Origin of the sequence: Rhodococcus gannanensis, assembly GCF_042681175.1 — a bacterium.
GTDB classification, from domain to species: Bacteria; Actinomycetota; Actinomycetes; order Mycobacteriales; family Mycobacteriaceae; genus Rhodococcus_G; species Rhodococcus_G gannanensis.
Window position 1 is genome coordinate 58,114 of the sequence record NZ_JBHUFB010000007.1, and the last position, 57,671, is coordinate 115,784.

The following is a 57,671-nucleotide window of genomic DNA, read 5'->3' on the forward strand; positions in this document are numbered from 1 at the left end:
CGACGATCAAGCCGCGCAAGGAATCTCGGTAGCTGAAGTAGTCGCGCCAGACCGCGATCCTGCCGTCGCGCACCTCGAACGTGCCGCACACCCAGAACTCGACGGACAGCGGCCCGACCGCGATCAGATCGGTGCGTTCGGTCTGGACGACGTTTCCGGTCGCGGTGATGTTGTGCATGATCACGTCGAACTTGATCGAGGGGCGGGCGAGGCCACGCATCACCCCGACGGCGCGGGCGCCGCGCAGGGTGGGTAGCGAGACGTTCTGCCAGACGATGTCCTCGGTGGTGAGCGCGGTGGCAGCGTCCAGGTCGGCGTGGGCGAGCGCGGTGAGGAATTCTTCGACCACCGCGGCGGACGTCGTCGTGTCGGGAGAGGTCGGGGTCATGGTGTCTCCGGTCGGTCGGGCGGTCGAGGTTTGCGCCGATCCTGCCAGCGGGAACACGCCGAGTACATCCCAGCGTTTGACCGGGACGCCACCACCGGTCACGATGTGGTGTGCGGAATGTGATGTCAGTCATATTTTCGACCGTTGTCGCGACGGTACTCGCCCTGCTGTGCGCTCCCATCGCCGCAGCCCAGGGGCCGTGGTTCGCCGACCAGGTCGGATCCGCAACCCAGGTCGTCGCCGTCAACGGAACCTCCGGGTCCGGCGCGACGCTCGAGGCCTGGCAGCGTTCGCCGGTCGGATGGCACCGGGTCTCCCCGTCGCTGCCGGCTCTGGTGGGGGAGTCGGGCTTCACGGACCGCGCCCGCGACGGCTTCCCGGCGACCCCGATCGGCGTGTTCAGTCTCGACGAGGCATTCGGTACCGCGCCGTCGCCGGGCGGCGGCCTGCCCTACCGCACCGTCGGTCCCGACGACTGGTGGGACGGCGACCCGGCCAGCCCGACGTTCAACACCCACCAGGTCTGTGCACCGGGAACGTGCGCCTTCGACGAGGACTCCGCGGAGCAGTTGCAGATCCCCGAGTACCGCTACGCGGTGACGATGGGCGTCAACAAGGCTCGGGTCCCCGGCGACGGCGGAGCGTTCTTCCTCCACGTCACGAACGGCGAACCCACTCTCGGGTGCGTCGCCATCGACGAGTCCTCCCTCGTGTGGCTGATCCGCTGGCTGCAGCCCGGCGCGGTCATCGCGATCGAGCGCTGACCCGCCGAATCCGTACCCGCCCGCTCAGCGGGCGGTGAGCGCCTTCCTCAGTTCCTTGCGGCTGGTCTTGCCGACGCCGGTTTCGGGGAAGGCGTCGAGCACCTGCACCTTGTCGGGGATCTTCCACGCCGCGAGCCCGCGCTCGCGGACGAACGCGCGGATCTGGCCCGTCTTGGGCGGGTTGTCCTCGTCGGCGGCGAGGACGAACGCGCAGGTGCGCTCTCCGAGGTACTCGTCGGCGATGGCGACGACCACCACGTCCCGGATCGACGGATGCGCCAGCAGGTGTTCCTCGACCTCTTCGGCGGACACCTTCTCGCCGCCCCGGTTGATCCGGTCGACGGCGCGGCCGCACACGGTGATGTTGCCGCCGGGGTCGACGCGGACGACGTCGCCGGTGCGGTACCAGCCGTCGGCGGTGAAGGAGCGTGCGTTGGCGTCGGCGTTGTTGTAGTAGCCGCGGATCGTGTACGGCCCGTGGGTCAGGAGTGCGCCTTCGGTTCCCGCCGGGACGTCGGCGTCGTTCTCGTCGACGACGCGAATTTCGTCCAGCGGAGACATCGGCCGGCCCTGGGTGGTGTTCACGATCTCGTCAGGGTCGTCGAGTCGGGTGTAGCAGACGAGACCTTCGGCCATCCCGAACACCTGCTGCAGTCGTGCGCCGAGCGCGGGCCCGATGCGGGCGGCGAGTTCGTCGGGGCAGCGGGCCCCGCCGACCTGGACGGTGGCGAGGCTGGAGATGTCGTGGGTGGTGCCGCGCTCGGCGGCTTCCGTCCACAGCCGGGCCAGTGGGGGGACGAGTCCGGTCATGGTGACGCGGGCTCGTTCGATCATCGCAAACGCGGTGGTCGGCGCCGGGGACGGGGTGAGGGCGATCGTGCCGCCCGCGGCGACCGCGCCGAGGATGCCCGGGGAGCTCATCGGAAAGTTGTGGGAGACAGGGAGAGTCGCCATGTAGACGGTGTCCTCGGTGACGCCGCACAGTTCGTTGCTGCGGACCACGCTGTACAGGTAGTCGTCGTGAGTGCGGGGAATCAGCTTGGGGACGCCGGTGCTGCCTCCCGACAGTTGGAGGAACGCGACCTCGGAAGGGTCGGCAGCGGGGAACTCTCGGGTGTCGCCGCGCACGTCGCCGAATGCGACAGTTCCCGCGGGGGCGTCGGCGCCCGCGTCGGGGATGCAGATCACGGTGCGCAGTGTCGGGACGGCGGCGGAGACCTCGGTGGCGAGGGCGGCGTGGTCGAAGCCCTCGTGGTGATGCGCGACGACGATCGCGACGGCCTCGGACGCCGCGGCGAGGGCGGTGAGCTCGGCGGCGCGGTGCGCGGGCAGGCAGAAGACCGGTAGGGCGTCGATGCGGAACAGCGCGAAGACGGTGGCGACGTACTCGGCCCGGTTCGGCAGCTGAATCATCACCCGCTGCCGCGCCTCGATGCCGAGATCGAGCAGTCCGGCGGCGAGTGCGTCGACTCGGGCGTCGAGGTCGGCGTACGTCCACGAGGTGTCGGCGTCGACGACGGCGACGGCGTCCGGGCGTCGGGCCACCGTGTCGCGCAGGACGCGGTCGAACGTCGTTCCCGCCCAGACGCCCTCGCGTCGGTAGTCCGCGGCGTCGGCCTCGGGCCACCGGGTGAATTCGACAGGTCCGCTCGACTGCTCGGGCACCGCATCCCTTTCGCTTCGGGTGTGCCCTGGGGCGCCACCACCAAATCCGTAAGGGTAGCCTACGCTTATGGCTGTGGAAGGTGTGACCGGGCGTTCCGTACTCGTAACCGGTGCCGCAGGCGGCATCGGCGACGCGTGCGCCCGCGTGCTCGAATCCGTCGGTGCCACCGTGGCCCGGTGGGACCTGGCCGGCGACGTCGGCGCGGACCTCGAATCGGGCGGCACGCTCGCGGTGGACGTCACCGACGCGGGCGCCGTCGCCGCGGCCTGGGATCGCACGGAACGGGCTGTCGGCCCGATCTCCGTCCTCGTCCACACCGCCGGGGTCCTGCGGACCGGCTCCGCGATGGATCTCGGCGACGACTGGGAGATCTGCATGGCGGTCAACGGGACCGGGACCCGGAACGTCGCGGGCGAGGCCGGCCGCCGGTTCGTCGCGGCCACCGCGGCGGGGGCGGAACTCGGTGTGATCGTGGGGGTCTCCTCGAATGCGGCCGCGACGCCGCGGACGTCGATGGCGGCGTACGGCGCGTCGAAGGCCGCCGCGACGGCGTACCTGCGCAGCCTCGGTCTGGAACTGGCGCCGCACGGCATTCGCTGCAACATCGTCTCCCCGGGCTCCACGGACACCCCCATGCTGCGCGGCATGTGGTCCGCGGGGGACGAGTCGGCGGCCGTCGTGGCCGGCGACTCGGCGTCGTTCCGCCTCGGCATTCCGCTGGGACGCATCGCCCGGCCGGAGGACGTCGCGCAGACGGTGCTGTTCCTGTGTTCGGACGCCGCCCGGCACGTCACGCTGCACGACCTACGTGTCGACGGTGGAGCAACGCTCGACATGTGAATCAGCACACCAGAACTCGATCGAATCAATCCCCGACAGACAAGGAGTGACCGGATGGCAATCCCGCCCATCGCGCCGTACGACCTGCCGAGCCGCGACGAGGTGTCCGCCGACCGGGTCGACTGGACGCTGGACTCGTCGCGCTGCGCGCTGCTGATCCACGACATGCAGAAGTACTTCATCGACGCGTACGCGCCGGGCACCGAACCGATCTCCTCGGTCCTTGCGAACATCGCCGCCATCCGGGACGCGTGTACGCGCGCCGGGATTCCGGTGATCTACACGATGCAGCCGGGTGATCAGCATCCGTCGCGGCGTGGGATCCTCGCCGACTTCTGGGGCGTCGGCATGACCACCGGCCGCGACACCGAGGTGGTGGAGGAGCTCGAGCCTCGCCGATCGGACATCCAGGTCACCAAGTGGCGCTACTCGGCGTTCCAGCGCACCGACCTCCGGCAGCTCCTCGGGCACTTCGGCCGCGACCAGCTGATCGTCACCGGCGTCTACGCGCACATGGGCTGCATGCTCAGTGCCAGCGAGGCGTTCATGAGCGATGTCGCGCCGTTCATGGTCGTCGACGCGACCGCGGACTTCACCCGGGACGAGCACGTGATGGCGCTGGAGTACGTCGCGAAGCGGGCCGGTGTGGTGCCGACGACGGCCGACGTCGTCGCGGCGATCGAGGCGACCGCGGCCGAGGAGCGACGTACCGCCTGAGGCCGACGCCCGCTGGGGGTCAGTCCATGACCCCCAGCGCCGCCATGATCGTGCCGAATTTCGTTGTGGTCTCGTCGAGTTCGCTGTCCGGTTCGGATGCGGCGACGATGCCGCCGCCCGCATGTGCGAGGACGCCGAGCCCGTCCGCCGCGATCCGGGCGCAGCGAATCGTCACCATCCACTCGCCGTCGCCGGACGCGTCGGTCCAGCCGACGGCGCCCGCGTAGAAGCCGCGTCCGCCCTCGACGGCGAGGATGGTGCGCATCGCCTCGTCCGTGGGGGTTCCGCAGACGGCCGGCGTCGGATGCACGGCAAGCGCCAATTCCAGTGCCGAGACGTGGGGGTCGCGGAGGGTCGCACGGAGCGGGGTGCCCAGGTGCCACAGCTGCGGAGTGGTCGTGAGGACCGGTCCGGGCGGCACCTCGATGTCGGAGCACAGCGGCGCGAGCGATTCCTTGAGCGACTCGACCACATACGAGTGCTCGGTGAGGTCCTTGGTCGATTCGGCGAGCGCGCGCCCGAGGGCGGCGTCCCGGTCGGGATCGGAATCGCGCGGAGCGGACCCGGCAAGTGGGTGGCAGGTGACCGTGGCACCCTGCCTGCGGATCAGCACCTCCGGACTCGAACCGACGAGGCGCACACCGCGGTGATCGTCGCCCGCGGCGCCGAGATCCACGGAGTAGCCGTTTCCGTTCGGGTCGGCCGCCACGAGGCGGGCGAGCACAGCGCGATGGTCCAGCGGCTCCGTCGCGTCCAGTTCGACCGCGCGCGCGAGAACGACCTTGCGCAGCGACGTCTCCCGCAGTCGGGTGACCGCGTCGGTGACGCGGCGGGTGTGTTCGGCCGGCGCGGGCAGGTACCTGCGGACGGTGACGGCGGGTACTTCGGGCCGAGCTGTGACCGGAAGCGGGGCGGAGGTGATCTCGAGTCGTCCGGGGACGGTGAGCGCAGCGGGTTCGCGGACGTCGAACGGCAGTGCCCCGGCGATCGCCTCGCCTGCGCGTACCCGGGCCACGGCCTCGGTGGGGTCGGAGATCGTGCCGGTGACCCCGTGTGCGGTGACCGTGCCGTGCGGACGGGACAGGACGAAGTGGGGCCCTGCGCAGTCTGTCGGCTGGTTCGGTGTGGCCGCGTTCGGGGCCGTGCCGGTCGTCATCCTTCGTCCTTGCCGGGGTCGTGGTTCGGGACCTACCCCTGTCGCACTCTTCTTCGCTTAGGCTAACCTACGCCTCGTGAATCGCATCATGCTGTCCGGGAAGATCCATCGTGCCACCGTCACGCAGGCAGATCTGCACTACGTCGGATCGGTGACCATCGACGAGGACCTGATGGATGCCGCAGATCTGCTCGAAGGCGAGCAGGTGCACATCGTCGACATCGACAACGGTGCGCGGCTCGAGACCTATGCGATCGCCGGCGCCCGGGGGACGGGCGTGATCGGTATCAACGGTGCTGCGGCGCACCTGATCTCGCCGGGTGACCTGGTGATCATCATGGCGTACCGGCACGTGGACACCCGCGAGGCCGCGGACTTCGTTCCCCGTGTCGTGCACGTCGACTCGCGCAACGCGATCGTCGAACTCGGCACCGATCCGGCCGAACCGGTGCCCGGCGCGGCGGATCAGCTCGCCACGCGCTGACGCACCGACCCGCCGTTCCGGGAGGCACCCCTCAGTGGTGCTCCCGGCGACGGTGCTCCATCGACTCGACGGCCTGGTCACGCAGCGCCCGAACGCGGGCGAACGCGCCACTGACCGGGACCCGCCAGTAGCCCGACGCATCCAGCTGGTCCTTCGGAATGCCGCGTTCCTTGGCCACCGCCCGGAGTTCCCGCACGATCGTGGCCTCGCCCGCGATCCACATCCATCCGTCCCCCGACTGCGGGACGACGCGCCGCACGGCATTTGCGAGGAGCGTGGCGTCCGCTGCTCCGGGCTGTCGGTGCACCCAGGTGACGCCGGTCAGGTCGCGCTGTTCCTCGGCGGGCCCGTCCACCAGGACCACCGCGTGCAGTGACGCCGGATCGTCGTGCGACTCCACGTACCGGCCGATCGCGGGCAGTGCCGTCTCGTCGCCGGCCAGGAGCCACCAGTCCGCGCCGACCGGCGGAATCGTCGAGACCTTCGGTCCCGCGAGGTGCAGGACGTCGCCGGGCTTCGCGTCGCGGGCCCAGTTGCCTCCGACGCCGTGGCCGTGCACCACGAAGTCCAGGTCGAGTTCGCCGGTGGCGGCGTCGAATCGGCGCACCGTGTACGCCCGGGCGACGGGTGCGGGCTTGCGCGGCCAGTGCAGGTGGCCGTCGTGCTGCTCGGGCAGCACCGGCTCGGTCTCGCCCTCCTCGGGCAGGAACACCTTGACGTAGTCGTCGGCGCCCTCGGTGCGGAAGGGAGTGACGTCGAGTTCGCCGCTACGGAACGATCTCAGCTGGTCGCCGCCGACGGTGATCCGCCGCATCCGGGGGGTGACCTCGGTGGTGCGGATGACCGTGAGTTCACGCAGGACGATCGGGAGGTCGAGCCGCTGGGACGGGGTGGTCACCGGCATACGCGTGGTCCTTTCCAGAACGAGATAGGTCATCCTAACTTCAGCGGTCGTGCCCATCTTCGATCGGGGCGGTGGATACCGCAAGGGTCGTCACGGCCTCATCTCCGGCGATGACATCCAACCGATCGTCACACCCCACGGGTAGGCCCGGGGAAACTACTGTCGACGGGCGAAACTACAACCACCCCAACGAAAGGCATTGCCTGCATGCTCCGCGTCACTGGACTGGTCGCCGGACTCGTCGCAGCCGCCCTTGTCGTCACGTCGGCGACGGTCGCGCACGCCGTACCCGCGGACCCGGGGGTCGTGGTGGGCAGCCCGCTGACCGATCCGGCACTCGGCGTCGAGGGGGCCTCGCAGGTGCTGGTGTTCACCTATCGGACCGCGGGCGCGGACGGGCTGTCGACCGCGCAGGTCCTCGTCCCGGAAGGCACTGCACCCGATGGCGGCTGGCCGATCGTGGCGTGGGCGCACGGCACGGTGGGCATGGCCGACACGGACGCGCCCACCAGGTCCGGTGTGGTGTACGACCTCTACCGCACCTTGTTCTCGGATTGGCTGGGACGGGGGTTCATGATCGTCGCCACCGACTATGCGGGCCTGGGCACACCCGGTGTGCATCCCTACCTCAACGCCGACGTCGCCGCCCGCAATGTCGTCGACTCGGTGCGCGCGGCTCGTGAGCTGGTGCCGGGCACGTCCGAGCGCTGGGTGGCGGCCGGCCAGTCGCAGGGCGGCCACGCGGCGCTCGCGACAGCCCTGAGAGCCGAATCGCTCGCCCCCGAGTTGGACTACCGGGGCACGTTCGCCAGCGGTGCCCCGACAAATCTCGACCGGCTCGTCGGACTCGCCGGTCCCGACTTTCCCGACCTGCGACTGGACGGGCTGACGCTCTACATGGCGTACATCGCGTCCGGTCTGCGGGAGTCGAGGCCCGATCTCGACGTGAACGGATACCTGACCCCGGCAGGCCGTGAACTAGTCGATGCGGCCGACACCACCCCACTCGCGGAGTTCAAGCCGATGGCGAACCGGATGCCGGTGAGCGACCTGTTCGGTCGCCCACTGGCGGGGACGCCCCTGCCGCAGGCCGTCACCGAGTACCTCGGGGTACCGGCCACCGGGTTCGAGCAACCGCTGATGCTCGTGCAGGGCCTGGCGGACCAGACGGTTCCGCCTGCTCTGTCCCTGTGGTTCGCTGCCGACCTGACACTGGCGGGTGAGCAGTTCGCCCTGCGTCTGCCCAGTGGCGGCCATACGGAGGGGTTGGGACAGTCGGTGTCGGAGGCCGGGGCATTTCTCGAGCGGGTCCTGCGCTGATTCGAGCGGCGGGTGCCTACCTGTCGAACGCATAGAATAGGCTACCCTTACCAACTTGCTGTTCGTTCGCGGTCCGGGCGGGCACGTCGAGAGTGTGGTGAGGAGTAGTCGGTGGAGTCGAGTGCGCAGCTGAACCTGTCTTCCGCGCAGGCGGGAATGTGGTTCGCACAGCAACTCGACCCGGACAATCCTGCATTCGTCACCGGTCAGTGCATCGAGATCACCGGTCCGGTCGACGCGGCGACGCTCGCGCGTGCCGTCGACCTGGTGGTCGCGCAGTCGCCGGAACTGCGTACCCGCGTCACCGTCGAGAACGGAACCGTCCGCCAGGTCCCGGGCGCGGCGGCGCTGCCGCCGACCGCGGTCGTCGCCGCCGACGGAACGGACGCGGCCCTCGCCGACATGCGCGCTCGTCTGCGGGAGCCGATCGACCTGACCTCGCAGCCCGGCTACGGCGCCGCCGTGTACGTCCTCGGCACCGACCGACTGGCCCTCTTCCACCGCGCCCACCACGCAGTCCTCGACGTCTACGGGTACAGCCTGCTCGGCCGCCGGATCGCCGCCGTGCACAACGCGCTGGCAGCCGGGGCCGAGCCCCCCGCTCCCCGCTTCGACCCCGTCGAGAAGGTGCTCGACGAGAACCGCTCCTACGAAGAGTCCGGTGCCGCGGACGCGGACCGCGACTTCTGGCTCACCGAGCTGCGCGGCGCTCCGGACGCGATCAGCCCGGCGTCGACACCCGCGCCTCCCGCGTCGGCTGTCGCTCGGGACCTGTGCAGCCGGACGGTCACCGTCGGCGCCGGCACCGCCGACCGACTCGACGAGATCGGTCGTTCCGCAGGCGGCGGCTGGGGCGACGCGACCACCGCCGTCCTCGCCGGGCACCTCGCACGTGTGACCGGGGAACTCGATGTGACGCTGGGCTTCCCGGCGATGAACCGGATGGGGACCGCGGCCGCGAAGGTGCTGACCACCGCGGTCAACGTCGTCCCCCTCCGGGTGTCGGTCGATCCCGGCGCCGACATCCGGGCGATGACCTCCGCAGTCCGGGCCGCCGTTGGCCGGATCACCCCGCACGCCCGGTACCGCGCCGAGGACATCCACCGCGCGCTGCGGCTCCCGGCCGCCGCGGCCGGACCGGTGGGCCCGACCGTCAACATCAAGCCGTTCGGCGACACCCTGCGCTTCACCGGCGCGACCGCGACGGTGCACTCGCTCGCGCGCGGGCCCGTCCGCGACATCACGTTCGTGGTGCGCCGACTCGACGACACCCGCGAGATCGAGATCCAGATCGACGCCGACGCCGCCCGCTACACCGAGGCAGACCTGGACCGGCACGTGACGGGGCTGACCCGACTGCTGGACGCGACGGTGGTCGGCGGCCAGGTTCTGGCACGGGTGGATCTGACGAGCGACGATGTTCTGCGGGACCTGACGGCGTGGTCCGGGACGATCGCCGTCGACGAGAGCCGAGACGTGCCGGCCCGATTCGGCGACCAGGTCGCGGCGCGACCCGACGCTCTCGCACTCGTCGCGGGCGCAGACCGGTTGACGTACCGCGAACTCGCGGACCGAGTCGACGTCCTGGCCGCCGAGCTGGCATCCCGCGGTGCGTCGCCGGAATCCCTGGTCGCGCTGGCGTTGCCGCGTACCGCGGACGTGGTGGTCGCACTGCTCGCCGTGCTGCGCACCGGCGCGGGATACGTTCCCCTGGACCCGCAGTTCCCGACGTCGCGGCTCGACTACATGCTGGCCGACGCTCGACCCGCCGTGCTGCTGACGACGGTGGGCTTCACGGACCGGGTCACGGTGCCGGCCGGTACCTCGGTCGCGACCCTCTCGGGCGGGGCGATCACGTGGATCGGGTCGGTCGAGACCGGACCCGCCGAGACCGCTGTCGCGGACCCCGCGAGCACCGCCTACGTCATCTACACCTCCGGTTCCACGGGAAACCCGAAGGGCGTCGTCCTCGACCGCCGCGCGCTGTCCCGGTTCGTCGAGGCCGCCGCCGAGGTGGCGCGGATCGGCTCCGCGACAAGGCTGCTCGCGGTCACCACGCTGTCCTTCGACATCGCGGTCCTGGAGCTGTTCGTCCCGCTGTGCCAGGGCGGCACGGTCGTGCTGGCCGACGAGGACGCGGCCCGCGACCCGGCCGCGCTGGCGGCGCTGATCGCGTCGGAGTCCGTCACCGCGATGCAGGCGACCCCGTCGCTGTGGAGCGCGGTGCTCGACCACCCGGCGGTGAACCTGACGTCGGTTGCCGTCCTCGTCGGCGGCGAGGCGCTGCCCGCGCCGGTCGCGACCGACCTCTCGAACCGGGCGCCGTCCGTGACGAACATGTACGGGCCCACCGAGGCGACGGTCTGGTGCACCTCCGCGCCGGTGCCCGCCGGCCGCGACTGGTCCGGCTCCATCGGTGGCCCGTTCCCCGGGACGGCCGCCGTCGTGCTCGACCGCTTCCTGCAGCCGGCGGCGGCGGGTGTCGTCGGCGAGCTGTACGTCGCCGGGCCGCAGCTGGCGCGCGGCTACCGGGGTCGCCCCGATCTCACTGCCGCACGGTTCGTCGCGGACCCGGCCGGGCGCGGGCGCCTGTACCGCACGGGCGACCTCGCACGCTGGACCGCCGACGGCACCCTCGAATACCTCGGCCGCGGCGACGACCAGGTGAAGGTGCGCGGGCACCGGATCGAGCTCGGTGAGATCGACACCGTCGCTGCCGGGTTCGCCGCCGTGTCCGCCTCGGTCACCGTGGCGCACCCCGACGCCACCGGCGCCCTGCGGCTCGTCTGCTACGTCGTCGCGGCCGACGGCATCGTCATCGACACGGCCGCGCTCCGGGTGCACCTCGCGGACGCGTTGCCCGGCTACATGGTTCCGTCGGCGCTGGTGGTGCTGGACGAGTTCCCGCTGACACCGAACCTGAAGGTGGACCGGAAGGCGCTGCCCGCACCCGATTTCGGGGACGTCGAGACGGGCCGCCGGGCCGACACACCCTCCGAGCGCGCCATCGCGGCGGCGTTCGCGGACCTCCTCGGGATCGCCGATCCGGGGGTCGACGCGGACTTCTTCACCCTCGGCGGCACATCGCTGTCGGCGACTCGACTGCTGGCGCGTATCGCCGACGCACTCGGGGCGAGTCTGACCCTGCGGGACGTCTTCGACACCCCGACCGTGGCGGGCCTCGCCGCCGTCGCCGACTCGGCGTCCCCCGCGCTGCCCGCGGTGACGCCGGTGCCGCGCGCCGCGACGATGCCGCTGTCGTCGGCGCAGCAGCGGCTGTGGTTTCTGCACCGCGCCAACGGCCCCTCGGCGACCTACAACGTTCCCTTCGTGCTGCGGATCTCGGGCCGCGTCGACGAGGACGCCCTGCGCCGCGCTCTCGCAGCGGTCGTCGCACGGCACGAGGTGTTGCGTTCCGTCGTGGTCGACGTCGACGGTGTCGGCGCCGCGCGCATCCTGCCCGCCGACACCGCCGTCCCCACCGTCGTCGCCGACCTGGCCGAAGGCGATCTGGATGCGGCGTTGCGGGACGCGGCTCGGACGCCGTTCGACCTGACCTCCGAGATCCCGATCCGGGCGCACCTGCTGCGGACGGCCCCCGACGCGGCCGTGCTGCTGCTGGTGATCCATCACCTCGCCGGTGACGAGTGGTCGGCGGGCCCGGTGCTCGGCGACCTGGCGGCGGCGTACTCGGGCGGCGATCTGCCCGAGGGCGACGACCGGATCCAGTACGCCGACTACGCCGCCTGGCAGGAGTCGAACGCGGAACCCGCGGCCGCACTGGACTTCTGGAGAACGGCGCTCGCCGGCGCGCCGGAGGAGGCCGCGCTCCCACGCGACCGCTCCCGCCCGGCGGTCCCGTCACAGCGCGGCGACGACGTCTGGCTGCACCTCGGGGCCGAGGTGATCGACGGGCTGCGGTCGCGTACGGCCGCGACGGGCACCTCGATGTTCATGGCGGTCCAGGCCGCCGTCGCGATCCTGTTCGCCCGGCTCGGCGCAGGCGACGACATCGTTCTCGGCGCACCCGTCGCGGGGCGTGGTGCGGGTGGTGTGGAGGACGTCGTCGGGTTGTTCGTCGACACCCTCGCCCTGCGCGTCGACCTGTCGGGCGACCCGACCGTCTGCGAGGTGCTCGACCGGGTGCGCCGCGCGGACCTCGACGCGTTCGCCCACCAGGCCGCGCAGTTCGAGGACGTCGTCGACGCGGCGGGCGTGACGCGGTCGCTGTCGCGGCATCCGCTCTTCCAGACCCTCGTGCAGCACCGCACCCCGCACGTCGCGCCCGCGTTCGCAGGTCTGGAGGTGGAGCCGTCGTACCTGTCCACCGGGACCGCGAAGTTCGACCTCACCTTCGAATTCGTCGAGTTGCCGGACGGTCTCGACGTCCGCGTCGAATACGCCGTCGACCTGTTCGACCGTGAGACCGCGGAGGCACTCGCGCAGCGGCTCCGCTCGGTCCTCGTCGTGGTGGCCGGGGTGGACGACCCGTCGGCGCACGCCGTCGACGTGCTGGTGCCCGCCGAACAGGCGGCGCTGCAGGCACCGCCGGCACCGGTCGACGACACGTTGTTGCCGGACCTGCTCGCCGCGGCGGACAGGGACTTCGCCGACCGCGTCGCGCTGGTCGCGGACGGCGCCGAACTCACCTACGGCGTCCTCGCCGCCCGTGTGAACAGGCTGGCGCGGACCCTGATCGACCGTGGCGTCGGCCCGGACACCGTCGTCGCGATCGCCGTCACCCGCACCGCCGGTGCCGTCGTCGCGTTGCGCGCGGTGGTCGCCGCTGGCGCCGCCTACCTGCCCGTCGACCCTGCCTACCCGGCCGCTCGCATCGAGCACATGCTCATCGACGCCGCGCCGACGCTGGTCCTGACCGACGCGCAGACCTCGGCTCTCGTCGCGAGCCTGGCTCCGGCGGCGACAATCGCGACGGTCGCCGACCTCGAAGCAGAGGCGGAGGGGCGGTCGCCGGACGCCGTCGCCGACGCCGAACGGATCGGCGCGCTGCGTGGCGCGAATCTCGCCTACGTCGTCTACACCTCGGGCTCCACGGGCACCCCGAAGGGCGTCCCGGGAACCGTTGCGGCACTGACGAACCGGCTGTCCTGGCAGCGTGACCTGCCGATCGCCGGCGACGTCCGCCTCGCGAAGTCCTCGCTGAGCTTCATCGACGGATCCACCGAACTGCTCGCCGGACTGCTCGCCGGAGCGTGCCTGGTGCTCGCCGACGACGCCGCATCGAAGGATCCCGGTGCGCTGACCGCGCTCGTCGCGGCGCACGAGGTCACCCAGGTCACGGCCGTCCCCAGCCTGGCCGCCGCCCTCGCCGACGCGGGCGCCCGCGTGCCCACCTGGTTCCTCAGTGGCGAGCCCCTCGAACCGCGCGTGATCGCCGAACTCACCGACGCCGCGGACACCGAGGTGACGGTCTACAACTCGTACGGCTCCTCCGAGGTCGCCGGCGACGTGAACGTCTGGGCCGCATCGCCCGGATCGCCCGTGCTGATCGGCGCCGCGGTGCCCGGCGTCGCGGAGTACGTCCTCGATGCGCACCTACGGCCCGTCCCGGACGGCGTCGTCGGCGAACTCCACGTCGGCGGAGTGCAACTCGCCCGCGGCTACCTCGGCCGTCCCGGCCTCACCGTCGGCCGGTTCGTCGCCAACCCGTTCGGCGACGGCCGCCTGTTCCGCACCGGCGACCTCGTGCGCCGCACCCGCACCGGCGACCTCGCGTTCGTCTCCCGCGCCGACAACCAGATGAGCCTGCACGGGTTCCGCATCGAACCGGGCGAGGTGGAGGCGGCGCTGACCACGTACCCGGGTGTCGACCGGGCGCTGGTCACGGTCCGGACCGGGGCGTCCGGCACCGATCAGCTCGTCGGCTACGTGACCGGTGGCGCGGTGCTCACCGGCGACGACCTTCGGATGCACCTGCGGGACCTGCTGCCGGACTACATGATTCCCGCCGCGTTCGTCGCGCTCGACGAGTTCCCGATGTTGCCCAACGGGAAGGTCGACCGGGACGCGCTGCCCGCGCCGGCCCGGGACGCGGCGCGCCGCGAACCGGCCACCGACACCGAACGCGTGATCTGCGGCGCCGTCGCGGACCTTCTCGGACTCGAGTCGGTCGGTCCCGACGAGGACTTCTTCGCCCTCGGCGGGAACTCGCTGCTCGCCACCCGACTGTCGTTCGCGCTCGATTCCCGGCTGGGCCGTGAGATCGGCATCCGCGAGATCTTCGACCTGCGGACCCCGGCCCGCCTCGCGCTCGTGTCGGGCGAAGCCGGGACCCGTGTGCCGTTGGTGCGCGGCGTCCATCCGGATCGGGTTCCGATGTCGGCGGCGCAGGGCCGGTTGTGGTTCCTGTTCCAGCTCGAAGGACCGAGCCCGACCTACAACATCCCGTTCACCATGCGGCTGCGCGGCCGGGTGGACGTGGACGCGCTGCGCGGCGCGCTGGCGCACCTGCTCGGCATGCACGAGAGCCTGCGCACCGTGTTCGAGTCGGGTGAGGGGCACATCGGGTTCCAGCGGGTCCTCGGTGCCCAGGACTGCGAGGTCCCGCTCACCGTTGTCGATCTCACCGCTGCGGACCTCGACGAGCGGCTCGTCGCGGAGACGGGGTACGCGTTCGACATCGCCTCCGAGCTGCCGCTGCGCGCCACGCTGCTCCGCACCGCGGATGACGACGCGCACCTGATGCTGCTGGTTCACCACATCGCCGCCGACGAGTGGTCGGCCCGCCCGCTGATCGCCGATCTGGCCGCCGCGTACTCGCATCTGACGGGTGCGAAGGTGGCACTGCCGCAGCCGCTTCCGGTGCAGTACCGGGACTTCAGCGTGTGGCAGCCGCGGGTGCTCGGCGACCCCACCGAGCCCTGCTCCCCGGTGTCCACCCAACTCGACCACTGGGCCACGGTGCTCGCCGGCCAGCCGGAGGAGCTGACCCTGCCGCGGGACCGGCCGCGTCCGGCCGTCGCCGGCTACCGGGGATCGGCGGTCGGGTTCACCCTCGGCTCGAGCACCGCCCGGGCGTTGGGCGCGGTCGCCGCCGACTCCGGCGCCACCATGTTCATGCTCACCCACACCGCTGTCGCGGTGCTGCTGCGCGAACTCGGCGCCGGCGACGACGTCGTCGTCGGGTCGCCGGTCGCCGGGCGGTCCGCCGCCGCGCTGGAGCGGGTGGTCGGATTCTTCGTCAACACCCTGGTCCTGCGCACCGATCTGAGCGGTGACCCCACATTCGCCGAGCTGCTGCGCCGGGTGCGGAACACCGATCTGGATGCCTATGCGCACCAGGACGTTCCGTTCGAGTTGCTGGTCGATCGGATGGCGCCCGCGCGGTCGTTGTCCCGGCAGCCGCTGTTCCAGGTGCTCGTGCAGTACCGGGATCCGATCGACCCGGTCGCGATGACCGGACTGGACGTGACGCCGGTGTTCGTCGAGACCGGGACCTCGAAGTTCGACCTGACCTTCGAACTCGCCGCGGCCGACGACGGTGGAATCCGCGGCCGCATCGAGTACGCGAGCGACCTGTTCGACCACGCGACAGTCGAGGCCTTCGCGGGCCGGCTGATCACGCTGCTCGAGCAGATCGCCGCGCGACCGGAATCGGCGCTGTCCGCCCTGGACCCGCTGACTGCCGCCGACCGCGCCGCGCTCGCCGCCGCCGAGTCGGGCTCCGCGGTCGCGGTCGACGCGACGACGCTGCCGGAGCTGTTCGCCCGCCAGGCCGCGGTGACACCCGATGCCCTCGCTCTCGTCGTCGACGAGACCGGGCAGGAGTGGAGCTACGCCCGGCTCGACCGTGCCGTCGACGCGCTGGCGGCGCACCTGCACGACGCGGCGGGTGGAGTGGTGGCGGTCGCGGTCCGTCGCAGCGCCGCACTGGTGGTCGCGCTGCTGGCGATCCACCGGGCGGGTGCGGCGTACCTGCCGCTCGACGACAGCTACCCCGCCGACCGCCTGGCGTACATGGTCGACGACGCGCAGCCCGCCGTGCTGCTGCTCGGCCCGGACGTCGCGCGGGTCGAGACCGATGCCACCGTGATCGACATCGATTCCGACGGAGCCGTCCTCGACGCGGCGAACCCGCCCGCACAGGTCGTGCCCACCCACCCCGACTCGGCCGCGTACCTGCTCTACACCTCCGGGTCGACCGGCCGGCCCAAGGGCGTGGTCGTCAGCCACCGCGCGATCGTGAACCGACTCGCGTGGATGCAGGACGAGTACGGGCTGACCGCGGCGGACCGGGTGTTGCAGAAGACGCCGTCCGGGTTCGACGTGTCGGTGTGGGAGTTCTTCTGGCCCTTGATCACCGGTGCCACGCTGGTGGTGGCGCGGCCGGACGGCCACCGCGACCCGCTGTACCTGCGCGAGGTGATGTCCCGGCGCGCGATCACGACGGCGCACTTCGTGCCGTCCATGCTCGCCGCGTTCCTCGACGGTGTCGCCGACGACGGCGTACGCCCGGCTCTCGACCGGGTGCTGTGCAGTGGTGAGGCGCTGACGACCGAGCACCGCGACCGGTTCCACGCGCTCGTCGACGGACCCCTGTTCAACCTGTACGGGCCCACCGAGGCTGCGGTCGACGTGACCGCGACCCCGATCACCGAGTGGGCGGGCGACGGTCCCGGCTGGGTCCCGATCGGTGCTCCCGTGTGGAACACCCGGGTGCTCGTCCTCGACGAGCAGCTGCGTCGGGTGCCGCCGGGAGTGGTGGGCGAGTTGTACCTCGGCGGCGTTCAGCTCGCCCGCGGGTACCACGGCCGGGCCGCGCTGACCGCCGACCGGTTCGTGGCCGATCCACACGGAGAACCGGGGGAGCGGCTGTACCGGACAGGCGATCTGGTGCGCTGGCGCTCCGTCACTCCGGACGGCGCGGACGGCCTCGCGCTGGACTACCTCGGCCGCGCCGACGGTCAGGTGAAACTGCGCGGGCAGCGCGTCGAACTCGGGGAGATCGAGTCGGTCCTCGCCGGCCATCCGTCGGTCGCACAGTCCGCGGCGCTCGTCCGGTCGGGCAGGGTCGACGCCTACGTCGTTCCCGCCCCCGGACGGACGATCGAGATCCCCGACCTGCTGGCCTTCGCCGCACAGACGCTGCCGGAACACATGCTGCCCACGGCGGTCGTGGTGCTGGACGCCTTCCCGCTGTCGGCCAACGGGAAGCTGGACCGGAAGGCGCTGCCGGAGCCCGCGCCGCCGGAGGCGGAGCAGCGACGGGCGCCGGACGGACCCCGCGAGACCGCGCTGTGCGAGCTGTTCGCCGAGGCGCTGCGCGTCGACGAGGTCGGCGCCGACGACGACTTCTTCCTCCTCGGTGGCGACAGCATCGTCTCCATCCAGGTGGTCAACGCCGCCTCGCGGCGCGGAATCACCTTCGGGCCGAAGGAGATCTTCCAGTGGCGCACACCGGCCGCGATCGCGCGCGTCGCCGAGTTCGCCGCCACGGCGGCCACCGGTGCCGCCGACGACGGTCCGGCGGACCCGGCAGCGTCGGGCTCGCTTCCGCTGACCGCGATGGTGCACCGCGCCCGGGAGTCGGGTCGCGAGCCCGCAGGCATCGGTGCTGCGGTCACTGTCGACACCGCGCCGGGCGCGACCCTCGCGCAGGTGCAGGGGGCGGTCGACGGCCTGGTTGCCACACACGATGCGCTGCGACTGCGGTTGACTCGGGTGGCGTCGGTGCTGTGGTCGCTGGACGTCCTCGCGGTGTCGGAAGTGTCGGTCGACCGCGTCGAGGCGAATGACGATCGGGCGCAACAGCACTCCGATGTCGAGTGTGCGGCGACCGCGTCGCTCGACCCCGAGGCCGGCTCTGTGGTGGCGGCGACGTGGATCGACGGCGGTGACGGTCCCGGCACGCTCGTCGTGGCGGTGCACGCGTTCGCCGCGGACAGCAGGTCGCTCGCGGTGCTCGCGGAGGACCTGCGGGAGCTGCTGCGCGGCAACACCCCGAAGCGCCCCGCCGCGACGGCGCACGGGCTCGCGCACCGACTGAACGATCGGGCGCAGGATCCGGCACTCATGGCCGAGTTGGCGCACTGGTCGCAGGTGCTCGCTCCGGGAGCCTCGCTGCGGGTGGGTGTGCCCGCACTGCCTGCGCTCGTACCCGATCGTGGAGTGGTCGAGGTCGATGGCGTGATCGACGATCCCGGCGCCGACAGGGAGTCCGTCGTGGTGGCGGCGGTCGCGCAGGCCGTCGGTGGATGGCGCGGCGTGTCGGCGGATCTCGCCGTCGAGGTGCGGTGTGCCGGATCCGGTGCCGTGGATGGCGACCCGGACGACGCCCGAACGGTCGGTCCGTTCGAAGCGGGTGTCCCCGTCCGGGTCGGTGACGGCGAGGTGGCGACGGCGCGTGCGGCGCTCGCGGCGGCACCGTCACACTCGGGCTACGGCATGCTCCGTTACCTGGGTGCGCAGACGGCGCCCGTTTTCGCGGCGCTGCCGCGTCCGGAGGTGAGTGTGCGAGCGGTGGAGGAGGGCACGCCGCAGCAGACGGCGATCGATCCACGTCCGCTCGACGTGACGATTGCCTTCGGCGACGGTGTCGCGAATGTCCGGGTCGATCACGATGCCTCGCAGGTCGCCGAGTCGGACGCCCGCGAGATCGCCGAGGGGATCTCGGCCGCGCTGGCGGCGTTGGACCGGGCGGGATTGAGTCGGACATAGAGGTTTGGTTAGGCTAACCAGAACTTGCCGGTCGTTCGCCCGGCGCGGCCGAGACGGTGGAGTGGAAGACAGTGCAGTTGGCGTTCCCGGTGACCGCTGCCCAGCGCAGCATCTACTTCGGTCATCAGCTCGACCCGGTCGGTCACCTCTACAACACCGGCATGTACACCGAGACCCTCGGTGACGTCGACTTCGACCGCGTCGTGGCGGCGTGCAAATCTGTCCTCGACCAGGCCGAGACCCTGCACGTGAACTTCGACGTCGATGCAGACGGTGAACTCGTGCAGACGCCCCGGGCCGGGCGCGACTACGAGATCCCCGTCCTCGACTTCCGCGGCGAAGCCGATCCCGAGGCGGCCTCCCTCGCGTGGATGCGGGAGCGCATGAGCACCCGTGTCGACCTCGCCACCGATCTGCTGGTCGAGTTCGCGGTCCACCGCGTCGGGGACGAGCAGATGCGGATCTACCAGCAGTACCACCACATCGTCAACGACGGCTACGGGTTCTCGCTGGTTCTGAACAAGGTGATGCGGGCGTACGTCGACGGCACCGCTCCGGACATGGCGAAGGAATGGTCCCTCGCCCGGTTCGTCGACGCCGACCTGGAGTACACCGGTGGCGATCAGATCGCCGTCGACCGGGAGCACTGGCTCACCGAACTCGCCGACCTGCCCTCCGTGCCTCGGCTCATCCCGGTCGACCACCCGCCCGCGCCCGGTGTCATCCACACGACCGTGACCATCGACGCCGAGCGGCGGGCACGTCTCGATGCGTACGGCAAGGAACACGGACTGCGGCTGCCGATGATCGTGATCGGTCTCCTGAGTGCCTACGTCGCCCGGGCCACCGACACCTCGGACATGGTGCTCGCGTTGCCCACGACCGCCCGCGGCACCCGCGAACTGCGAACCACGCCCGGCATGGTCGCGAGTGTGCTGCCCATACGTTTCGACGTCGGACCCGATGCTCGCGTCGCCGACGTCGCGAGTGCCGCCGACAAGAAGATGTGGGCCCTGCTCAAGCACGGCAGGTACCGAGGCGAGGCGATCGGCCAGGAACTCACGGCGCGGGATCCGAACTGGCGGCCGCCGGCCGTCGGCATCAACGTCATGCCGGCGTCGACGTCCCGGGTTCAGATCGGCCGGGAGTCCGACGCACACATGCTCGCCTCCGGCCCGGTCGGTGAACTCGAGTTCATCGTGCTGCTGCACAAGGCGTGGCAGCCGATCGAGATCGGGCTCCGCAGCCACCCGGGCAATGCGGACCGCTGCCTCGAGATCGCCGACGACCTGGCCGAATTCGTCGACGCCTTCCTTGCCGACACCGACACGGCCGTGTGGGCCCTGCCCGCGGCCGCCCCGACCGTCGCCGACCCGGACCGCGTCCACGACGAGGACGGCACCGGCCCGCTCGCCGTGCCGCCCGCGCTCGCCGCGCGCCGCGACGCGCAGCTCCCGGTCGACGCCACCCTCCGCAGCCTGCGGATCCCCGCACCCGAGGGCCTCACGCGGGACCAGCTCGCCGCCGCCGTCGACGCCCTCGTCACCCACCACCACGCGTTGCGCGCCACCCTGACCGCGCCCGCGCCGATCCTGTGGCTCCTCACCGTGGCCGAGACGGTGGACGCGGCGTCTCTGGTCCACGTGCTCGAACCGGGCGTGGACGTCACGGACCCGGCCCAGACGACCGGGGTGTCGCCAGACATCGCAGCGGGTCGCCCGCTGAGTGTCGTGTGGACAGGCGGAGACTCGGGGGAATTGACCCTGCTCGCGCCTGCGGGGCTCGTCGACGAACGGTCCTGGGCCGTGGTCGCCGAGGACTTCGCCACCGCGTTGCGAGGTGTTCGTCGTGGTCGCGTCGTCGCTCTGCCTGCGGTGCCCGTCTCCCTCAAGACGCACGCGCAGCGGTTCACGGCGGAGGCCGCACAGCCCGCCCGTCTAGCCGAACTGGTGACGTGGATGTCGGTGCTGGCGCCCGGCGCAGAGCTGGTCGCGCCCACGGACCAGTCCGGCCCCGCCGCCGGGGTCGAGGTGGTGCTGTCATCGCGCGAGTACACCGATGCGAGCACCGCCGTCCCCGCGCTCGTCAAGGGCGACGCCGGCGACGTGTGGGCCGCCGTAACCGCACTCGCCGTCTCCCGGTGGCGCGGAAACGGTGACGCCGCAGGCGAACTCCTCGTCGACCTGTGGCGCGACGGTCGCGAGGACGGCGAAACCGATCGCACCGTGGGACCGCTCGGCTGGTCGGCGCCCGCCCGGCTGATGCTGGGCGACGACGCGCTCTCCGCGCTGCGGTCCGCGAAGGAGCGAATCCGGTCCGCGGGCAGCATCGGCTTCCCGATGCTGCGGTACGCGAACGTGCAGGCCGGTCCCGCCCTCGCTGCGCTTCCTGCCCCGCAGGTGTCCGTGCGCGCAGGAGGCGACCGCATCGGACGCCGCGCTCTCGACGTCTGTGTCGACTCCGACGACAACGGCGGGGCCACCGTTCGGTTCGAGTCCGACCACGGACTCGGCGACGAGGCTCTCGCCGAGCTCGCGGTGCTGTGGCGACAGTCGCTGGCCGAGCTCGTGGAGCTCGCGGGCAGCGCCTCCGGATCGGCGCGGCTGACTCCGTCCGACCTGCGGCACATCGAGCTGACCCAGGAGGAGATCGACCGCGTCGAGGCCGTCGCGCCGGTGGTGGTCGAGGACATCTGGCCGCTGTCCCCGTTGCAGCGTGGACTGTTCTTCCAGTCCGTGTTCGACGACGCCCGCGACATCTACACCGCGCAGTTCTCCCTCGACTTCGGGCACCGCGTCGACATCGCCCGACTGCGAGCAGCGGCGGCGGCACTGCTCCACGAGAACCCCACGGTCCGTGCCGGTTTCACCAACGACGGACTGGCGGACCCGGTGCAGTTCATCGGCAGCGGCATCGAGGTCCCGTTCACCGAGGTCGACCTCTCTGGCCTGCCCGCCGACGGTCAGGAGGCGCGGGCGCAGGAGCTGATGGCAGCAGATCGCGCCAAGCCCTTCGACCTCACCTCCCCGCCCCTGTGGCGGATGCTGTTGCTGCACCTCGGCGACGGTGTGGACCGGCTCGTCGTGAACCGTGAGTTCATCCTGTGGGACGGCTGGTCCGGCGCGTTGTTCGTCGACCAGCTGCTCGCCCGCTACGCCGGTGAACCGGTCGCCGCGCCGGAGGCCGGCTTCACCGACTACCTGACCTGGCTCGCCGACCGAGACCCCGAGGCCGCGGCCTCGGCCTGGCGCGACGCCTACGCGGGCTTCGACACCCCCACCCTCGTCGCCGGCCCGAACAAGGGTGGCGTCCCCGTCGTCCCGACCCGCATCGAGTCGAACATCGACGCCGAACTCACCTCCGCGCTGCGCGAACGGGCGCGGACCAGCGGCGTCACGCTGAACGCGCTGATGAACGCGGTCATGGGTCTGCTGCTGTCCGCCGAATCCGGCCGCACCGACGTGGTGTTCGGCTCGACCGTGGCCGGACGGCCCACCGAGATCGTCGGCCTCGACCGGGTTCTCGGCATGTTCCTCAACACCGTGCCGGTCCGGGTGACCCTCGACCCGACCGAGACGGTCGGCGCGCTGCTGCGCCGGATGCAGAACGAGTACGTCGAGCGCATGGAGCACGAGTACCTCGGCCTCGGTGAGATCCAGCGTGCCACCGGCCACGCTCAGCTCTTCGACACCCTGTTCGTGCTGCAGAACTTCAAGAACGCCGCCGAGATGGAGGCGCAGTCCGCGAAGCACGACATCGTCGGCGAGGACAGCCTCGACCACACGCACTACCCGCTCGCCGTCGTCGTCTCGCCGGGCGAGACGCTCCACGTCAAGATCGACTACCGCGCCGACCTCGTCGCGGCGGGCCGCGCCCACGGCCTGCACGACCGGTTCGTGGACCTGCTCGCGACCGTCGCCCACGACGCCGACCGCCTGGTCGGCCAGGTGCCGGCGCTGAACGTGGCAGAGCTCGCCGCCGCTCGCGAGCAGTGGGCGCAGCCGCTCCCGGTCGTCGAGGACGCGACCATCGCCGAGATGCTCATCGCCAAGTCGGCGGAGATCCCCGACGAGATCGCGCTCGTCTTCGAGGCCGAGCGCGTCACCTACGGGGAACTCGCCGCCCGCGTCGAAGGGCTCGCGCGGCATCTGATCGAGTGCGGTGCGGGTCCGGAAACCGTGGTCGCGCTGGGCCTTCCGCGCACCGTGGACATGGTCGTCGCGCTGTTCGCGGTGCTGCGCGTCGGTGCCGCCTACCTGCCGCTGGAACTCGACCAGCCCGACGAGCGCCTCAAGGTGATCCTGGCGGACGCACTGCCCGTGCTCGCCGTGACCACCACCGCCGTGGAAACCCGACTGGGCCTCGACCCGCAGCGGTCTGTCCGGCTCGACGAGAAGCGCGACCGGGACGGCTCGCCGCTCACCGCCACCGAACTGGGCGGCTTCGCGCCCGGCACCCCGCATCGGCTCGACCACCCGGCGTACGTCATCTACACATCAGGGTCGACGGGCAAGCCGAAGGGCGTCGTCACGCCCTACCGCGGCCTGACCAACATGCAGCGCAACCACCAGGACGAGATCTTCGATCCGGTGGTCGCCGGTGAGACCGGCCGCCGGATGCGGGTGGCACACACGGTGTCGTTCGCGTTCGACATGTCGTGGGAGGAACTGCTCTGGCTCGTCGAGGGCCACGAGGTGCACATCTGCGACGAGGACCTGCGGCGTGATGCGCAGGCGCTGGTGCAGTACTGCGACCGGGCGGGCATCGACGTCGTCAACGTCACCCCCACCTACGCCACCGCGTTGATCTCGGAGGGCCTGCTCGACGAGGGCACCCGCCCCGACGGCACCGTCGCACACCGTCCGCCACTGGTGCTCCTCGGCGGCGAAGCCGTCCCGGATTCGGTGTGGAACCGGCTGCGGGACACCGATGGAACGCTCGGCTACAACCTGTACGGGCCCACCGAGTACACCATCAACACCCTCGGTGCGGGCACCGACGACAGCGACACTCCCACCGTCGGCACCCCGATCCGGGCGACCCGCGGCCACATCCTCGACCCGTGGCTGCGACCCGTCGTCGACGGTGTCGCAGGTGAGCTCTACATCGCGGGCGCCGGACTGGCCCGGGGCTACCTCGGCCGGGTCGACATCACCGCCGATCGCTTCGTCGCGAACCCGTTCGAGCCGGGGACGCGGATGTACCGCACCGGCGACTTCGTCCGTCGCCGTCCGGGCGTGGCCGAGGACTCCGTGGACGGGATCATCGACTACCTCGGCCGCATCGACGACCAGGTGAAGATCCGCGGCTACCGCGTCGAGCTGCACGAGATCGAGTCCGTCATCGAGGCGCATCCCGCCTCCGCGTCGGCCGCCGTCGTCGCGGTCGACGATCCCCTGGTGCCGGGCATGAAACGCCTTGCCGCGTACCTGGTTCCGGCCGACGGCGCCGGTGACGACGCCGTCGCCGCGGTGCTCGACCACCTGCGGGCGCAGCTTCCCGACTACATGGTGCCGTCGAGCCTGCAGGTCATCGACGCGATCCCGATGACGGTGAACGGCAAGCTGGACGTGAAGGCACTGCCGGCACCCGAGATGCGCGCGACCGCGGGCAGCCGTGAGCCGGCCACCGAGGCCGAGCGGGTGCTGTGCGACCTGTTCGCGGACCTGCTCGGACTCGAGAGTGTCGGCGCCGACGACGACTTCTTCGAACTCGGCGGCCATTCGATGATCGCCATGCGGGTCGTCAGCCGGATTCGTGCGGAGTTCGACGTCCAGCTGACCATCCGGGACCTGTTCGACGCCCGGACCCCGGCCGAACTCGCGCGCCTGCTGCCTGCCGCGGCGAGCGCGCTGCCGCCCATCGTCGCGGGTCCGCGGCCAGACTGCATCCCGCTGTCCGCCGCGCAGGAGCGGCTGTGGCTGCTCGCGGAAATGTCCGAGGACAGTCTCGGCTACCACTACGCACATGTCGCGCGCCTCGACGGGCCGGTCGACGTCATTGCGCTCGCTGCGGCGGTTCGTGACGTCACCACCAGGCACGAGAGCCTGCGCACGGTGGTCGAATCCGCCGACGGTGACGCCTACCAGGTGATCCTGCCCGCGGGCGGTGAACTCGAGGTCGTCGACAGCGACCCGGAGTCCACGGAGACGCGGGTGATCGAGCGGTTGACCGCGAACTTCGACCTGCGCACCGACGTGCCGTTGCGCGTCAGCCTGATCCGGGAGTCCCCCGATCGGCACGTCGTCGTGGTGGTGTTGCACCACATTGCGACCGACGAGTGGTCCGATGCGCCGCTGCTCGGCGACCTGACCCGTGCCTACCTGTCCCGGCTCGCCGGCGCCGAGCCGGACTGGGCGCCGCTTCCGGTGCAGTACGCCGACTATGCACTCTGGCAGCGGGACGTACTGGGCGAGAACGGAATCGAGGGGCAGCTCGACCACTGGCGCGGCGCACTCGCGGGCCTGCCCGAGGAGATGCCGCTGCCCACCACCAGGCCGAGGCCGGTCGCCCCGACCTACCGCGCGGGCAACGCGCAGGCCGTCATCGACGCCGACGTCGCCCGCGGACTGCGTCAGGTGGCCGACGCCCACGGCGGCACCATGTTCATGGCGCTGCACGCCGTCACCGCGGCGGTGCTGTCGCGGCTCGGCGCCGGCGACGACGTGGTGATCGGCAGCCCGGTCTCGGGCCGGTCCGACAGCGCCCTCGACGACCTCGTCGGGTTCTTCGTCGGCACCGTGGTCCTGCGCACCGACCTGTCCGGCGATCCGGCGTTCGGCGATCTCGTGGACCGCGTCCGCGAGGCGGACCTCGCGGCGATGTCCAACCAGGACGTGCCCTTCCAGCGTCTCGTCGAGGAGCTGGCGCCGGTTCGCGTCGAGGGCCGCAACCCGCTGTTCCAGGTGATGGTCAGCTACCTGCAGCGCCCCGCGGTGCTGCCCGACCTGCTCGGCGTCTCCACCCGCTGGGAGCAGCTGACCAACATTCGCGCGAAGTTCGACCTGAATGTCACCTTCGTGGAGGCCCCGGACACCGGGGACGTCACCGTCGTCGCCGAGTACGCCGCCGACCTGTTCGACCACGAGGCGGTGGAGACCGTCCTCGCGGCACTGCTGCGCGTCGCCGCCGCGGTCGCGGCCGATCCGTCGGTCCGGCTCGGTGACCTCGCACTCCTCGACGACGAGGAACGCTCGCGTCAGCTGACCGTCGGCGTCGGGCCGGTTGCGGAGTACGACGACGTCACCGTCGCGGAGATGCTCGCGCGGCGCGCCGCCCTCGACCCGTCGGCCCTCGCTGTGGTGGCCGGTACCGACACCCTGACGTCCGCCGACCTCGACGGCCGCTCGAACGCGCTGGCGCGCATGCTGATCGCCGACGGCGCAGGCCCCGGCGACCTCGTCGCGGTCGCGGTGCCGCGGTCGGTGGACCAGCTCGTCGCGATCCATGCCGTCGTCAAGTCCGGCGCGGCCTACCTGCCGATCGACACCGGGCTGCCCGCCGCGCGCATCGAGTACCTGTTCGCCGACGCGAAGCCGGTCCGGGTGCTGTCCACCTCCGCGACGGCGCTCCCGGACACGGCACCGCGCACCGACCTGGACGCGGCCGCGGTCCGTGAGCGTCTCGCCGGGCTGTCGTCGGAGCCGGTGACCGACGCCGATCGCCGCGAGGCACTCACGCCCGCGCACCCGATCTACGTCATCTACACCTCCGGTTCCACGGGAAACCCGAAGGGCGTGGTGGTCGCGCACCGCGCTGTCGTGAACCGGCTGAACTGGGTGCAGGACCGGATCCCGGTGACCACCGCGGATCGGGTGGCGCTCAAGACGCCCGCGACCTTCGACGTGTCGGTGTGGGAACTGTTCTGGCCGAACGTCAACGGTGCTGCCGTCGTGGTCGCCGGCCCGGACGACCACCGCGATCCCGACGCCGTCCTCTCCCTGCTCCGCGACGGCGGGGTGACCATCGCGCACTTCGTGCCGTCGATGCTCGAGGAGATGCTCGGCCTACCCGGGATCGATCTCCCGGCCCTGCGCCGGGTGGTGTGCTCGGGCGAGGCGCTGCAGTTCCGGACCGCCGCCCGATTCGCCGCCGCCGTTCCCGGGGCCGCGCTCGACAACCTGTACGGACCCACGGAGGCGGCCGTCGAGGTGACCCTCGCGTCCGACCTGGAGGTCGACGCGGCCGAGCGCACCGGTGCCACCCCCATCGGTGGACCCGGCACCAATGTGGCGCTCTACGTTCTCGATTCCCGGATGCGTCCGGTGCCTGCCGGGGTGTCGGGTGAGCTGTACCTCGGTGGTGTGCAGGTGGCCGACGGCTACCTCGGCAAGCCCGCGCTGACCGCCGGTCGATTCGTCGCCGATCCCCACGGTGCACCGGGCGCGCGGCTGTACCGGACGGGCGACCTCGTGCGCTGGGACAGCAGTCTCGCGCTGGAGTTCCTCGGGCGCATCGACGACCAGGTCAAGATCCGCGGCCTGCGGATCGAACTCGGTGAGGTCGAGACCGCGTTGGAGGGGTTGCCCTCGGTGGCCCGCGCCGTCGCGTCGGTGGCCCGGAACGCGGAGGGCGAACCGGTCCTCGTCGGCTACGTCGTCGCGGAGTCCGACGCGGCCGGCGACATCGAGCCGGCGACGGTACGGTCCGCGCTCTCGGGTGTGGTCCCGGATCACCTGATTCCCGCGATCGTCATGCCGATCGACTCGGTCCCCGTCAACTTCAACGGCAAACTGGACCGCAAGGCGTTGCCGCAGCCCGACTTCGGTTCGCAGGCGGAGTCGAGGGCCCCGCGGGACGAGTTCGAGGCCCGGATGTGCGCGGCCTTCGCCGAGGCGCTCGGCGTGGAGTCCGTCGGCATCGACGACGACTTCTTCGCCCTCGGTGGGCATTCGCTCACCGCGATCCGCCTCGTGAACGCTCTGCGGGCCGACCTCGGTGTCGACGTCGCGGTGCGCGCAGTTTTCGAGGCTCCAACCGTGGCGCAGCTCGCGCCGATCGCGCAGCGTGCGCAGGACACCGGTCGGCCCGAACTCGTTCCCGCTGCTCGCCCGGACACGTTGCCCCTGTCCTTCGCGCAGCAGCGCATGTGGATCCTGGACCGACTCGGTGCCGACGGCGGCGCGTACAACGTCCCGATCTCCTGGCGCGTGAACGGCTCCGTCGACGTCGTCGCGCTCGCGGAATCGGTGCGGGACCTGATGGTCCGTCACGAGGCGCTGCGCACCGTGTTCCCCGAGGTGGACGGAGCACCGCAGCAGGTGATCCTGCCCGCCGACGCAGTGGAAGTGAACCTCGACCGTCGCACGGTGCGACCCGAGGACGTGACCGCGGCCGCTGCAGAGGCAGCCGCTCACGGCTTCGACCTGTCGGCCGAGGCACCTGTCCGTGTCACCGTCCTCGAGGCAGACGAGGACACCGTCGTCGTGCTCGTGATCCACCACATCGCCACCGACGAATGGTCCACCCGGGCCCTGCTGACCGACCTCCTGGGCGCCTACGCCCAGCGCCAGGCAGGCAGTGCCCCGCAGTGGGAACCACTGCCGGTCCAGTACGCGGACTTCACCCTGTGGCAGCGGGAACTGCTCGGCGACGCATCCGATTCCGGAAGCCTCGCCGCACGGCAGGCCGACTTCTGGCGCGACACGCTCGGCGGACTGCCCGAGGAACTGTCGCTGCCCACCGACCGCACCCGCCCCGCACGGTTCAGCTACCGCGGCGGAGCCGTGTACCTGGCGCTCGACGCCGACGTGGTCGCCGGGCTGCGTGAGGTCGCCCGCACCAGCGGAACCAGCATGTTCATGGTGGTGCAGGCGGCGGTGGCGGTCCTGCTGCACAAGTCCGGTGCCGGCGTGGACATTCCGATCGGCACCCCGGTGTCCGGTCGCGGGGAACGCGCGCTCGAGGATCTCGTCGGGTTCTTCCTCAACACCCTCGTGCTGCGCACCGACCTGTCCGGAGACCCCACCGTCGCCGAACTGTTGCAGCGGGTCCGTGACACCGACCTGGCCGCCTTCGAGAACCGGGACCTGCCGTTCGAGCAGGTCGTGGACGCGGTTCTCGGGGCGGGAGCCCGGTCCCGCTCGGTGCATCCGCTCTTCCAGACGATGGTGGTGTACCTGACCGAACCGAGTCCGTCCGACGGCTTCGGGGGAGCGGCCGGTCTGACGCCCGAGCCGATCGCACCGACCACCGCGAAGTTCGACCTGTCCTTCGACTTCGTCGAGTACGCGGGCACGGACACGGTCGTCGGGATGATCGAGTACAGCTCCGACCTGTTCGATCACGAGACTGTCGAGCGTCTCGCGGCCGGCCTGACGACGGTCCTGCGGGGCATCGCCACCGGCGCGGCCGATCTCCGGCTGTCCGCTCTCGACGCGATCCCCGCCGCGGACCGCATCGACCTGACCCGGCGGTGGAACGTCAATCCGATCGACGTCCCGGACACCACCGTCGCGGCGCTGTTCGCCGACGCGGCGCAGCGGCATCGCCACGAGCCGGCGCTGATCGCCGGCCCCGTGGAATGGACGTTCGGCGAACTCGCGGAACGGGTCACCAGGCTGGCCCGCCTGCTGATCGAGGAGGGTGTCGGGCCGGAAGTGCCGGTGGCGCTGATGCTTCCGCGGACCGCGGACGCGATCACGGCCATCCTGGCGGTGCTGACCGCGGGCGGCGCGTACATCGCGTGCGACCCGCAGGCACCCGCGGCACGGACCGCCGCGGCCCTGGAGACGACGGCGCCGACAGTGGTCGTGACGACTCGCGAACTCACCGACCGGCTTCCCTCGGGAGCTGCCGCGGTCGTGGCGCTCGACGACCCGGTGATCACGGCGCGGCTCGCGGGCCAGAGCACGGCTCCCGTCGGAGACCGGGATCGGATCGTGCCGCTGCGCCCGGAGCATCCCGCGTACGTGGTGCACACCTCCGGATCGACCGGCGTGCCCAAGGCAGTCGTCGCCGTGCACCGCGGCCTGGTCACGCTGTTCCACAGTCACCGCGCCGATCTGTATCGGCCCACTCAGCAGCGCTCGGGCAGGGCCCGTCTCCGGGTCGGTCACGCCTGGTCGTTCGCATTCGACGCGTCCTGGCAGCCGCAGCTGTGGCTGCTCGACGGGCACGCCCTGTGCTTGGTGGACGAGGAGGTCCAGCGTGATCCGCGCAAGACGGTGCTGCAGGCGCAGACCCAGGAATGGGACTTCGTCGAGGTCACGCCGTCGCACCTGGTGCAGTTGATCGACGCCGGTCTCCTCGACGGCGAGCGGGTGCCCGCGTCGCTCGGGTTCGGCGGCGAGGCCGTCGCACCGCCGCTGTGGCAGCGCCTGCGGGACCTGCCCGGAACCGACTCGTACAACCTGTACGGCCCGAGCGAGAGCACTGTCGACGCGCTCGTCGCTCGCACCTCCGACAGCGAGGCACCCGTGACCGGTCGCCCGGTCGGGAACACCCGCGCATTCGTCCTCGACGAGTGGATGCGACCGGCGCCCGTCGGTGTCGAAGGCGAGCTGTACCTCGCCGGGGACGGGCTCGCGCGTGGCTACGGCGGCGAATCCGGCCGGACCGCAGAACGTTTCGTCGCCGACCCGTTCGGTGCGCCGGGCGCCCGCATGTACCGCACCGGTGACCGCGCCCGCTGGAACAGGGACGGCCGGATCCAGTACCGGGGCCGCTCCGACGACCAGGTGAAGGTCCGCGGTCATCGGATCGAGCCGGCGGAGGTCGCGGCGGCACTGCTCGCCGACACCGAGGTCGCGGATGCCGTCGTGCAGCCGCGCAGCGACAGAGGCGTTGTCCAACTGGTTGCGTACGTCGTGCCGGCCGGAGGCACGCTGGAGACGGATGCGGTGCGTCCCCTCGACACCGACGCGCTGCGTCGTCGCCTGCGGACGGTGCTGCCCGACTACATGGTTCCGGCGGCGGTCGTCGTCCTGGACGCGTTGCCGACGCTGCCGAACGGAAAACTCGACCGGGCTGCCCTGCCCCGACCGCAGATCCGCGCGGCGGGGGAGTACCGGGCACCGACCACCGCGACGGAGGCCCTGCTGTGCGGGGCCGTCGCCGATCAGTTCGGCCTGGACCGGGTGGGCGTCGACGACGACCTGTTCGAGTTGGGCTGCGACAGCATCGGAGTGATGGCCCTGTTGAGCAGGCTGCGGGCGTCGGGCGTCGATATCGATGCCGCGCACGTGTTCGCGACCGGGTCGATCGGCGAGCTTGCCGCAGTGATTGACGAGACCGGAATCCGGTCATGACACACGAGAACCGCACGACGAACAACAGACCGCACGAAGGGGAACAGATGAACGCTCGTTGGACCAGGCGGCTCGGCGCCGCCGTCGCCGCCGCCACGGTGCTGTTGGGTGTGGCCGCGTGCGGCTCGGACTCCGACTCCGCCGACACCACGTCCGGTACCTCCGTCGTCGCCGACGCCGGACAGTTCCCGGTGACGGTGTCCGGCAAGTTCGGCGACTCGACGATCGAGGCGGCCCCCACCCGCGCCGTCCCGCTCTCGCCGCAGGACGCCGACATTCTGTTGTCCCTCGGCGTCACCCCGGTCGCCTTCCCCGTGGACGCCCAGAACCGCGCCGCCACCGGTGGCACCGGCATCTGGCCGTGGCAGCAGGACGCGCTGGGTGACACCACCGCCGTCGAAACCCTCGACATGGACACGGGTGCCGACTCCATCGCCGAGAAGATCGCCGTGCTCGAGCCCGACGTCATCGTCTCCACCGGCTTCTGGGGTCTCGACCAGTCCACCTTCGACCAGCTGAACTCGCAGGTCCCGGTCGTGCACTTCGACACCAAGGCCAACGGTGAGCCGTGGCAGGACTCGACCCGCAAGGTGGCTGCTGCGCTCGGAATTCCGGAGAAGGCGGAGGAGGTGATCTCGGAGGCCGAGTCGAACCTGCAGGCCGCCAAGGACGCCAATCCGACCATTGCGGGCAAGACCTACAACGCGATCATCGGTGACACCGGCGGTCAGCTGTCGGTGCTCGCGTCCGACGAGCGCGGCATCGGGCAGTTCCTCACCTCGCTCGGACTCGTCCTCAGCCCGTACGCGACCGCGCTCCCCGTCGATGCCGACGGCCGCGGCATCCTGTCCTACGAGAACATCAGCGAGATGAACGCCGACGTCGAGTTCGTCGTGTCGCCGACCGGCGACCTGGGCTACCTGACGAAGTTCGAGGCGTGGAACGCGCTGCCCGCAGTACAGAAGGGCGCCGTCGTGTCCCTCGCCCGGAACACGGGTCTGCCGAACGCGATCGGGTTCCCCTCGGCGATCTCCCTCGCATGGGCGACCGACCAGGTGATGCCGCTCATCACCGACGCCGTCTCCAAGAGCAACGCGGGCTGACCATGACCGACAGTGGCGTCTTCCTCGACGTGCGGCCGCTGCGCGAGAGCGCGGCGTTCCGGCGGGTGTTCATCGCCCGCACCATCTCGATCTTCGGTATCGGATTGCTGATGGTGGGTGTGCCGATCCAGATGTACGCCCTCACCGGGTCGTCCTTCCTGGTCGGTCTGGTCGCCGCCGTGGAAGGCGCCGCGTCCATGGGCGGCATGCTGATCGGCGGCACCCTCGCCGACCGCTACGACCGCAAGAAGCTGATCCTGTTCGCGCGCACCGTGTCCGGTCTCACCTTCGTCGGGCTCGCCGTCAACGCGATGCTCGCCGACCCGTCGTGGGTGGCGATCCTGGTGCTGTCGTTGCTCAACGGTCTGATCGGATCCATCAGCATCGCCGCGTTGTTCGCGGTCGTGCCGACACTCGTGCCGAAGGAACAGCTGGTCGGTGTCGGCGCGCTCAACGTGCTCAGCGCCCGCGCCGGTGCGGTCGTCTCCCCGGCACTCGGTGGCGTCGTCATCGCCGCGTTCTCGGTGTCCTGGAACTACTGGGTCGCCGCGATCGGTACCGCGATCACCATCGCCCTGCTCGCCGGACTCCCACCCCTGCCGGCGCCCACACATGCCGAGACCGCGCCGGGCGACCCGGGACAGGCTCCCGCCGAGCAGGATTCCGTGCCTGCCTTCATCCTCGGTCACCGCGTGATCGGCGGCGTGATGATCGCCGGCGTCGTCGCCATGCTCGGCAGCGGACTCCTCGTACTCGTGCCCGGCTTCGTCGACGAGCGATTCGGCAACGACTCCCGCGCCGCCGGGGTGCTGTACGCCGCGACCGCCGTCGGCGCCGTCGTCGCAACCGTCACCAGTGGCTGGCTCGGCAGGCTCACCCGTCCCGGCCTCGTGCTGCTGCTGGCACTGGCCGCGGGCTTCGCCGCGCAGGCCGTCGTCGGCTTCGCCGGTGCACTGATCGTCGCGGCACTCCTGCTGGTCGTCGCGGGCGCGATCACATCCGTCCAGGAAGTGCTGCGCTACTCGCTGATCCAGACCCACACGCCCGGACACATGCTCGGTCGGGTGAACGGCCTGTGGGCTGCGCAGGAGGTCGCGGGGGTGTCCGTCGGCGCCCTCGTCGCGGGCGCGGTCGGCGGCCTCGTCGCACCCTCGACGGCGATCGTCGCGTACAGCGCGGCGCTGTGCGGCGTCGCGCTGGTCCTGCTGGTGGTGCTCGGCACGCTGCGGCGAGCGGTCGCCACGCCCGCCGCCGACGAACCCTCCGTCGTCGTCTGACCACGACACCGTCGGACAACCCCCTCCACTTCGAAAGGCATCACCATGAGCTCGACCCTGACCCGAGACCGGATGCGCACCGACCTGGCCGCCATGCTCGAACTTCCCACCGACGAACTCACCGAGGAGTCGAACCTGCTCGATCTCGGGCTCGACTCGGTGCGGCTGATGTCGCTCGTGGAGCGGTGGCGCTCGGAGGGCGCCGTCGTCGACTTCGTCGACCTCGCGTCCGACCCGCAGCTCGGCGCCTGGTACGAGGTTCTCGGTGCGAACTGAGCACCGCCGATGACGCCGCGTGGCATTGGACGCCGCGCGGTGTACTGGTGTGCCGTGTGTGCGATCGCGGTTGCCGCGCTCGCCGCGGTGGCGCACGTCGTCGGACCCGAGAGCAACAAACTCATCATCCTGTCGTCGTTCGTCCCGCTGCTGCTCGTGATCGGCATCGTCGGGCTGGTCGCGCTGGCGGCGGTCCGTGCCTGGCGAACCCTGGTGGTCGGCGTCGTCGTCGTCCTGGCCGGGGTGTCGATGCAGGTGCCGCTGTACGTGCGCGACGCCCCCGAGGCGGTGACGGGGGGCGGGTCGATTCGACTGTTGCAGGCGAACATCCGGCTCGGCGAGGCCGACCTGGACGCCCTCGTCGACCTCGTGCGGTCCCGGTCCGTCGACGTGCTGACCGTCGAGGAACTGACCGACTCCGCGGTGGACGGTCTCCGGATCGCGGGCCTCGACGACCTGCTCCCGGAGACCTACCTCGTCCCGAAGGGCTCCGGCGGCGGTGGTACCGGCATCTACAGTCGTTTCCCGCTCCGGGACGCCGAACTGCTCGGTGACTTCTCGATGGCGAATCTCGTCACCAAGATGGACGTCGGTGACGGCCGCACGGTGACCCTCGCCGCCGTCCACCCGATGCCGCCCTACCCGTCCCCGTCGTGGATGTGGGCCACGGAGATGGAGAAGCTACGCACCCTGCTGCACGAGCGGGCCGCCGACGGCGACCCGGTCGTCGTCAGCGGCGACTTCAACTCCACCTATTCGCACAGTCGATATCGCGACATCCTCACCGACGGGTTCGCCGACGCGGGTGAACAGGCGGGCGCGGGTCTCGTAGCGACCTATCCGGCGGACCGGTGGTATCCGCCGGTGATCGCGATCGACCGGATCGTCCTCAAGGACGCCGTGGTGGGGGAGTACGAACGCGTGGAGCTGCCCGGATCCGACCACTACGGCATCTTCGCCACCGTCACACCGGAGTTCGCATCACGGGAGGTCGCCCCGTGAACCGCGTGAGCGTGGTGGTGCCGGTGTACCGCTGCCTCCCGTACGTCGAGGGCTGCCTGCGCTCGGTGCTCGCTCAGACCCGGCCGGTGGACGAGATCGTGCTCGTCGACGACCGCGGCGGCGACGAGTCGATGGCCGTGGCGGAGGCGCTTCTGCGCAGCCGGGATGCCGAGTTCCGCACCGTCACGCACGAGCGCAACCTCGGACTCGGCCGCGCCCGCAACTCGGGACTCGCTGCCGCGGCCGGCGATCTGATCTGGTTCCTCGACAGCGACGACGAAGCCGATCCACGCTTCGTCCAACACCTGACCCGGGCACTCGACGACACGTCGGCGGACTTCGCGTGCACCCGAACACAGCGCGTCGACGACGCCGGTCGCGTCCTACAGATCGACGAGGCGCCCTACGAGGCGACGGTGATGTCGGGAACCGAGTTCGCGCACCTGCTCGTCACAGGGAGGGCCAAGGCGTACGCGTGCACGAAGCTGTTCCGGCGCGAACTACTGGGCGACCGGCCCTGGGACGAGAACCAGGGCTACGAGGACATGGGGCCGTCCCTGCGGATGTCGTTGGCGTCCACCCGGGTCGCGCTCGTCGACGAGCCGCTGTACCGCTACCTCTACCGTGAGGGGTCCATCAGCACGTCGTTGAACCGCCGCACCTTCGACCTGTTCAAGGTCGAGCGTGACGTCCGCTCCGCCGTGTCCGGGGCGGGTCTCGGCGACCGGTGGGCGTCCGAGGTGCTCGGATTCCGCTACCGGGAGGTGCTGCGGTCCGTCGCGCACGTCGCGATGCGGGCCGACCACGCCGCCGCGTCCCGTCCTGAGTTGTACGACGAGGCGATCGCCCGCGTCCGCGGCGAGGTGTCCGTGCGTGACGTGGTCCCGTTGCTGCGTGCCGGCCACCGCCGCGAGGCCGTCTTCGCCGCGATACTCCGCGTCTCGCCCGGCCTCTATTCGACGATCCTGAGGTACCGATGAACACGCCCCTGGTCACCGTGCTGGTGCCGGCGTACAACGCCGCGTCGTACCTGCGGGAATCGATCGACACGATTCTCGCGCAGGACTTTCGGGACTTCGAGTTGCTCGTCGTCGACGACGGTTCCACCGACGACACCCCGGCTGTGCTCGCCTCGGTGGACGATCCTCGACTGCGGGTCGTGCGGCAGGACAACACCGGACTGGTCGGCGCGCTCAATCGCGGACTCGACGAGGCGCGCGGTGAGTTCGTCGCGCGAATGGACGCCGACGACCCGATGCCGGCCGGCCGACTCTCCGCGCAGATGCGCGCCATGCACGACGACCCGGGCCTGATCGTCTGCGGGACCGCCTACGAGCTGTTCGGTGCGATCACCGGTCGGGTCCGAATGCCGTTGAGCGACAACGCGTGCAGGCAGCGGATGCTGATGGGGAGTCCGCACTGCGGCGCGTCGGTGATGATCCGGTCCTCCGTCCTCGACCGCACCGGACTGCGGTTCCGGCCCGAGTTCGCGCACGCCGAGGACTACCGGATGTGGACCGAACTGTCGGAGCACGGGCGTCTGGGCAACCTGCCGATGGTGGGCTACCTGTACCGCATCCACGAATCCCAGGTGAGTTCACTGCATTCGGACGAGCAACGGCAGGCACACCTGCGCATCGCCCGCGAGCACGCGCTGGCGGTCGGTGTCCGTCCGTTGTCCGACGAGGCACTGACGGCCCTGCTGTGGTCGCCTGCGCCGAGTGGTCCGCGGCCGGTCGCTCTTGCTCGGGCTCTCACCAACATTGCCGGCCCCGCGGCCGCTGCGATCGTCCGGAGGCCGGGCGTCGAGACCGTCCGGTTCACCGGGCGCAAGGTTGTCGAGACGGTTGCCCGTGTCCGGTCCGCGCACGACACAGCCTGACCGAAACGTCCGAATTCTCCGAAATATCCTTCCTGTCAACGCCTTTCGTCAATCGACGCTCACTTGCGTGCTGCCTACATATGTTAGCCTCCCCTAACGCTCGACGATCGGGAGCCTGATGGTGAGGCCGATCGGATCGACCGGCGCGGGACGGGTCCCCGCGCGGACGTCCGCGTCCGAGCGCACCCACACTCGCTGCTCAGGAAATCTCGGAGGTATCTCGTGAAGGTCTGTGTCGTCGGAGCAGGACCCTGCGGGCTGACAACCGTCAAGCAACTCCTCGACGAGGGGCACGACGTCGTCTGTTACGACAAGAACGCCGACGTCGGCGGCATCTGGCTGCGCGACGAGGACGACGACGGGAAGATGAAGGCGTACGACAACCTTCACCTCACCATCTCCATGAAGCTGATGGCCTACTCGGATCACCCGTTCGCCGGTGACCGGGTGTTCTACACGCGGAAGCAGTACTTCGACTACCTGCGGGAGTACTCGGATCGCTTCCGCCTGAGCGAGAGCATCCGGTTCGACTCCGAGGTGACGAACATCGAGCGGCGGTCGAGTTCGTGGACGGTGACGGTTCGTAGTGGCGGCGTCGAATTCGCCGAGGAGTTCGATGCCGTCGCTGTGTGCTCGGGTCCGTTCAAGACTCCGAACCGGAACATTCGCGAGCTCGAGGGTTTCACCGGGGAGGTCGTGCATTCCTCGGAGTACCGGAACAACGAGCGTTTCCGTGGCAAGCGCGTCCTGGTGGTCGGGCTGGCCGAATCCGGCGCGGACATCGTCCGCGAGATCGGTGACGTCGCCGAGGCGTGCACCCTGTCGATCCGGTCCTACAACTACATCTTGCCGCGAGTCTTCAACGGCACCAGGACAACCGACCACGGTACGGTGCGATCGCACCACCACGAGATGCTTCGCCGGGCAACGGACCAGCCCTTCCCCTTCGACACGTTCTGGGGCCGCAGTCGCGTGGCGAAGGCAGCCTTCCTTGCCACGTCCGTGGTGCTCGGGGTGGTCACGACGGCGCTGGGTGCCCTCCGGGTTCTCCGGGACAGGCTGATTCCGTCGATGCGCCCGGCCAGGCCCGCGGTAGGTCCGATGGGCGAGCCCGCCGATCCGCCGAAGCTGGACATCGGGACGGTGCACAACGACGCGAACTGGCAGTTCATCCGCGACTGGAACCGCAAGTCCCACCCGGACGGAAGCTGGACCCAGAAGACCATCTTCTGCAAGAACGCCAGCTTCGTTCCGGGCATCGTCGAGGGCCGGGTGCAGCTGAACGACGCGGGGATCGACAAGGCAGAGGGCGCGCTCGTCACCTTCAAGGATGCGGCCACCGCCGAATTCGACACCGTCGTGCTCTGCACGGGCTTCAGCACCGACGAGCTCTCCATCGGTGACCTCCAGGTCAAGGAGGGCAACGTCCGCAACCTCTACAAGCACTTCCTCCACCCCGAACACCAGGGGACCGCGGCCTTCATCGGCTTCGTCCGCCCCTTCTCCGGCGGAATTCCGATCGTCGCCGAGATGCAGGCTCGCTACTTCGCCCGAGTGCTCAGCGGTGCGCTGACTCTGCCCCGGAACATCGACGAGATCATCGGCCGGGAGAAGGAATGGGAGGAGCACTTCACGGAGCTGAGCCCGCGGCACACCGAGTCGATCCCGTCGCAGGTGATCTACCTCGACTCGCTCGCGAAGGAGATCGGCTGCCTTGTTCCGATGCGGAAGATGATGCTCAACCCGAAGCTGTTCATCCAGCTCTGGTTCGGCAGCTTCAACCAGGCCGGCTATCGCATCGTCGGCCCGCACAACATGGGTGCGGCCGCCGTCGACGACCTCTTCTCGGAGTTCGTGGACAACCGCAGGGAGATGGCGCTCCGGATGTCACTGCTCCAGCTGATGCCGTCGTCCGTGCACCCGAAGCACATGATGTAGCGCGGTCAGGTACCGATCGTCAGCATGTCGCCCGACACGGCGACGGTGCGCGACGGGAGCGGCTCCTGGGCCGGTCCGACGAGGACGGCACCGTCCTCGATCGCGAACTGGCTTCCGTGGCACCGGCAGACGATCCGGCTTTGGTTGACGGCGGACACCAGGCAACTCTGGTGTGTGCACACCGCCGAGAAGGCTTGGAAGACACCAGGTTCCGGCTGGGTCACCACCACTCGTCCGGGTCGCAGGATCACGCCACCGCCGACGGGAACGTCCCCGACCGGGATCTGGACGGGACCCGTCTGTTCGGATTCGGGTTCGCCGCCGCCGGCGCAGCCGGCGACGGCCAGACAGCCGACCGCGCACGCCCCGGCGACGAATGCGCGACGGGACACCGTGACATCCGCTGGGCTCATACCAGGCGCCGGACGTGGTTGGTGATCATGGTTCGGCAGTGTATCCGTCGGTACTTTTCCGTACGACACGCGTGGGCGATTCGGTTGAGTTGTCCGATTTGCGATCTATCCTCCTGTCGTGGACAGACGGTTGTTTCTCGTCATGCTCGCCGCCGGTACCGCGATGGCCGCCGGGTGCGCCACCACCGCGGCGGTCGAACCGGTCCCACCCCGGCCGGATCCGCTCGGCGCCCCGTCGTCCGTGTCCCCGACGACGACGCTGCCGGGCCCTCCGCCGACCGCGGACCGGGTGGCAGTGCCTCCGGGTCCGCTCACGGGAATCCCGGGACCGGGATCCAACCTCGCACTGACCGTCGACGACGGAGCCGACGCCGAGGTGATCCGTGCGTACGTCGACTTCGCCAGGGACACCGGTGCGCGATTCACCTTCTTCGTCACCGCCGCTTTCCCCGGGTGGACGGAACACCGACGGATCCTGCAACCACTCGTCGACACGGGTCAGATCCAGCTCGCGAATCACACCTGGGACCACCCCGCGCTGACGTCGTTGTCGACGCCAGCGGTCGCCGAGCAGTTCGCACGCAGCAAGGCGTTTCTGCAGTCGACGTTCGGTGTCGACGGGACGCCCTTCTATCGACCACCCTTCGGGTATCGCAATGCCACCGTCGACGCGATCGCCGCGGACCACGGTTACACCGTCCCGACCCTGTGGTACGGCTCGTTGTCGGACTCGGGGTTGATCACCGAGGACTATCTGCTCGAATGTGCCAGGAAGTACTTCACCGCCCAGTCGATCGTCATCGGCCATGCCAACCATCTGCCCGTCACCCGGGTCTACGGACAGCTCCTCGACATCATCAGGGAACGCGACCTGTCGATGGTCACGCTCGACGACGTCTTCGTTCGAACCGTCTGACGCGAGGTGGGTGAGCCGGCTACGCGGGTGACAGTGCGGCGGTCGCAACAACTTCCAGGTGATGCTCGACGGTCCCGAACAACAATTCGTCGGCTTTCGCGCGTCGGAAGTACCGATGCAGTGGGTGTTCCCACGTGAATCCGATACCGCCGTGCACCTGGATCGATTCCTCGGCCGCGAAGGTGAATGCCCGCGAGGCCAGGACGCGGGCGATGCTGACCGCTTCGGTGAGGTCGTCGAGGTCTCGATCTTCCTCCCGCACCGCGTCCAACACCGCGGCACGAGCCAACTCGATCGCGACGAGCATGTCCGCGAGACGATGCTTGATCGACTGGAACGAACCGATCGGGCGTCCGAACTGTTCTCGAGTTCGCGCGTGGTCGACCGACATCTCCAGGCAGCGTTCGGCTGCGCCTACCTGTTCCGCTGCGAGAAGGGCCAGGGCGCACGCCTGCGCGCGGCGCAGCCCGGCGACCGGATCGGGTCCGCTCACCAATTGTGCCGTTGCCGCGCGGAACTCGACGCGGCCGAGAGGGCGGCTCGAATCGAGCGACGGGAGCGGTGTCGTCGTGACACCGGGAGAGGCGGCGTCGATCACCGCGAGCTGGGGCGCGTCGCCGACACGGACCACCACGACCAGCGTGTCCGCGGTGGCGCCGTCCACGACGAAATCCTGCGTCCCTGTGAGCAGAACGCGGTCCGCGGATCTCCCGCCCGTGATCGCGGTGTCCGTGAACGGATATCCCGTCACGAGGGCCGCAGTGCGGTCGCCCGATGCGATCGCAGGTAGGTGATCGGTGCGCCCGGCGTCGGATGCAGAGTGCGACAACACCAGTCCGGCGAGGCAGATCGACGAGAAGTAGGGGACAGCGGCGAGCGTCCGTCCGAGCTCGTACGCCACGACCGCGGTGTCGGCGACCGAGCAGCCGGCACCGCCGAATGGCTCCGGAAAGGGCATCTCGGTTGCCCCCAGTGCGATCAGGCCGTGCCAGGATTCGTCGTCGCCGGATCGCCTGGACAGGTAGCCACGCACACTGTCGCGCAGTTGACGTTGTTCGGGAGTGAGGTCGAGGGCCATGGTGAAGGGTTCCTATCGGGGTTCTCTGGGCAGCCCGAGGCCGCGTTCGCCGATGATGTTGCGTTGAATCTCGTCCGAGCCGCCGGCGATGCGGTAGCCCGGGGCGCCGAGAAGGTGCTCGGCCCACGCGTAGGTGTTCGGTTCGCCCGTGTCGGCGAGGATGCGCGGTCCCAGGAATCGCGCCGCGGCATCGCCGACACGTTTCAGGTTCTGCGTCCAGACCAGCTTGGCCAGTGACCCCTCGATCCCGGGAACATGGCCGGCCAGCTCACGTTCGGCGTGCAGAGCGTTCAGCAGCGCGGTGGCGCGCTCGTGGGCGACGACGTCGCCGACGGTCCTGCGCACCTCCGGGTCGTCGGCGATGCCGAGTTGCTGCGCCAGCCGCACGAGATCCGCCGCGTTGCCGCCCGCGGAGACGATCCCGCCGCTCGAGCTGCGCTCGAAGCCCAGGGTCGTAAGCGCAACCGACCAGCCGTCGCCGACCTCGCCGAGTCGAAGCGAGTCCGGCAGCTCCACGTCGGTGAGGAACACCTCGTTGAACGTCGATCCTCCCGACATCTGGCGGATCGGCCTGGTCTCCACCCCCGGTGCATCCATCGGAACGAGAAACGCCGTCATCCCGCGATGTTTCGGCGCGGCCGGATCGCTTCGAGCAATGAGCAGCCCCCACTCCGAGAACTGCGCGCCCGAACTCCAGACCTTCTGGCCCGACACGGTCCAGCCGGTGTCGGTGCGGGTGGCGCGTGTGGACAGGCCCGCCAGGTCGGAGCCGGCACCCGGCTCGGAGAACAGTTGGCAGCACAATTCGTCGGCGCGGAGGAAGGGCCGCACGAATCGTTCCCGCTGCTGCTCGGTGCCGAGCAGGTGCACGGTCGGCGCGATCAGTTCGACGGTCACCAGGATGGTCTCGTGCCGTTCGGGCGCCCGGTATCGACGTTCCAGCTCCACGTACCCCCGCTCGTGGGTCGCGGTCAGCCCCGGTCCGCCCCACTCCTCACCCCAGGTGATCGCTCCGAACCCGGCGTCCACCCTCGCTGCCTGCCATGCGCGGCCGCGCGCGAGGAGTTCCCGTTCCTCGGCGTCGGTGTGATCGTGGAAGACGGCGTAGGACCGCTCGGCTCGGCCGTCCGACATGTCGGGGTCGTCATCGGCGGCGAGCCGCGCAGACAGCCAGTCGCGCGCACGGGAGACGTACGCGTCGACGGATTCCGACGTGGTCGGTTCGGTGGATGCGATGGTCATCGGCTGTTCCTCTCGGCCAGTTCGGCCATGCGTGCCTCGACTGCGGTCTTGGAGTCGGGGTGGTCCGACAGGCGAACCGTGAACGTCTGCTCGTACTCGTACCCGCGTTTGAGATCGAGTGGTTCGCAGCCGTTGAGTGATTGTTTCGCGAGTACCAGTGCGTGCCTGCTCTTCTCGGCGATGATGCGGGCCCGCGACAGGGCGGCGTCGAGCAGAGTGGTGTGGGGGACCACCTCGATCGGCGCTCCCCACCGTTCCAGGGTCCTGGCCTCGGCGGGCTCTGCGGTGAAGAACATCCGGCGCATGGCCTGCTGCGGGAGCATTCGGGAGGTGAACCGACCGCCGCCGAGTACACCGACGTTCAGTTCGGGAAGTCCGAATGTCGCTCTCTCCGAGGCGATCACCAGATCGCACGAGGCGGTCAGCCCGAAGCCGCTGCCGAGCGCGGCTCCGTTGACCGCGGCGATCACGGGAACGGAGCAGTCGACGAGAGTGAACATCGCGCGTCGTACCGTGCGCATCTGTACCTCCGCGGCAGCGGAGTCCATGGTGCGGAACTCGTCGAGGTCGTTCCCGGCGCAGAACACGTGTCCTCGCCCGGTCAAGACCGCCACCTTGACGCTGTGGTCGTCCGACACGGCGTCGAAGGTCGCGGCGATCTCTTCGTAGGTCGATTTGTCGAGGGCGTTCACCTTGCCCCGGGCGAGTTCGACCAGGGCGATCCCCGGCTCGGGGTGGGTAACCAGAACGTTCCTTGTCATCGTGCGCTCATCTCTCGTACGAGGCACGAACGCTGACGCCGGCCATCTGCTGCGGAATCGTGTTCCGGTCTTGCGTCCAGTCGCGCAGCGCGAACTTCTGGATCTTGCCGCTGGCGGTCTTGGGCAGGGAATCGACGACGAAGATGCTCTCCGGGATCTTCTGTGTGGCGACCTCGTGGGCGGTGAGGAACCGCCGGACGTCGTCGAGCGTGAGGGTCTCGCTGTCGGTGGTGACGACGAAGGCGCATCCCCTTTCGCCTGTGGTCGGATCCGGTCCGGCGACGACCGCGACCTCCGCGACCGCAGGGTGCTCGCTGAGCAGGTTCTCCACCTCGTGGGTGCTGATCTTCTCCCCGGACCGGTTGATGATGTCCTTGATCCTGCCTTCGATGTGGATGGCTCCTGCACCGTCGAAGCGGGCGAGATCTCCGGTGCGGAAGTAGCCGTCGGCGGTGAAGGCAGCGTCGTTGAGTGCCGGGTCGAGGTAGCCGAGGAATGTGTCGGGTCCGCGCCAGAGGACCTCGCCGACGACATCGGTGCCCGCGGTGTTGCCGGATCCGTCGACCACGATCACCTCGGTGGGGTCGAGGATCCGCCCGTCGCTGCGCAGCCGGACGTCCTCGGTGTCCGCGAGGGTGCCACAGGTGACGGACGGCCCTTCCGTTGCGCCGTACATGCGGGTCACGGTTCCGAGCCGCCGCGTGGCGCGGCGCGTCAACTCGTCGGGGATGTCGGCGCCGCCGCAGACGATGTACCGGATCGACGGAGTCTGCCGATCCGTCGACTCCGCGGCATCGAGCAGCCCCTGGAGGAACGGTGTGGAGAAGATCATGAAGCTGGCGCGCGTCGCCGTGATCCGGTCGAGCGCCTCGAATGGTTCCCAGACACCTTGCAGCACAACGGGTATTCCCAGTACGAACGGGAGGGTGAGCGCGCAGTTGACGCCCGTGACATGAGTGACCGGGGACGGATTGAAGATGACGTCGTTCTCACCCAGGTCGAACAGCTGGATCATCGAGTTGTTCTCGAAGACGAGGCTGTTGTGCGTGTGCAGGGCGCCCTTCGGGTCGGCCGTGGTACCGGACGTGTACAGCAGGAGGCAGACGTCGTCGGGGTCCGGTTCGGGCAGTGCGCCCACGATCGCCGCCGCGTCCGGGCTCGCCCCGTCGATGAGCGCCGACCACGTGGTGAACCTGTCCGATTGTGTCGGGGACCCCTCGTCGACGACGACAACCCGACGCAGATCCGGTAGGTCGTCCAGGAGGTCTGCGTACATCGCCGGGTAGTCGAATCCGCGATAGGTGCCGGGTATCAGGACCGCGCGCGAGCGCGCCTGCCGGAGAATGAACCTCAGCTCGCGTCCGCGGTAGATCGGCACGATGGGGTTCGCCACCGCGCCGAGCTTCATGACCGCCTGGTAGGCGATCACGGCCTCGGCGCTGTTCGGCAGTTGGAACGACACGACATCGCCGGCGGCGACACCGTCCTCGTGCAGGGCTGCCGCAAGCCGGGTCGCGGCCCGGTCGACCTCGGCGAACGTGAATCGGCGGTCGCCGTCGACGACCGCGACGCCGCCGGGACGTCGTTGTCGCAGATCGGCGAGGTGGGATCCGACCGTGCGGTCGAGCCAGTGGCCCGCTTCGCGATACCGCGTCGCCAGGTCGGGCGCAGGCGGGTGGGTGGGCAGCATCGTGTACCTCCGTCGAGCTACGAGAGCGTGATGGCGGCCACGCTAACCGAAAACTCAAAATATGTACAGAATTAGTGTTGGGTCGTGACGGGAGTGGGTAGGGTTCCTGATCATGGCTGCCGCACTGAAGACCAGCGACGAGAACGAGCGACCCAACGTCGTGGAGTCGGGGCGCGGACGTGCCCCGAAGATGTCGAGGCAGATCGCGAACAGGATCGCGGAACAGATTCTGCGCGGGGACATCCAGGTGGGGGAGAGGCTGCCCACCGAGAAGGAGATGGTCGCCGAGTTCGGCGTTGCGCGAACCACTGTGCGGGAGGCGCTTCGACTGCTGGAGAGCCAGGGGCTGGTGACCATTCGGGCAGGTGTCGGTGGCGGGCCGGTCGCCTGCCGGCCGCAGTTCGCCGCACTGGGCAACACGATGAAGCTCTTTCTTCAGCTCGAGAATGCGAACCTCGCGGACGTCATCGACACCCGGCTGACGCTGGAGCCGGTCGTCGCCCGGCAGGCGACGCCCCGCATCGCCGACGGCCGGCTCGACGAGCTGCAGGAGGCGCTCGACAGCATTCGTGCGGACCCCGACGACTACGAGAACTTCGTGCAGAAGAACGCGCTCTTCCACACGATCATCTACACCGCCGCAGGCAATCCCGTGCTGCGGATCGTGATGGAGACGCTCCTGCTCCTGGTGTCCGAGGTGGAACCGGCGTCCGGGCATCCGCAGGTCACGCGGATCGCAGCGGTCGACGCACAGCAGCTCGTGCTGAACGCCATGCGATCGCGGAACGCCGACGCCGCAGCGGATGCGATGGGGGCGTTCGTCCACGACACCGCCAAGTACTACCGCAGGCGGTTGGCGCAGGAGATCTCGCAGCCTGTCCACTGGCAGATCTGATTCGCCTCGAAAAATATGTACACATTTTGGCGTCCGGCGGTTATGGTGTGAACGGACCTGCGATGTGATCTGGGCCTCATCGCTCCTTCCTCGGTTCCCCCACACCTCCGTACAGAATGGAGACGTCCGTGGCGAGTCACGAGACCTCCCAAGACAACCCTTCGCTCGACCGGACCCGACGTCGCGGCGTACTCGCCGCGGCCGTCGGCACGATCGTCGAGTACTACGACCTCACCGTCTACGCGTATCTCGCGGTCGTCGTGAGTCCACTCTTCTTCCCCGGTGACGATCCGACCGCCTCGTTGCTCGCCAGCCTCGCCGTCTTCGCGTCCGCCTACCTCATGCGCCCGATCGGCGGTATCTACTTCGGTCGTCTCGGTGACCGGCGCGGACGGAAGCGGGCATTGCTGGTGTCCGTGCTCCTGATGGGAGTGGGCAGCCTGCTCATGGCGCTGCTGCCGACCTACGAGACCGCCGGGATCCTCGCGCCGATCCTGCTCGTCGTGGCCCGCCTGGTCCAGGGATTCTCCGCCGGCGGCGAGCTCGGCGGCGCGCTGACCTACGTCTACGAAACGGTCGGCCCGAAGCGGAAGGGGTTGGGTGCCTCGTTCGTCGCTCTGGGCAGCAACAGTGGCTTCGCGCTCGCGGCCATCGCGGTGGGAACGGTCTCGGCGCTGACCACCGAACCGCAGATGTCCAGTTGGGGTTGGCGTATCCCGTTCCTCCTCGGCGTGCCGCTGCTCCTCTTCTGCCTCTGGACCCGTACCCGGATCGAGGAACCCGAACAGTTCACCGACGCCGCGGCGAAGGACGACATCGCCAAGGCCCCGCTGACGGAACTTCTGCGCACCCACCCGAAACAGGTCCTCCAGGTCTTCGGACTGGGCGTCGCGCAGAACGCCACCGGGTACATGGTGTTGACCTACATGGCAATTCACCTCGTCCGGGAGGGCGGGTTCGATCGGACAGCCGTCACCTGGACGACCGCGCTCATCATCGTGGTGATCGCACTGCTCATGCCGGTCGCGGGCCTGCTCGTCGACAGGTTCGGCAGCGTCCCCGTCGCGGCCGTCGGGCTGGTCGGGTCCGGCCTGCTCGCCTATCCGATGATGTCGCTGATGGGCGGCCACGGGCTCGGCGTGGCAGCGTTGGCCTTCTTCGTGTTCGCGCTGGGAACACCGCTGATCCAGGTGGCCACCGCGCCGCTGTTCCCGTCCCTGTTCAACTCCCGCGTGCGTCTCACCGGCGTCGCTCTCGGATTCAACCTGGCGACGATCGCGACCGGCGGAACGGCGGCCTACATCGCGACGTGGCTGATCGACCGGACGGGCAACTCGTTGTCGCCGGCCTGGTTCCTGGCCGGGTCGTGCCTCATCGGCATCGTGACACTGCTCAGCATTCGCACCGTGACCTATGGCGGGGCTCGCGCTGCAGTGCGTGTCGAGTCGCCTGACGGGGTGCACACGCCGGCCGGTCGGTGACGGTGAACGGCGACGACAGCAGCGCCCTTGCGAAACGTGTTCGGCCGGTTCGGTAGTCGGAGTTTCGTGTCCGCTTCCTGTGGACGCGATCCGAGCGGGGGGCGCGCCGACGGCGCGCTCCCCGCTCGTGGGATGCAGTGGAAGCCGTTCGCGGAGCGCCGGAAACGATGCCGGGTGCGGCCGGTGGGCCGAAGCCCGCCGACCGCACCCGGATAGCGAAACCCGCTGACTAGCTACCGAACTGGCTGAACACGTCCTCGACGCTGCCGGTCTCGGGAGCGACGGCGCCGTCGGTGACCGCCACCTTCACAGGCGCGCCGACGAACTGGTAGGAGGTGTCGCCGATCTCCTTGCACTTCGTGACCACCCAGTACTCGCCGGTGGCGAGGTTCGTGGAGGTGCCCGAACCGGCGACGCCGGCAAGGACCTGGTTCTTCACCATGTCGGTGCCCGTGATCAGGTACTCCTGGACCATGTTGGCCCGATCGAACGCGGTGGCGTCGCCGCGGTATACGTAGCCCTCGCAGTAGTTGAACGGCAGCGTGGTCTTCAGGCCGGTGAGCGTCGTGGTGATCTGCGCGCCGGACACGGTCGCAGTCCAGGTACCGGTGACCTGTGCCGACGACAGCGCCGGGCTGGAAACGAGAGCGAGTGCGGAGAGTCCGGCAATCACACCGGCGCCGGCCAGCTTGCGTGAAACACCCATTGTTGGTTCCCTTCGGATTTGGACACCACGCTGCCTCGTGCGGCGCGGCGTGTGATCGACATCGTGCGCGGCGCCGGGTTGTCCCCACGCGCCCTGCGCAATTGGTGAGTCAAGCTTGTTGACTGAGGGGGACCTTACTGAGGGAATGCTTAAGGGACGCTGAGCTCGCGGGTGATCCGGTCAGGGAGTCGACGAGGCGCAGAAGGTTGCGGGGCCGGCGGGTTTCGGGCGGCGATTGCGATCTGCGGTGGCGCGGAGAGGTGTAGCGTCGTCGGTCCTGTGCGCGATCAGGATCACTCGACGGAGACGGATTCCGGGGCGATGCCGAGGGTCGTGTCGGTGGGACGCGTCATCTCGGAGATCGCTCGACGTAGCGGCAGCGCGACGACGATCAGCGCGATGACCTGTGCGGTGAGGGAACCCCACGCAACGCCGATCAGACCCACCTCCGGAACGAGGGCCGTCGTCACGCCGAGGGTGGTCGCGACGATGACGACCTGGACCGCGAGCATCAGCCGCAGGCGGCGAAGGACCTGGGCGACCAGGAAGTACACGATGACAACGGTTCCGACGACGGACTCCACTGCCATCACCAGCACCAGTCCTGCGGCTGCGTGGAAGTAGTCGGGGCTCACCACGTACAGCACCAGCGGCCCACCGACGGCGAGGCCAGTCGCGGAAACGAGGGCGACGGCCCCGAGCATGCGGATCAGGCGGCGGAACAGTGCCGCCCGGTCCGCGCCCGGTCCGGACGCCTCGACGATGAACGAGGAGCCCACTCCGGATCGCAGCAGCCCGACCGCGGAGCACATCGTCCACGCCAGGTTGAAGTAGGCGTTCTGCTCGGTACCCAACTGGGACACCACGATCAGCGGCAGCACCAAGGGTGTCACCGTGACCACGAGCGTCATTGCGAAGTACACGCCCTGGAACGCCCAGAGCTCCCGGGCGGGGGGCAACTGTGGCTCGAGGTCCCGACGCGCACTCGTGGCCCGCAGCAGCCAGAACACGGCCGCCGCGCTGACACCGAGCGCGAGGACCGCCCACGAACCGCTCAGCGCGAGAGCGGATCCGGTACCCGCCAGGGCGACGACGGGCACGATCTTGAGCACCGACAACGCGATGTTCTTGACCGCCACTGCCTTCGCCAGTCGCAGACCCGTCAGGATCGGGTCGGTCAACGCGTACACCGCGAATGTGAGCACGATCAGCGGGAAGAGGGCCTTCTCGACCGGCGACGTGAACATACGGTCGTTCGACGGGTTGACCAGTAGGAAGAGTGATCCGAGGAGCAGTGCAACGGTCGCGGTCAAGGAGAGGCCGCCGACTACCAGGCGGCCGGAAGAGCGGCCGGCCACAGGCAGGAAGCGCTGATACGCACCACCGAGGGACAGGCACGACACGGACGCGAGCATCGTCGCGGTGCTGATCACAGCGGACGCCCGGCCGACTTCCGCGGTGTCGAAGAAGCGTTCCGCGACGGCCCAGTACACCAACCCCAGCGCACCGGTCGCCACCGACGAGACCATCAGTGCCGCGGCATTGGACTCGAGTCCGGGTGCGGCGAGCCGCTTCGGCAGCCGGATCACGGAGTCACCGGCCGGGGTGAGCGGAACGCGTCGATCAGGTCCCACGATTGCTCGTCGACCTTCCTTGCGAACATCGCCGGTGACCGGCGTAAGCCGGCCTCGTCGGCGATCGTCAGCCCGCGCGGATTGATCGACTGCGGGTCCGACCAGTCGATGTAGTGCAGTCCGTGCAGGGGATCGGCGAGGTAGGAGGCGACGTCGGTCACACGGTCGACGTGCTGGGCGATGCGATTCGCAAGCGGGGACGCCGCGACGATCGACTGGAAGACGACCTCGTCGGCGCAGAGGGTGTGGCGGTGGAACCGGAGCCACTTCGGGTGTTCGGCCAGGAACCGCATGACCTCGTCGATCGCGTCCGGCGACAGCGCCCACCACGTCGAGCCCTGGAACAGGGGAATGGTGGCATCGACGCGCCGCGGCACACGACCTGACAGCCGGGCGCGCAGCGGGGTGCTGTCCTCGAGAAAGTGCCGGCGCCCCACGACGTGGGCACGTTCCGCGCGCGGACCGCTGAGATGCCAGTCAATGCGCATGAACTCGGTCTCGCCGGACCATGCCTCGAGGACATCGTCGATCGGTGCTATGCACAGGTCGGCACCGGAGTGCAGTGCGAATCGCCGATAGCGGTGACCCGTGGCCCGCGCCGCCGAAACGAGGTCGAGAGTCGCGTACACCATGCTCAGCCCACCCCAGCTGACCTCACGACGATTCGTCAGATACGTGAGGCCGGTGCGCTCGGGTGCGGCGGCCAGGAAGGGGCCGAGGTCCGACTTGGCGTCGACGTGGACGTACACGTCGATCTGTGGGTGCCGCAACGAGTCGAGGAGTGCCGCCAGGACCCGCGGCTGGTGATGCGCGAGCACCAGCACCGCGAACCGGTCGGTCATGTGGTGCGCTCCAACGCGGCCCGCACCAACGCCGCCGTTCGTGCGACGTGCGGTGCGCGCAGCATGCCGACGTGGTCACCGGACACCCGGTCGACCGACACCACGTTGGGCGCGATGATCGGCCACCACGACGGCTCGTCGGGGTTGTCCTCGGCCATCACGACGGCGACCTTGCCGTCCCACGGCCGGAGCTTGTGCAGCAGTGCCACCCGCCGGCCCACTTCGTGGAACAGGTCCCACTGCTTCTCCGCCGAGCGGGGAACGATCCCTGCCGTCAGGAGCTGGAAACGGGTGCGCCACAACGCGCCACGTCCGGGTGCAGGCGCGTCGACCGCGGGCGGTGTGTGCTCCGTCCGGGGCAGGTCCGGACCGCCTGCCGACAGCGGACCACCGAGCAGCGTGTCGAGGCACACCACGATCCGGATCTGCTCGCCGTCGGACTCGAGCAGCCGAGCCGCCTCCATCGCGATGACCCCGCCGAGGGAGTGCCCCACGAAGGTGTACGGGCCGTGCGGCTGGACGGAGCGGATCTCCTTCACGAAGCGGCGAGCCGCTCCGGCCACGGTCCAGTCCGGGATTCCGCGACCCTCGAGGCCGTGCGCCTGCAGTCCGTGGACGGGACGGGACAGTTCACGTGCCAGCGGCAGCAGGGCGAGAGCCGTCGATCCCGCCCCGGCGAACGCGAACACGGGTTCGCCGACACCGTCGGGCCGCAGCGGAACGAGCACCGACGTGGCCGCGGCCACCCCGGACTTCGTGGTGTCGAGATGGGCGGCGAACTGCGCGAGAGTGGGGAAGCCGGCGAGCGTCGCCGACGACAGTTGGACGTTGAATCGCTCCTCGACCCGGGTCAACATTTGCTGCGTCTGCAGCGAGTCCCCGCCGAGGGCGACGAAATCGTCGTCGCGGCCGATCTTCTCGACTCCGAGGATCCCTGCCCACAATGCGGCGACGGTCGCCTCGGTGCCGTCCATGGGCGCGACGACGGGCGGACGGGGAGCCGGATCGGGCAGCGCCCGGCGGTCCACCTTGCCGCGTTCGGTCCGCGGCAGTGCGGGCATGAGCACGAGATGGGTGGGAACCATCCAGTCGGGCACCAGGTTCCGCAGTTCGCGGCGCAGGTCGGCGGCGGACGGCGCCCGGTCGCCCGGTGCGACGGCCACGTATCCCGCGAGCACCCCGGTGCCGGCTTCCGACCGGGCGACGACGACGGCGTCCTCGACTGCGGGAAGCCGGCGCAGCGCGGACTCCACCTCCGACGGTTCGACGAGATAGCCGCGCACCTTGACGGCGTCGTCGCCGCGTCCCACCAGGTGCAGGATGCCGTTGTCGTCGAAGCGGCCCAGATCGCCCATCCGGAAGTAGCGGGCGCCGCGCGGGGTCACCCCGAACCGGTCGTCGGCGGGCGCGGGCCGGGAGCCGTCCACGAAGTAGCCCTCGGCCAGGTAGTCGGACTCGACGACGATCTCGCCGACCTCGCCCGGGCCGACCACCCGTCCGTCGGGGCCGAGCAGTCGGACCGTCTTGTTGGCGGCGACCACCCCGACCGGCAGGACACCGTTGGGGACGGGACGGCCGGGCGGGAACATGTTGAACGCCAGGTTGCCCGTCTCCGAGGACCCGGACAGGTTGCAGTAGCAGCCGTTCGGGCCGAGCTGCGACCGCAGTCGTGTCACGTCCTCGCCGTGCACGGCCTCCCCGCAGGTGGTGACGAGCCGAAGCCGCGACAACGCAGGCGTGCCCTCGCATGCCCGGAGCACCGCCCGCAGCAGTGACGGGGTGGCGTGCAGCGTGGTCAGGCCCTCGCCCGCGATCCACCGCGGCACCGCGTCGATCCCCACCTCGCGGGGATCGAGGACGTGCAGGGTGGCGCCGTTCAGCAGGGCGGTCATCACGACGTCGAGGCCGCCGCCGAAGCTGATCGGCAACGCCATCCCGACCCGGTCGGCGGCGGAGGTTCCGATCGTGAGGTGGAAGTCCGCGGCCTGGTTCAGCCACAGGCGCTGGCCCTGGCGGACAGCCTTCGGCTTGCCGGTCGAGCCCGACGTGAAGAGCAGGACCGCGGCGTCGGTCGGGATGCCCGACCGCAGTGGCGCGTCGGGCGCGGCGGGCAGTGCGGCCAGTTCCGACGGGCGGAAGCGGACCGCGTTGCTGCGGGTGAGGATGTCGGCGCGGCGCTGCTCCGGCAACTGCGAGTCGAGCAGCACCAGTGGGTATCCGGACAGCAGGACGGTGACGATCGCGACGACGCAGTCCAGTGTGCACTCGGTGTCGATCGCGATCGGACGCCGGACACCCGCGAGGGATGCGACCAGCGACCGCGCGCCGGAGAGTGCCCGTTCGTTCAGCTCCCCGTAGGTGATGCTCTCGCCGCGGCACACGACCGCGGTCTGCTCGGGCAGGTACTCCACGACGACGTCGAAGCGTTCGCGGATCGAGAGCCACGGCACGGGAAACGGCTCGTGGCTGCGCGGTTCGACAGGTGAGGTGGGAGCGGGGCGCCGGCCGATCGCCGGCATCAGGACGGTTTCCTCGGCGTGCGGCGTGGCGCGGGACTGCGGGCTCACAGGAGTCTGCGGGGTAACTGGTCGATCGGGCACTGCAACCTCACACGTCAGGTATCGGTGGCGACACCGAGACGCGGGAACAGCAGATCCGCGACGATTCTCGCCTCGTCGATCAGCGGCCACCCCGACAGGATCCAGATGTCGATACCGAGATTCTCGCTCATGCCCAGGATGCGGTCCGCAACCTGGTCCGCGCTGCCCACCAGATAGTTCCCGGTGCCCTTGCCCGCGACGTCGAACGGTGGCTCCGCGCCGGTCCACGTGGTCAGGCCCGCCGCCATGTTCGGGGCGTACTCCAGCTCCGCGCGGGTCGGCAGCCGGCCCGCGCGCAGTGCGTCGATTCGGGCCTGCACCTGGGCGTCGTCCGACGTCAGGTCGGCGAGCGGCGGGAAGCCGAAGCTGGTGAGGTTGCGGTCCGCCGTCGCCAGCACCGACGCCGGGTCGGTCTGCGCCAGCTGCCATTCGAAGCGTTCCCACGCCTCGTCCTCGGTCTCGCGGACGACGACGCTCGCGAGCACACCGAACCGCATGTCCCGGCCGGCGTCGGCGCAGGCCTTGCGGACCTTGGTGAACACCGCGTCCATCGCCGGCTCGGGGCTCATGAACATCAGGTACGCGTCGAGCACCGCCGCGGCGTGCGCGATGCCCTCGGGGGAGGCGCCCGTCCCCCAGATCGGGACGCCGCCGGGTTGGCGGGTCCCCGCGATCGCGGGCTTGTACCGCGGGCCGTACTCGAAGTGCGTGCCCTGGTAGGCGTCGGTGTCGTCGAGGTACAGCTTCTTGAACAGCGACCAGTACTCCTCCGAGACCGCGTACCGCTCGGCCTTGGAGTGGAACCGGCCGTACCGCGCCAACACGGCATCGGCCCCGTTGACCTGGTTGTAGATCAGCCGACCGCCGGAGTACTGGTCGAAGACCTGAGCCTCCTCGGCCAGCAGGACCGGCGGTTTGACACCCGGATACTCCGGCACCACGAACCGCAGCCGCTCGGTGTCCGCGACGAGCGAGATCGCCTCGCGGGCCGTGGTGAGCGCGCCGAAGTAGCCCAGAGAGTCCAAGGTCCGGGCCTGCTCGCGCAGGGCGCCGAACGACGGTTCGACGCGGTGCCGCGGATCCCACGGTGCGTCGCCGTCGTTCGCCCCGATGTACCAGAGAATCTCGGGTGTCGTCACGGTCGTCCGATCAGCGCTCGTCGCAGAACTCGGTGATCGGCAGGCCGACGTGCCGAGCCTCGGTCGGGACGTACCCGAGGAGCTTGTCGCCGGGCTGGAGTTCGGTGACGTTGTTCACCGAGCCGCCGGGGCCGAGCAGCCGCACGTGCCAGTCGTCCTGCGCGATGACGTTGACGTTCTTGCCGTTCGGGGCGACCGCCGTGATCGAGATCAGCGGACGCTTCTCGATCTTCACGCGGCCGATGCGGACCTCGCGGACGCTGCCGTCCGTGCGGACCGCGAGGATCGGGAACCCCGCCTGCAGTTCGCTGACGTAGCGGGTGCGGTTGTCCGGGCCGAGAACGTAGGAGTGGACCGCACCTGCGTTCCACCGGAACGGGCGGGTCGGCATGTACGGCAGCGGATGGGTCTCGCTGCACGACAGGAACATTCCCGTGGAGAAGGAGCCGATGAGGCAGCCCTCGTCGAGTTCGAGCAGCGAGCAGGTGTCGATGCATGCGCGGTCACCCATGCCGATGTGCTCGACCTTGGTGACGACGAGCTCCGAGAGCTCCATGCCCTCGAGCTTGTGGTCGACGATCCGGGCCAGCTTCACGACGTCGTCGGCGTTGCGGGGCGCGAGCAGCAGGCCGTCGGAGCCGTGCTCGAGCACCAGCTTCACGATCTCGGCGTCCTCGACGTCGGTGACGGTGGTGACGGTCCGGCCACCCGAGTTCTCGGCGGCCGCGATGACGATCTCCAGCGGGATCTTCGTCGGGTCGGTGAAGGTGAGCAGCGTCCACGGCACCTCGCGGACGACCTCGCACGCCTCCTGCAACGTCGGAGCGTCGGACACCACCACGTGCACACCGCGATCCGGGGTGTGGCCGATGTGCTTCGAGTGCACGTCGGCGCGGTCGGACACGATCACGAGGTCGACGGCGTCGTACGGGAAGTCCTCGGCGACCGGGGACTCGACGGCGAGGATGCGTCGCACGGTCGGCGGCAGGCCCTCGAAGGTCGCGGCGTCGTCGGACAGGATGCCGTCGATGCGGTGGTGCAGGGCCGCCTGGACGACGGCGGGCAGCAGGTCCGAGTCCACGGCGCGCACGTCGAGCCACGCGAAGTGACCCTCACGGCTGACGGGGGTGCGACGGGTGTCGGCGCCCGCGCCTGCAGTGGGGACGATCTGATCGGTGACGATGGTGCTGTCCATGTTCGGACGGGTTCCCTTCGGGTAGTGAAGCAGGTGGATCGGGTGCCGTCAGGCGCTTTCGAGCTCGATGGCGGGAGCGGGGGAGTGGACGAGCCGGGCGAGGGCGGATGCCACCGCGAACGGATCGCGGGCCTCGAAGACGTTGCGGCCGAAGCTCAGTCCCGCCACCCCGGACCCGAGGATCTCCGCGCCCAGTGCGATCGCCCGGTCGTCGCCCGCGTCGGCGCTCGGACCGCCGGCCACGCAGATCGGGATGGGGCAGGACTCGACCACCCGCCGCATCTCGTCCGGGTCGCCGCAGTAGTCGAGCTTGACGACGTCCGCGCCGAGGTCGGTGGCGATGGCGGCGAGGTGGGCGAGTTCGCTCGCGTCCGACGGCAGGTCGGCACGCAGCGGTCCGCGGGCGTACATCATCGCGAGCAGGGGCATGCCGAGTCGCTCGCACTCGCGGGAGACGGCACCGAAGTCGGCGAGCTGGTCGCGCTCGGTGGGGGATCCGATGTTGACGTGGATGCTGACGGCGTCCGCTCCGATCCGCACGGCGTCCTCGACCCCGGTGACCAGGACCTTCGCGTTGGTGTCCATGCTCCGGGTGGTGCCGGCGGAGAGGTGGACGATCAGCCCCGTCTTCGCGAACGCGGTGGGGTCCACGTGCCTGACGCGACCGCGGTGCAGGATCACCGCGTCGGCTCCGGCGCCGGCGAGAGTCCGGACGGTGACCTCGGCGTGGTCGGCGCCGCCGAGCGGCCCGACGGTCACCGAGTGATCCATCGGAACGATGAACATGCGGCCGGTGTTGTGGTCCGAGATACGGGAGAGGCGAAGGCTCTTGCCGCTCGAGACGCGTGCGCGTGTGGTGGTGGGGAAGCTCAACATCGGCCGGACTCCAATCGGAACATCGCGCAGCGGGGAACGCGCTGAGACCCCGCGGTATTAGGGTAGGCTACACATAGCGATTTGCTGGAGCATAGGCGGAGGGCTGCGATCTGCGCCACACTGCCGGTGCTCCGGGAATCACCCCGTGAAGCGCCAATAGGTCGGGAACGGCAGGCCGAGGTACACCTCGCCGAGCGCGGACTGCTCGGCCTCGGACTCGGCCCACCGCGCGAGCCGGGCCCGACGGAGTTGCCAGTCTGTCGGGTCGTCGCTCAGTGCGTGCAGCGTCGTCGTGAGCGTCCACGAGAACTGCTGCGCCTTCCAGATCCGTGGCAGGCACGTCGCCGAGTAGTCGTCGAGGTGCGACCGATCGCCCGCGGTGTAGAACGCTCCGAGCGCATACGAGAGTGTGCTCGCGTCGGACACCGCGAGGTTCAGTCCCTTTGCGCCCGTGGGAGGCACGATGTGCGCGGAGTCGCCGAGCAGGAACAGCCGCCCGTGCTGCATCGTCTCGCACACGTACGAGCGCAGCGGCGCGAGCGACCGGTCGAAGATCTCACCGCGCTCCAGTTCCGGGTGGTCGTCGCTCGCGCTCCGCACGGTCAGCTCGTCCCAGATCCGCTCGTCGGACCAGTCGCCCAGGTCGGTGTCCGCCGGGACCTGCAGGTACTGCCGGGTGATGCTCGGGCCCCGCATGCTGTGCACCGACAGGCCGTTCTCGTGGGCGCAGTACATGCCCTCGGGCGTCGTGGGTGCAGTGCGGGCGAGGATGCCGAGCCACGCGACCGGGTAGGTGCGGGAGTACTCGCGCAGCCGGTCGGCAGGGATGTGCGCCCGGCTGACGCCGTGGAAACCGTCGCATCCCGCGACGAAGTCGGCGGTGATCTCGAGCGGCGTGCCGGCGTGGTCGACCGTCAGGCGGGCGCGGTCGGAGGTGGTCTCGACCGCTGTCACCGTGGCGTCGAAGAGCAGCGGACCGCCGGTGGCCAGGCGGTCGGCGACGAAGTCCTTCACCAGTTCCTGCTGGGCGTACACGGTCGCATGACCGCCGACCAGACGGTGGAAGTCGAGGCGGTGGGTTGTGCGGTCGAAGCGCAGGTAGAAGCCGTTGTGTGACATGCCCTCCCGGTCGAGGCGATCCGCCACGCCGAGCTCGCGCACGAGCGCGACGGTGGGCTCTTCGAGGACGCCTGCCCGCGTGCGGGTCTCGATGTACTCGCGGTCGCGGCTCTCGAGCACGATCGACGAGATGCCCTGGAGGTGGAGCATGCGGGCGAGCGTCAGGCCCGCCGGGCCGGCCCCGATGATTGCTACCTGGGTGTGCACGTGCTTCCCGCTTCCTGCTGGTGTGACAGTCCTCACAGAGGCGCCCTTCGCGCTTTGCTTAGGCTTGCCTACCTTCTACTGTATAACTCGCGGTTCGACGAACTGCGGGACCCCCGATCGACCAACGATCAACGGCTCAGCCGGTTTTCGGACGATTCGGCCCTGATGTGAACAAATGGAGCCATCGACGTGAGCACCTCTACACCGACCGACGGGCCGGGTACCCCCGCCGTTC

General features: G+C 70.0%; 35 protein-coding genes (1 of these 35 running past the window's edge). 18 read left to right on the forward strand and 17 right to left on the reverse strand.

The features are described 5' to 3' along the window. The coding region (locus ACFSJG_RS03990; protein WP_378483912.1) for a limonene-1,2-epoxide hydrolase family protein at positions 1-388 on the reverse strand (388 nt) is incomplete at its 3' end. 110 nt (positions 389-498) lie between these two features. On the opposite strand from ACFSJG_RS03990, the gene ACFSJG_RS03995 reads away from it, so the two are divergent. Further along, the gene (locus ACFSJG_RS03995; protein WP_378483913.1) at positions 499-1,152 is read left to right on the forward strand and encodes a L,D-transpeptidase family protein; all 654 of its coding nucleotides are present in this window, start codon (positions 499-501) and stop codon (positions 1,150-1,152) included. A 24-nt stretch (positions 1,153-1,176) separates the two neighbouring features. Here the strand turns inward: ACFSJG_RS03995 and ACFSJG_RS04000 are convergent, their stop codons facing one another. Further along, on the reverse strand, positions 1,177-2,817 hold the full coding sequence (locus tag ACFSJG_RS04000) for a (2,3-dihydroxybenzoyl)adenylate synthase (protein ID WP_378483914.1): 1,641 nt from the start codon (positions 2,815-2,817) through the stop codon (positions 1,177-1,179). A gap of 67 nt (positions 2,818-2,884) precedes the next feature. Between ACFSJG_RS04000 and ACFSJG_RS04005 the strand changes: the two genes are divergently transcribed. After that, positions 2,885-3,658: an SDR family oxidoreductase gene (locus tag ACFSJG_RS04005; protein ID WP_378483915.1), complete on the forward strand. Its 774-nt coding sequence runs from the start codon at positions 2,885-2,887 to the stop codon at positions 3,656-3,658. Between the two features lie 54 nt (positions 3,659-3,712). Beyond that, positions 3,713-4,375 (forward strand): isochorismatase family protein, encoded by a 663-nt coding sequence (locus ACFSJG_RS04010; protein WP_378483916.1) that lies wholly within the window; start codon positions 3,713-3,715, stop codon positions 4,373-4,375. Between the two features lie 19 nt (positions 4,376-4,394). On the opposite strand, the gene ACFSJG_RS04015 is transcribed toward ACFSJG_RS04010, so the two are convergent. Further along, entirely contained in the window at positions 4,395-5,531 is a 1,137-nt protein-coding gene (locus ACFSJG_RS04015) for an isochorismate synthase (RefSeq protein ID WP_378483917.1), read from the reverse strand. 88 nt (positions 5,532-5,619) lie between these two features. Here ACFSJG_RS04015 and panD point away from each other — a divergent pair, with 88 nt between their 5' ends. Beyond that, complete coding sequence (panD, locus tag ACFSJG_RS04020) at positions 5,620-6,015, forward strand: aspartate 1-decarboxylase (protein ID WP_378484250.1); 396 nt, start codon at positions 5,620-5,622, stop codon at positions 6,013-6,015. Between the two features lie 31 nt (positions 6,016-6,046). On the opposite strand, the gene ACFSJG_RS04025 is transcribed toward panD, so the two are convergent. Continuing rightward, positions 6,047-6,919: a siderophore-interacting protein gene (locus ACFSJG_RS04025; RefSeq protein WP_378483918.1), complete on the reverse strand. Its 873-nt coding sequence runs from the start codon at positions 6,917-6,919 to the stop codon at positions 6,047-6,049. A gap of 207 nt (positions 6,920-7,126) precedes the next feature. On the opposite strand from ACFSJG_RS04025, the gene ACFSJG_RS04030 reads away from it, so the two are divergent. The 10 genes from ACFSJG_RS04030 (at position 7,127) to ACFSJG_RS04075 (ending at position 38,642) form a co-directional block, all read left to right on the forward strand. Next, positions 7,127-8,239 (forward strand): alpha/beta hydrolase family protein, encoded by a 1,113-nt coding sequence (locus tag ACFSJG_RS04030; protein ID WP_378483919.1) that lies wholly within the window; start codon positions 7,127-7,129, stop codon positions 8,237-8,239. Positions 8,240-8,350: 111 nt separating this feature from the next. Next, positions 8,351-18,916 carry an amino acid adenylation domain-containing protein gene (locus tag ACFSJG_RS04035; RefSeq protein ID WP_378483920.1) on the forward strand — a complete coding sequence of 3,522 codons (10,566 nt, stop codon included), beginning with the start codon at positions 8,351-8,353 and terminating at the stop codon, positions 18,914-18,916. Between the two features lie 71 nt (positions 18,917-18,987). Then, positions 18,988-31,164 carry an amino acid adenylation domain-containing protein gene (locus tag ACFSJG_RS04040; RefSeq protein ID WP_417716588.1) on the forward strand — a complete coding sequence of 4,059 codons (12,177 nt, stop codon included), beginning with the start codon at positions 18,988-18,990 and terminating at the stop codon, positions 31,162-31,164. A 47-nt stretch (positions 31,165-31,211) separates the two neighbouring features. Next, positions 31,212-32,267, forward strand: a complete 1,056-nt coding sequence (locus ACFSJG_RS04045; protein ID WP_378483922.1) for an ABC transporter substrate-binding protein — start codon at positions 31,212-31,214, stop codon at positions 32,265-32,267. Positions 32,268-32,269: 2 nt separating this feature from the next. After that, positions 32,270-33,544 (forward strand): enterobactin transporter EntS, encoded by a 1,275-nt coding sequence (gene entS, locus ACFSJG_RS04050; protein ID WP_378483923.1) that lies wholly within the window; start codon positions 32,270-32,272, stop codon positions 33,542-33,544. Between the two features lie 45 nt (positions 33,545-33,589). Next, positions 33,590-33,820 (forward strand): phosphopantetheine-binding protein, encoded by a 231-nt coding sequence (locus ACFSJG_RS04055; protein ID WP_378483924.1) that lies wholly within the window; start codon positions 33,590-33,592, stop codon positions 33,818-33,820. A gap of 54 nt (positions 33,821-33,874) precedes the next feature. Then, positions 33,875-34,822: an endonuclease/exonuclease/phosphatase family protein gene (locus ACFSJG_RS04060; protein WP_378483925.1), complete on the forward strand. Its 948-nt coding sequence runs from the start codon at positions 33,875-33,877 to the stop codon at positions 34,820-34,822. After that, positions 34,819-35,802 carry a glycosyltransferase family 2 protein gene (locus tag ACFSJG_RS04065; protein ID WP_378483926.1) on the forward strand — a complete coding sequence of 328 codons (984 nt, stop codon included), beginning with the start codon at positions 34,819-34,821 and terminating at the stop codon, positions 35,800-35,802. The genes ACFSJG_RS04060 and ACFSJG_RS04065 overlap by 4 nt, the downstream gene beginning before the upstream one ends. Then, positions 35,799-36,704: a glycosyltransferase family 2 protein gene (locus ACFSJG_RS04070; RefSeq protein ID WP_378483927.1), complete on the forward strand. Its 906-nt coding sequence runs from the start codon at positions 35,799-35,801 to the stop codon at positions 36,702-36,704. Before ACFSJG_RS04065 ends, ACFSJG_RS04070 begins: the two co-directional genes overlap by 4 nt. Positions 36,705-36,926: 222 nt before the next feature. Beyond that, the gene (locus tag ACFSJG_RS04075) at positions 36,927-38,642 is read left to right on the forward strand and encodes a flavin-containing monooxygenase (RefSeq protein WP_378483928.1); all 1,716 of its coding nucleotides are present in this window, start codon (positions 36,927-36,929) and stop codon (positions 38,640-38,642) included. Between the two features lie 5 nt (positions 38,643-38,647). Here the strand turns inward: ACFSJG_RS04075 and ACFSJG_RS04080 are convergent, their stop codons facing one another. Further along, positions 38,648-39,034, reverse strand: a complete 387-nt coding sequence (locus ACFSJG_RS04080) for a Rieske (2Fe-2S) protein (RefSeq protein ID WP_378483929.1) — start codon at positions 39,032-39,034, stop codon at positions 38,648-38,650. Positions 39,035-39,173: 139 nt separating this feature from the next. On the opposite strand from ACFSJG_RS04080, the gene ACFSJG_RS04085 reads away from it, so the two are divergent. Then, positions 39,174-39,971, forward strand: coding sequence for a polysaccharide deacetylase family protein (locus ACFSJG_RS04085; RefSeq protein WP_378483930.1), 798 nt, complete (start codon positions 39,174-39,176; stop codon positions 39,969-39,971). A 19-nt stretch (positions 39,972-39,990) separates the two neighbouring features. Here ACFSJG_RS04085 and ACFSJG_RS04090 read toward each other — a convergent pair whose 3' ends face one another. From ACFSJG_RS04090 to ACFSJG_RS04105, 4 genes are read right to left on the reverse strand one after another with little or no spacing between them, the layout of a single operon-like run. Further along, positions 39,991-41,049, reverse strand: a complete 1,059-nt coding sequence (locus tag ACFSJG_RS04090; protein WP_378483931.1) for an acyl-CoA dehydrogenase family protein — start codon at positions 41,047-41,049, stop codon at positions 39,991-39,993. A 12-nt stretch (positions 41,050-41,061) separates the two neighbouring features. Further along, on the reverse strand, positions 41,062-42,291 hold the full coding sequence (locus ACFSJG_RS04095; RefSeq protein WP_378483932.1) for an acyl-CoA dehydrogenase family protein: 1,230 nt from the start codon (positions 42,289-42,291) through the stop codon (positions 41,062-41,064). Beyond that, positions 42,288-43,052, reverse strand: coding sequence for an enoyl-CoA hydratase-related protein (locus ACFSJG_RS04100; protein ID WP_378483933.1), 765 nt, complete (start codon positions 43,050-43,052; stop codon positions 42,288-42,290). The genes ACFSJG_RS04095 and ACFSJG_RS04100 overlap by 4 nt, the downstream gene beginning before the upstream one ends. A 7-nt stretch (positions 43,053-43,059) precedes the next feature. After that, on the reverse strand, positions 43,060-44,742 hold the full coding sequence (locus ACFSJG_RS04105; protein WP_378483934.1) for an AMP-binding protein: 1,683 nt from the start codon (positions 44,740-44,742) through the stop codon (positions 43,060-43,062). A 112-nt stretch (positions 44,743-44,854) separates the two neighbouring features. Between ACFSJG_RS04105 and ACFSJG_RS04110 the strand changes: the two genes are divergently transcribed. Together ACFSJG_RS04110 and ACFSJG_RS04115 are read left to right on the forward strand one after the other, a co-directional pair. Further along, positions 44,855-45,637, forward strand: coding sequence for a FadR/GntR family transcriptional regulator (locus tag ACFSJG_RS04110; protein ID WP_378483935.1), 783 nt, complete (start codon positions 44,855-44,857; stop codon positions 45,635-45,637). 128 nt (positions 45,638-45,765) lie between these two features. After that, positions 45,766-47,118 carry an MFS transporter gene (locus ACFSJG_RS04115; RefSeq protein ID WP_378483936.1) on the forward strand — a complete coding sequence of 451 codons (1,353 nt, stop codon included), beginning with the start codon at positions 45,766-45,768 and terminating at the stop codon, positions 47,116-47,118. A gap of 229 nt (positions 47,119-47,347) precedes the next feature. Here ACFSJG_RS04115 and ACFSJG_RS04120 read toward each other — a convergent pair whose 3' ends face one another. The 8 genes from ACFSJG_RS04120 to ACFSJG_RS04155 all read right to left on the reverse strand — a co-directional run bounded on the left by ACFSJG_RS04120 (position 47,348) and on the right by ACFSJG_RS04155 (position 57,436). Continuing rightward, complete coding sequence (locus ACFSJG_RS04120) at positions 47,348-47,824, reverse strand: hypothetical protein (protein ID WP_378483937.1); 477 nt, start codon at positions 47,822-47,824, stop codon at positions 47,348-47,350. A gap of 293 nt (positions 47,825-48,117) precedes the next feature. Then, positions 48,118-49,458, reverse strand: a complete 1,341-nt coding sequence (locus ACFSJG_RS04125; RefSeq protein WP_378483938.1) for a lipopolysaccharide biosynthesis protein — start codon at positions 49,456-49,458, stop codon at positions 48,118-48,120. Then, the gene (locus ACFSJG_RS04130) at positions 49,410-50,300 is read right to left on the reverse strand and encodes a beta-1,6-N-acetylglucosaminyltransferase (protein ID WP_378483939.1); all 891 of its coding nucleotides are present in this window, start codon (positions 50,298-50,300) and stop codon (positions 49,410-49,412) included. The genes ACFSJG_RS04125 and ACFSJG_RS04130 overlap by 49 nt, the downstream gene beginning before the upstream one ends. Then, positions 50,297-52,867 carry an AMP-binding protein gene (locus ACFSJG_RS04135; RefSeq protein WP_378483940.1) on the reverse strand — a complete coding sequence of 857 codons (2,571 nt, stop codon included), beginning with the start codon at positions 52,865-52,867 and terminating at the stop codon, positions 50,297-50,299. The genes ACFSJG_RS04130 and ACFSJG_RS04135 overlap by 4 nt, the downstream gene beginning before the upstream one ends. Positions 52,868-52,914: 47 nt before the next feature. Further along, on the reverse strand, positions 52,915-54,039 hold the full coding sequence (locus ACFSJG_RS04140; protein WP_378483941.1) for an LLM class flavin-dependent oxidoreductase: 1,125 nt from the start codon (positions 54,037-54,039) through the stop codon (positions 52,915-52,917). A gap of 10 nt (positions 54,040-54,049) precedes the next feature. Continuing rightward, complete coding sequence (locus ACFSJG_RS04145) at positions 54,050-55,234, reverse strand: 3-dehydroquinate synthase II family protein (RefSeq protein ID WP_378483942.1); 1,185 nt, start codon at positions 55,232-55,234, stop codon at positions 54,050-54,052. A gap of 48 nt (positions 55,235-55,282) precedes the next feature. After that, complete coding sequence (locus tag ACFSJG_RS04150) at positions 55,283-56,110, reverse strand: 2-amino-3,7-dideoxy-D-threo-hept-6-ulosonate synthase (protein WP_378483943.1); 828 nt, start codon at positions 56,108-56,110, stop codon at positions 55,283-55,285. A gap of 138 nt (positions 56,111-56,248) precedes the next feature. After that, the gene (locus tag ACFSJG_RS04155; RefSeq protein ID WP_378483944.1) at positions 56,249-57,436 is read right to left on the reverse strand and encodes a 4-hydroxybenzoate 3-monooxygenase; all 1,188 of its coding nucleotides are present in this window, start codon (positions 57,434-57,436) and stop codon (positions 56,249-56,251) included. Positions 57,437-57,625: 189 nt separating this feature from the next. Between ACFSJG_RS04155 and ACFSJG_RS04160 the strand changes: the two genes are divergently transcribed. Further along, positions 57,626-57,671, forward strand: the beginning of a protein-coding gene (locus tag ACFSJG_RS04160; RefSeq protein ID WP_378483945.1) for a glycosyltransferase family 2 protein. Its footprint extends 803 nt past the window's final position; 46 of the gene's 849 nt are visible here — the first part of the coding sequence; its start codon is at positions 57,626-57,628; the stop codon falls past the right edge of the window.

Excerpts from the sequence above, each read along its gene's own strand:
- ACFSJG_RS04005 (WP_378483915.1), top strand. The coding sequence starts at position 2,885 with ATGGCTGTGGAAGGTGTGACCGGGCGTTCCGTACTCGTAACCGGTGCC.
- ACFSJG_RS04010 (WP_378483916.1), top strand. The coding sequence starts at position 3,713 with ATGGCAATCCCGCCCATCGCGCCGTACGACCTGCCGAGCCGCGACGAG.
- ACFSJG_RS04015 (WP_378483917.1), bottom strand. The coding sequence starts at position 5,531 with ATGACGACCGGCACGGCCCCGAACGCGGCCACACCGAACCAGCCGACA.
- panD (WP_378484250.1), top strand. The coding sequence starts at position 5,620 with ATGCTGTCCGGGAAGATCCATCGTGCCACCGTCACGCAGGCAGATCTG.
- ACFSJG_RS04025 (WP_378483918.1), bottom strand. The coding sequence starts at position 6,919 with ATGCCGGTGACCACCCCGTCCCAGCGGCTCGACCTCCCGATCGTCCTG.
- ACFSJG_RS04030 (WP_378483919.1), top strand. The coding sequence starts at position 7,127 with ATGCTCCGCGTCACTGGACTGGTCGCCGGACTCGTCGCAGCCGCCCTT.
- ACFSJG_RS04045 (WP_378483922.1), top strand. The coding sequence starts at position 31,212 with ATGAACGCTCGTTGGACCAGGCGGCTCGGCGCCGCCGTCGCCGCCGCC.
- entS (WP_378483923.1), top strand. The coding sequence starts at position 32,270 with ATGACCGACAGTGGCGTCTTCCTCGACGTGCGGCCGCTGCGCGAGAGC.
- ACFSJG_RS04055 (WP_378483924.1), top strand. The coding sequence starts at position 33,590 with ATGAGCTCGACCCTGACCCGAGACCGGATGCGCACCGACCTGGCCGCC.
- ACFSJG_RS04070 (WP_378483927.1), top strand. The coding sequence starts at position 35,799 with ATGAACACGCCCCTGGTCACCGTGCTGGTGCCGGCGTACAACGCCGCG.
- ACFSJG_RS04090 (WP_378483931.1), bottom strand. The coding sequence starts at position 41,049 with ATGGCCCTCGACCTCACTCCCGAACAACGTCAACTGCGCGACAGTGTG.
- ACFSJG_RS04095 (WP_378483932.1), bottom strand. The coding sequence starts at position 42,291 with ATGACCATCGCATCCACCGAACCGACCACGTCGGAATCCGTCGACGCG.
- ACFSJG_RS04100 (WP_378483933.1), bottom strand. The coding sequence starts at position 43,052 with ATGACAAGGAACGTTCTGGTTACCCACCCCGAGCCGGGGATCGCCCTG.
- ACFSJG_RS04105 (WP_378483934.1), bottom strand. The coding sequence starts at position 44,742 with ATGCTGCCCACCCACCCGCCTGCGCCCGACCTGGCGACGCGGTATCGC.
- ACFSJG_RS04110 (WP_378483935.1), top strand. The coding sequence starts at position 44,855 with ATGGCTGCCGCACTGAAGACCAGCGACGAGAACGAGCGACCCAACGTC.
- ACFSJG_RS04120 (WP_378483937.1), bottom strand. The coding sequence starts at position 47,824 with ATGGGTGTTTCACGCAAGCTGGCCGGCGCCGGTGTGATTGCCGGACTC.
- ACFSJG_RS04130 (WP_378483939.1), bottom strand. The coding sequence starts at position 50,300 with ATGACCGACCGGTTCGCGGTGCTGGTGCTCGCGCATCACCAGCCGCGG.
- ACFSJG_RS04145 (WP_378483942.1), bottom strand. The coding sequence starts at position 55,234 with ATGGACAGCACCATCGTCACCGATCAGATCGTCCCCACTGCAGGCGCG.
- ACFSJG_RS04150 (WP_378483943.1), bottom strand. The coding sequence starts at position 56,110 with ATGTTGAGCTTCCCCACCACCACACGCGCACGCGTCTCGAGCGGCAAG.